Genomic DNA, 57,671 nt, shown 5'->3' on the forward strand with positions numbered 1-57,671 from the left:
GCGCCCCATGATGGAGACATAGGGAACAAAGGACCGCAACGGTTTAACGGCCGCCACTACCGCCACCATCGCCTTCGCATTGTAGAGCAGCAGCAGCATTGCTACAGAGAGCGCAGCCAGCAGTACCAGCAGGCTTAACGCCACGCCGGGATACGCTTGCCAGCCAAACACGAAGATGAAGTACAGGAAGCCGGATGAGCCTGCAAGCACGGTGGCCACCAGCTGGCAGAACCTCCCGATGAAGATGGCACCAACGGCCTCCAGCCGCTGCCGGCTTTTCAGCTCCAGCACACGGCCGGCATAGTCGCCGAGGCGGTTCGGGGTGATGAAGCCCAAGGTAAGGCCCACCATCACGGCCCTATAGGCCCTTAAGAAGGAAATAGGCTCCAGTTTTTGACCCAGCAGCTGCCACTTGCGCGCCTCAAAGCCCCAGTTGAGGGGAATCAGCAGGGCGGTAAGTATAAACAGGAAGCGCAGCGGGCTTTCAAGGGCCCGGCGCAGAATTCCTCCCCAGCTTAAAAAAGCATCGGGCGCGGTAAAAATAGCCTGGTACAGCAGAAACAGGGTCAGCCCCACCACCGCCCCTTTGCCGAGCAGCAAAAGGATTTTTTTGTTTGGTTTGATGTTCAAGATAATGTCTAAATTTGCACTCCAATGGTTTACTCTTCCGCACTTCCGCCCAACAAATTAATTCTTGGCATCGACCCCGGTACACAGATTATGGGCTATGGCCTTATTGAAGTGACTGGAACGAAGGTCCAATTGCTGCAATACGGCGTCATCAACCTCAAAAGCTACAGTAATCACGCCATCAAGTTAAAGAAAATTTTTGACCGCATGATACAGCTCATCGACGAGTACCTTCCCGACGAGCTGGCCATTGAGTCTCCTTTCTTTGGTGTGAATGTGCAGAGTATGCTCAAATTAGGCCGCGCGCAGGGAGTAGCCATTGCCGCTGCCCTCTCCCGTGATATTCCTTATGTGGAGTATGCGCCTAAAAAGATCAAACAGTCTATCACAGGCAACGGCAACGCTTCCAAAGAGCAGGTGGCCAGCATGCTGATGCAGATCCTCAATATAAAAGAAGCTCCCAAGCTACTCGATGCGACAGATGCGCTTGGTGTGGCTCTTTGCCACCACTACCAGAAAGGCAACAATGCCAAGCAAGGCGGCAAATCATGGAAGAGCTTCGTTACGGATAATCCGGACAGGCTGGCGGGGAAGTAGCTTGCGCATCTGCTCTATTTCTGGCGCAAACGTTCGCTTGTGACTTCAACCGCTCGGACTTTGTGCAGTTTAAAGTACCATAGCCGCTGCTTATTGCAACTTTAGACAAGCTATATTTTCTAGCCGCCGTTCACCCTCCAGTTCCCAAATACCCACTGTTTCACCTTTGGCTTTGGAGCGCTCACGGCCGCGAGGCCCCGTCTTGGGGGTAGGAGCCCTCGATAAGGGTATCGCGCTGGGACCTTTTCTTTGCTCGCTGGCGCATCGCAATCCCGCTCACGCGGGACCGAAAAACTCCAAAGGCGCTCAACCCAAGGACTGGAAACAATTCAGCTAACTAAGACTGTAGGGATGCAACTTAGGCTAAGTCCCCCTTTGAAGGGGGTAGGGGGATGTTTATACTTCTGCAGAATACTCCCGCTAGGAATAAATACCCAATACTAAATATTTACTTATAGTAATAAATTTGGAGAATTGATCCTGCACGTCGGCACAAGCGGACACTTGTGCCAGAAACTGAAACAGGCAGGGCCGGCAGTATACTTGCCGGCCCTGCCTGTTTTGTCTTTTTCCAGATAGGTTAATCGGCCTGATAGGCTTCTCTGATTTTTTCGGCTACGGCCTCAAACTCTTTTTTGCTAAACTTCTGTTTGTTGGCGAAGTTCATGTCCTGCATGCTGTTGAGCGGGATCAGGTGCACGTGTGCATGGGGCACCTCAATGCCTACCACGGCCACGCCAATGCGCTTGCACGGCACGGCTTTCTCCACGGCGGCGGCTACCTTTTTGGAAAAGGCCATCAGGCCCAGGTACAGGTCGTCGTCCAGGTCGAAGAGGTAATCGATCTGCTGCTTCGGTATAACTAACGTATGGCCTTTGGTGGTGGGAAACACGTCCAGGAAGGCAAGGTAGCGGTCATCCTCTGCTATTTTGTAGGCAGGTATCTCCCCGTTAACAATCTTAGTGAATATCGAAGCTTCCATGGTTTTAGCGGCTGATTTCCAAAATTTCAAACTCTAGTTTTCCGGCGGGCACCGTTATCTCGGCTACATCGCCTACGGATTTGCCCAGCAGGCCTTTCCCGATTGGTGATTTCACGGAGATTTTTCCTGCCGCAAGGTTTGCCTCTTCCTCTGCCACCAGCACATAGTCCATCACCATGTTATTCTTCAGGTTCTTGATTTTCACCTTTGAGAGGATCAGGGCCTTGCTGCTATCCAGGTTCGTCTCGTCTATCAGGCGGGCATTGCCTACCACTTCCTCCAGCTTCGAGATCTTTAGTTCCAGGTGGCCCTGAGCGTCCTTGGCTGCATCGTACTCAGCATTCTCACTTAGGTCACCTTTGTCGCGGGCTTCGGCCAGTTGGCGCGCTACTTCAGAGCGACCCTTGGTCTTGAGCTCTGCTAACTCTTCTTTCAGCTTTTTCAGCCCTTCAGCAGTGTAATAACTAATGTTGCTCATTGTATGATTTTCACGTTTTGAAACACAAAAAACAAAAAGAACGGTTATGGCGTGCATAACCGTTCTTTTTGCCAAATATGTAAAATTATTTAGTTCTTTTCCAGTGCGGCGGCAAGTATAAAGATCAACGTGCCACCACGTATAGCATAAGCGTAAGTGCTACTGTTTTTTACGCAAACAGGCTCCTCCCGTTTCGCGCGCTAGTATAGCAAAGGTATAAAATCCAGTGTAGAAAGTGTAATTTAATTTTCCACCGCATATTCTACGTATTTATACTTGTATAAGTATAAAACGCAAGTGTAAAGATACTGTTTCAGCGCTTTTGCTCTTAAATCTCACCTTGCTTTGCTAAATTATTCAAATCTGTCCCGATGCTTCTAAAAGCTTTTTTGCAGCAGTTTTATACTTTCCCTTTGATCAGTTATTCTCCTTCAGTAACTGTGCAATTTTCTGCACCAGCACCTCGTTGATCTTCACGTAGGACTCATGCGTCCAGCCGGCAATGTGGGGCGTCAGGATCACGTTGGGGGCAGCGGCCAGATAACCGAATGTCTGTTGCTGTTGTGCGGTTAAGGTCGATAACTTTTCATTTTCCAATACATCAAGCGCGGCTCCTTTTACCCTTCCCGATTTCAGGTGATTCACCAAGGCCTGCTGGTCCACCACATCGCCGCGGGAGGTGTTTAAAAACCAGATGGGCTTCCGGAAAACGTTGAAAAAGGTATCATCAACAAACTGCAGGTTATTGGCAATATACGGAATATGCAGGCTTACCACATCAGCCTCCGCCTGCAGTTCCTCCAGCGACACACAGGCGACGGGTGCACATACTTTTTCAGGGGCATAACGGTCGTAGGCGAGCAGGCGGCAGTTAAAGCCCTGTAACACGCGCGCAAAGCTTTGCCCCATGTTGCCGAAGCCGATAATGCCCACCGTTTTACCGCTAAGCTCCTCACCCCTGTTTTCTTCCCGCAGCCATACTTTGTTCTGCACTTGGCTGTGGCTGCGCGAAACATTACGAAGCAGCGACAGCAATAAACCCAGCGTAAATTCTCCTACAGCCTGGCTGTTGCCCTCATTCGCTCCCAGCACCCGAATACCTTGCTGCTCCAGCTGCTCCACGTCAATGTTATCAAGCCCCGCTCCTGCCCTTGCCACAAATTTGAGATTATCAGCCAAGGCAACCGTTTCAGGGGTAATGCGCATCTTAGATCGAACAATCAGCCCGTCCATACTTACCAAGGCTTCTTTTACCTGAATCGGTGCCATGTTCGGCTCATATACAGCCTCCACTCCTATACTTTCCAGCAGCGGAAAAATGCTGTGGTGCAGCTCGTCGATGATCAGGACTTTGGGTTTGGAGAGGCTCATCTAAGTATAAGGCAGGATTTAAGTTGATCGAAAAGTATAGGATGCTGTGTGCTGGCGGCAACACTGGCGAAACCACAAAGTTTAGTTACAGGGCACTATAGAGCATGTGCGCCACACCAAAATAAATAGCAAGGCCAAGCAAGTCGTTGGCGGTGGTGATGAATGGTCCGGCGGCCACGGCAGGGTTGATGCCAAACTTATCCAGCACCATGGGCGTGATCGTTCCCATCAGCGAGGCCAGCATCACGACCGAAAACAGCGCAATAGACACCACCAACGACAAAGGCACATCGCGGCGGAACAGGTAGGTAAGCGAGAAAACCAGCAGGGAAATGATCGCGGCATTGAACAGCGCCACCAGCAACACCTTCAGGAAACGTTTGCCAAGGTTGTCAAACATAACTTCGTTACTCGAAAGCGTTTGGATGATGATGGACGAAGATTGAATGCCCACGTTACCGCCGGTTGCCGTGATCAGGGGCACAAACAAGGCCAATGCAGGCAGCAGGGCAATATCAGCCTCAAAAATACCCATAAACTGGGCAGCCAGCATACCACCCACCATGCCGATCACAAGCCACGGCAAACGAGCGCGCGAAATGCGCAGCACGCTGTCATCTTCCTCCACGTTTTCGGTGATACCCGTCATGAGCTGGCGGCTTAACTCGGCCTGCTCCTGCATCACGTCCACCATGTCGTCGATGGTTATGCGGCCCAGCAGGCGCCCTTGGATGTTCACCACAGGAATTGCCTCCAGGTCGTAACGCTGCATCACGCTTACCACCTCGCTCTCATCCTTGTAAGACTCGATGGAAATCACATCCTCGCTGTAGATATCCCTCACCTGGGCGTCATCCTTCGAAAGAAGCAGTTTTTTCACACTTACCCGGCCCACCAAAATGTCGCGGTTGTCTACCACGTATACCGTGTAAAACCGCTCCACCTGCTCAGCCTGACGCCTGATTTCATCTATACACTGGCGCACGCGCCAGTTCAGGTTAACTTTGATAAGCTCTTTTGCCATCAAACCACCCGCACAGTCTTCCTCGTAATGCAGCAGGTCAAGTATAGCGGCGGCTTTCTCCTCGTTCTCCAGCAGGGCAATCACCTCCTCGCGCGTCTGCACCGACATCTCGTTTAGAATGTCCACCGCGTCATCCGAGTCCATGAGGTTGACGTAGCGCGCCACCTCCTCGCTCGTGAAGTTGTCGAGGAATTCAGAGCGTACGTCGTAATCCAGGTCTGAGAGAATTTCGGAACCTAATTCGGCCGGCAGTATGTCCAGCACAAACCGCGATTCGTTTGCATCCAGCTCGTACAACACCGTGGTGATATCGGCAGGGTGCATGTCTTCCATCGTGCCCAGGATATAGTCTTTATCCCGGCGTTCAATGGCCTGCTCTACCTCTTCAATATACTCACGTGTTATCTCTACCTGCATGTGGGGTGCTTTTTAAGTATTCTGATGTTGCTCTACTAATTGCGTCAGCGTCACAAACTCCTGTACCGACAGCTGCTCCGGCCGCTCGTTAAATACGGGCAGGGCTGTCACCTCGGCAGGCATGTTAAAGCTTCGAAGAGAGTTACGCAGCGTTTTGCGGCGTGTTCCGAAACTAAGCTTCACCACCTGCCGGAAAAGCTTCTCATTACAGTCCAGCTTCTCCACCTCGTTGCGCACTAGCCTGATAACGGCTGACTTCACCTTCGGCGGTGGATTGAACACATGCTCAGCCACCGTGAATTTATACTCTATGGTATAAAACGCCTGCAGCAGCACGCTCAGGATGCCGTATACTTTGGATCCCGGCGGAGAGGCCAGCCGCTCGGCCACCTCCTTCTGTATCATACACACCACTTCCGGCACCACATCGCGGTGATCCAGCACCTTAAAGAATATCTGGCTGGAGATGTTGTAGGGGAAGTTGCCGATGATGGAGAATTTACCCGGGAACAGCGTGCTCAGGTCCGTCCGCAGAAAGTCGGCCAAAACTATGCGTTCGCCTAATTCCGGGAAATGCTCCTGCAGGTACACAATGGATTCCTTGTCGATGTCGAGGATCGTGGTGCTGTACTCCTGGTGCTGCAGCAGGTATTTGGTAAGCACACCCATGCCGGGCCCTATCTCCAGTACGTCCTTCACGCCCTGGGGCAGTGTGAGCTGCTCCACAATCTTTGCGGCTATGTTCTGGTCCACCAGAAAGTGCTGGCCCAGGTGCTTTTTTGGTCTTACGTTTCCCAATTGGTGCTGTTTATTGTTCTGATGCACAAAAGCATACTTCTGCGCCCAGTCCCGTTATACCTTTATTGTATACGCCATAGCGGTCCGGCAGCAACAGCAGCCTTTTCGCTTTCCGTATTATACTTACTATATTGCAACCCAAAGATACGAACGACAGATGCCAACACAACTTAAATACAACACAAGCTTAACGAAAAATGCGAACCTGGCGCTGCTGGTGGCCTCCGGCGAGGCGGCACAGCTAAGCGAGCTGCAGCCCGAGGAGCAGGCGTACGTGCAACAGCAGGTGCAGCAGGAGAGCAAGTTGATCCTGTTGAACCGTTACTCCCACCGTGTATACGTGGTGGTAGCGCCCGAAGCCAAAACAGACGCAGCCCGGAACGAGGCAGTACGTCAGGCCGGCTCCACATTGCTAAAGCAACTGAAGGCAGACAAAGTAGAAGAGATCGTCCTACTTGATAAAACTGGAACCGGTGCTGGTTTATACCTGGCCGAGGGCCTTTACCTGAGCAACTACACCTACTTCAAGCATAAAACGAAGGATGTTAAGCCCAGCCCGCTGCAACGTATAACCATAGCTGATGCTTCGGTAACGGAAGCGCAGGTACAGGAGCTGGCGCATGTGCTGGAGGCGGTAATAGAGGCCCGCAACCTGGTGAACGAACCGCACAGCCACCAGTCGGCCACGCAATTCAGCGAGCAGCTGGAGGAACTGGCAGATGCGGCAGGCTTTAAAATTGAGGTGCTGGACGAGATTAAAATTCAAACCCTGAAGATGGGTGGACTGCTAGCCGTAAACCAGGGCAGCGAAGAGCCGCCTACCTTTAATATACTGGAGTGGAAGCCGGAGGGAGCAAAAAACACAAAGCCTTACGTGCTGGTGGGCAAAGGCGTGGTATACGATACAGGAGGATTAAGCCTGAAGCCAACGCCGCAGTCGATGGACTACATGAAGTCTGACATGGCTGGCGCGGCCGCTGTGGCAGGTATCTTATATGCTGTGGCCAAAAACAAACTGCCGTTGCACGTTATCGGGTTGATTCCTGCCACCGACAACCGCCCTGGTGGACAGGCCGTGGCTCCGGGCGATGTGATCACGATGCACAACGGCATGACGGTGGAAGTTCTCAACACCGATGCGGAAGGCCGACTTATACTTGCCGACGCCCTGAGCTTTGCCAAGAAGTATGATCCGGAGCTGGTGCTGGACTTTGCCACGCTGACAGGTGCCGCCATGCGTGCCATCGGCAAGGAAGCATCCGTTGCCATGGGCACAGCCGGAGACGAGACCGTTTCTGCTCTGAAAAAAGCAGGAGAAAACGTGCACGAGCGCCTGGTGGAGTTTCCGCTATGGGACGAGTATAAAAAGCAGATAGAATCTGACGTGGCTGACCTCAAGAACCTGGGCGGAGCCGACGCAGGTGCTATCACAGCAGGCAAATTTCTGGAGGCGTTCACCAGTTATCCGTGGATGCACTTTGATATTGCCGGCACCGCCTACCTGCATAGCGAAGACTCCTACAGGGGCAAACTGGGTACCGGCACCGGTGTTCGCCTTGTATACAATTACCTTAGCGCACTGGCTCAATAAGCAAAAATGGACAACAGATATAAAATGAGAATCGGCATCAGCATCGGCGACACGAACGGCATAGGCCCGGAGGTGATCGTCAAGACTATGTCTGACAGCCGGATTCTGAATTATTGCACCCCTGTTATTTACGGCTCAGGCACTCTTTTTAAGCAGGTGCGTGAAAACCTGAAGGCCGAGCACTTCCAGTTTCAGCAGGTGGAGGGAGCCAATGCGCTTGTTCCACGCAAGGTTAACCTGATTAACTGCATCTCAGAGGAGTTGGAGCTGAACCTGGGAAACCCAACGCCTGAGTCAGGCAAAGCATCGCTTGACTCGCTGCTGGCTGCCTCCCGCGACCTGAAAGCAGGCTTGCTGGATGGATTGGTAACAGCTCCTATCAATAAAGACAACATTCAGGCGGAGGAGTTCAACTTCCCCGGCCACACCGAGTTCCTCACCTCTTACTTTGATGCGCCGGAGAGCCTGATGCTGCTGGTGAGTGGGGATTTACGCGTCGCCACCGTAACAGGGCACATGTCCGTGAGGGACGTACCCGCTAAAATTACTGAGGCATTGCTGATTCGTAAGCTGACGATCCTGCAGGAGTCGCTGCGCAGGGACTTTGGCATTCTGAAGCCGCGCATCGCCGTGCTGGGCTTAAACCCGCATGCCGGCGAAAAAGGACTCTTGGGCAGGGAAGAAGTGGAAATCATTCGCCCGACTATCCTGCAGATGAAGGAGCGCGGGCACCTGGTGTTCGGCCCTTACCCGGCCGATGGTTTTTTTGGCATGCGCCAGCACACGCAGGTAGATGCTGTTTTGGCCATGTACCACGACCAGGGGCTGATTCCTTTCAAAACGCTTGCCTTTGAGAATGGGGTAAATTACACGGCGGGGCTGCCCATCGTGCGCACCTCCCCCGACCATGGCACCGCCTATGACATTGCCGGTAAGCACATTGCCAGTGAAACCTCTTTTAGAGAGGCGTTGTTTCAGGCCTGCGACATCATCAGAATGCGCTCAGGCGTATAAACAGCTCGGTAATATTAGGCCCGGGTATTTTATTTGTCGGAAATATGTTCTAATTTTGCGTCTTGCAATAAAAAGTCGGTTGTGAAGAAGCTAAGAGATTATGAAATCGGCATAGCCAAACTCAGCAATAAGAAGCACACGTATGAGTTTGCGCTGAATGATGCTTTCTTTGAGGAATTCGGGAAAGAGATCATACTTGGCGGTAATTTAACGGCCCAGGTGGAGATGGATAAGTCAGAGTCGCTGCTTACCTTTCACTTCGACATTAAAGGAACTGTGCAACTGATCTGCGACAGAAGCCTGGATGAGTTCGAATATCCGGTGGATGTGCAGACCACCTTCCGCATCCGTTACGGTGAGGAAGACGCAGAACTGGACAACGACCTGTGGCAGATTACGCCAAACACGCAGGCTATCAACATTGCGCAGCACTTGTACGACTACATTTGTCTGTCGCTGCCGATGAAGAAGCTGCATCCGCGCTTTGTGGAGGAAGACGAGGAAGAAGAAAACGAGCAGGATATCCTGATCTACTCTTCCCGCTACGACTCTGACAAGGCGGATGACGACGAAGATGATGAGGATGACAGCGACCCGCGTTGGGACGCCCTCAAAAATCTGAACTAGTGAATTTCAGAAGTATTAAAAGTATAAACGTAAGTTAATTATCAAAGAAAATGGCACATCCTAAACGTAAGATTTCGAAGACCAGAAGAGATAAGAGAAGAACTCACCAGAAGCTCTCTGAGAAGGCCATTGCGATCTGCCCTACCACGGATACTCCGCACCTGTACCACCACGCCTATGTGGTTGACGGTGACTTGTTCCACAAAGGCAAGCTGGCTATCAAAAATTATACAACGAACGCTCTGTAGCAGAAGCCTGCTTTTGTTTTAGTTCTGTATAATTTAACACCCCTGTAAATGAGAATCGCTTTAGACGCCATGGGCGGCGACTTTGCACCTGAGGCCATTGTTAAAGGTGCAGTAATAGCCGCTCAGGAGGTAGACCCGGACACAACAATTTTGCTCATCGGCAAAGAAGATGTGGTAAAGGGCCTGCTTCAGGAATATGGGTATACGGGCAACAGCATTACAGTTATTAATGCCAGCCAGGTAATTGAGATGGGCGAACACCCGACCAAGGCCCTGACGCAAAAACCCGACTCCAGCATAGCTGTAGGCTATGGATTGCTAAAGATGCAGAAGGCCGATGCTTTCTGTAGCGCAGGCAATACCGGTGCCATGCTTGTTGGGGCCATGTTCAGCGTAAAAGCAGTGGAAGGCATACTAAGGCCCTCTATCGCGGGCTTTGTGCCCAAACTTAGCGGTGGCTTTGGGGTGATTTTGGATGTAGGCGCTAATGCCGACTGCAAGCCGGAAGTACTGGAGCAGTTTGGTGAGCTTGGCTCCATCTACGCCAAATACATGCTTGACATCGAGAACCCGAAGGTGGGACTCATGAACCTGGGCGAGGAAGAAGGCAAAGGAACCATGCTTACCCAGGCCGCCTACCAGCGCCTGAAAGCGAACCCAAGCATAAACTTCATTGGCAACATTGAGGGGCGCGACCTGTTCAACGATAAGGCCGATGTGATTGTGTGCGATGGCTACACCGGTAACATTATCCTGAAGCTGGCCGAGTCGCTGTACGACATCCTGAACGACAAAGGCATCCACGACCCGTTCTTCGACAAGTTTAACTACGAGGCCGAAGGTGGCAGCCCGATTCTTGGTATCAACGGCAATGCCCTGATTGCCCACGGTGTTTCAAGCCCGCGTGCAGTGTGTAACATGGTGCTACAGGCTCAGAAAATGGCTTCCTCCAAAATCTCGGAACGCTTCCAAAAGAAATTCAGCGCATAGCATTACTGCCGGAGCGCACTTAATACTTGGCTTGATCTGTAAAAGATTCTTTTTAAAGAAACTGACAGGTTATGCCAAGTATTTTTTGTTAAATTGCCTTCCTTAATCTTTATCACACAAACAACATTTGACTAATGAGTAAGATTACTGCTGCCATTACGGGCGTAAGCGGCCATGTACCTGATTACGTGATGACTAACAAAGAACTTGAGGGGCTGGTGGAAACAAATGACGAGTGGATCACCTCACGCACGGGAATCAGGGAAAGGCGTATTCTAAAGGAAGAAGGCCAGGGCACATCGCACATAGCCGTACCTGCAGTACTGGAACTACTCAAAAAGACAAATACAAAACCTGAGGAGGTGGATTTGCTGATCTGCGCCACCACCACCCCGGACATGGTTTTTCCGGCTACGGCCAACCTGATAACAGCAGAGGTAGGGGCGGTGAACGCTTTTGGCTATGACCTGCAGGCCGCCTGCTCCGGCTTCCTGTACGCGCTGGTTACCGGCTCTAAGTTTGTGGAATCTGGCCAGTACAAGAAAGTGATCATAGTGGGCGCCGACAAAATGTCGTCCATTGTTGATTATACCGACCGTGCCACCTGCATTATTTTTGGCGATGGCGGAGGAGCTGTGATGCTGGAGCCAAACACTGAGGGCCTGGGTGTGCAGGATTCTATTCTCAAATCTGATGGCACAGGCGCACCGTTCCTGCACATGAAGGCCGGAGGAAGCCGCAAGCCAGCCACGATTGAAACGGTACAGGCGCGTGAGCACTTTGCTTTTCAGGAGGGCCAGCAGGTATTTAAATTTGCCGTAAAAGGCATGGCAGACGTATCGGCGGAGGTGATGGAGCGCAATAACCTGACAGGCGACGACGTGGCCTGGCTGGTACCACACCAGGCAAACAAGCGCATCATTGAGGCTACGGCCAACCGCATGGGCCTTAGCAACGACAAAGTAATGCTGAACATCCACAAGTATGGCAACACCACCAGCGGCACCATTCCGCTTTGCCTGTGGGAGTATGAGAGCCACCTGAAGAAAGGCGATAACCTGATCCTGGCTGCTTTCGGCGGCGGGTTTACGTGGGGCGCCATTTACCTGAAGTGGGCTTACGATCCGAAATAGCTTTAGCGTATCAAGTATAAACAGCAAGAGCGGCTCTGATAAGGAGCCGCTCTTGCTGTTTATACTTGTAGTAGTATGATTATTGAAGCCTGCTCTATCTGGCGCAAGCGTCCGCTTGTGACGACGTGCACGAACTAGTTGACCTAAGAAAATTCTACAAGTAGTGTTTTGCTGATGCAAGGCACAAGCGGACGCTTGCGCCAGGAAATGCTTTCTTTAAAGTATGAAAGGGCGGTGGATCAAACTGAATGAACCAACGCCCTTTTATACTTGTAAACTTTTGAAAAGCACCTACTACGGCATGTATGACAATTCCACTCTAAAGCGCTGGTCAACGGCGCCGAGTTTCTGATAAGCCTTTTTAGAAAGGCGCACCACAACTTTATCGTTGGATCCGGTATCGGGCAACTTGCCAATTACGCGCACATACACCACTTCGCCGTTCATCATGTTCTTTACCTGCATAATGGTACCCACCGGAGCCGATTTGTGCAGCGCCAGGTACTTGTTCGTGTCGTTAGATTTGGCATCAATCATTTCAGCCATGCCGCTTTCAAACATCTTCTTCACGCCCGAAACAGTCTCTGCCTCAGTTGATGTAGCCTTCTCTTCTACCCTTTCGGTAGCTGCAGTGGTTGTGGCGACTGGAGTATTAACGACTGGTGCCGGGCCTGCGGCTACCGACGCGGTGGCGTTAGAGTCCTCGCCGCTGCTCGGTTTCATCTCATCATCCGACTCAGGCACATAGATAGGCTTCTTTGTCGCCTGGGCAACTCCTTTGCCTACAATCAGTTTTGTACCGATCTCAATGCTGTTGTCGGTTAGGTTGTTCCAAGTCTTTATGTTATCAACCGATACATTGTAAATGCGGGAAATGGCGTACAGCGTCTGCTTTGGCTCCACCGTGTGCAGCTTGTTGCCTGATTCATTTACTGTATAGGTACGGTTGCTGGCAGCCGGCGCCGTGGTTGCGGCTGCCGCGTTGGTAGCGCCAACCGATACAAAACCGCGCGGGATCAGCACAACTTCGCCAATCTTGATGGCTGTCTGCACGCTTGGATTTGCCGCCACAATTTGGTCGACAGACACTTTATACTTCCTGGAAAGGGCAAAAAGAGTTTCTTTGGGCTCTACTTTATGCTTCACAAAAAGCTTTCCTGCTTTGCGCTCCAAACCAACAGAATCCCGGGGTGCTGTGATAGAAAGTGCGCTTGCTGATAAAGAAAGCACAGGCACCGCTACCAGTGTGATGAAAATAGATCGTAACATATGGGCTAGACTAAAAGTCGGTAAACCTGAAGGATTGCTCTGTTCAGGATAAAATAAAGATTATGCTTAAAGATAAAAAAAGTATCTGAACCTATGCCATTTAAACTGCTGCCAAGTTGCACTTGCAGTAGCAAATTTCCGTCCAAGTTAAATACGGCTAGTTCATTGCGCAACTTTCCGTCCGGCTCGGCAACATAGAAACTAACCACAAACCCTGCCTCAGTTTCGGCATATTCCAAGGCCTGCACCACCACCTCGCCTAACTGAGCCTCTACAAAGGCTTTCACCTGCCCGAAATACTCCTCCCCTTCCCGGTACAGTGCCGGGTATTGGCAATCGGCGTAGCGGCTGATTGTATGCTGCGCTACCGCCGTAGCTGCCTCCTGCTGACTCATCCTTCGGCCCGTTTGCGTGCCGCTCAAAGGGTCGAGTACCTGCAGCGGCTTTTCTGGCTGCGCCGGGTCGTAAGCCAGCAAACCTGCAGCAGCAAGACCATAATAGGCTACATCGGAATGCTCCCATACTTTTAGACCAGATCCCGACGAAACTGCCAGGATGCCCAGGTGCTGCCCCAGCTTTCGGTTACCATACCCGTGCAAGTATAAGCAGCCGTGCTCCGCCTCTTCCAGCCCCTGCCACCACGCCTGCGCCTGTGGCCGCTTCAGTTGCTTTAAAGTATGGTTTTCGGTATTCAGCGTGTAAAAATAAGTCAGCAGTACATCCGGGTCGCGCACCTCCAAGGCCAGGTGGCTTGTGGTGCTGTCGAGCCGAATACGCCACACAGGCGCACCGAAATCGTATTTAAATACCAAGGGTATGATAAGCTTTTAAATTTTGGTATATTATCTGCTGAAATGGTTTATTACCACCTGCAATTTATGAAAATCAACCCAAAGCGTCAGCATTCATTTTTCATGTATCTGCTGCTGTGCCTGCTATTCTTCCCACTCGTATCTTTTGCCCAGCAAGCAAAGGAAAAGGTGTTTATCATGGAGGTGGGCGCCGAGATAGACCCACGCACCAACCGCTACACTGAACTGGCTTTTGAGGCAGCCACCGAGGCAGGCGCCGACCATGTGCTGCTGGTGCTCGACACATTTGGTGGTGCGTTGAACGACGCGGACGAGATAAGAAAGCGCATTCTGGAGTATCCGAAACCTGTATATGTTTTCATCGATAAAAACGCAGCCTCGGCGGGTGCCCTTATCTCCCTGGCCTGCGACAGCATTTACATGGCACCGGGCGCAAACATAGGCGCTGCCACCGTGGTAGGCGCCGACGGACAGGCGGCCCCGGGCAAATACCAAAGTTACATGCGCTCGATTATGCGCTCCACGGCAGAGGCAAACGGACGAAACCCGCATTTGGCCGAGGCCATGGTGGAAGCCAGCGTAGACAGCACCCTTTCAGCCGGACAGGTGCTGACCCTTACCACAAGTGAGGCCATCAAGTATGGCTTCTGTGATGGCGTTGCCACCAATGTAGCGGGTGTGCTAGAGCAACTGAACCTGCAGGATGCGGAGATCATCCGATACGAGCTTAGCACCGCCGACAGAATCATCTCTTTTTTCCTGAATCCCTTTATCAGCGGCATTTTGCTGCTTGTCATAGTCGGTGGTTTATACTTTGAGTTGCAGACACCCGGCATCGGTTTCCCACTGCTGGCGGCCATCGTGGCGGGCGTACTCTACCTGGTGCCCTACTACCTGAACGGTCTGGCTGAAAATTGGGAAATTCTGATGTTCGTTGCTGGCATTATCCTCATCATGCTGGAGGTATTCGTTATACCGGGTTTTGGTATTGCGGGCATCAGCGGTATTACGCTCGTTGTGGTATCGTTGGTGCTGGTGATGGTAAACAACCAAATGTTCGATTTTACATTTGTGCCCTCTGACAGGCTGATGAAGAGCCTGGTGGCTGTGGTAGCAGGCATGGTGGGAGCCGGAGTTGTGATTGCACTGACCTGGAACCGCCTCCTGCACAGCAATTCTATGCAGCGCATGGTACTCAGCAACACATTCCAGAGCGAAGAAGGCTACCGATCTGCCAACACCACCGTGCATTTAGTAGGGAAAACGGGTATTGCCCATACGCGCATGGCCCCATCCGGCCGTGTGATGATAGACGATACGCTGTATGATGCTCAGGCCCGCGATGGCTTTATTGAGCGGGGAGAGGCCGTACAAGTGGTAGATCACAGCACCTTTGCGCTACGGGTAAAGCGGCTGGAGGCATAAAGCGTGCAGGTAGTTTGCACCATTGCCTACCCACCAAACAAACCTTAGCAGCCCCCATGCCAATCATACTTCAAATAAAAAATAAGTAACGAAACGAATAGCATTAACAAGTATAAAATACGCCCTTATGAAAACAAGCATTATTCTCCTGGCCCTTTCGCTTTGCATTTTTGCCGGCTGCCAGTCTGTTGAACAGCAGGAAAACAGTGCGCAAAGCACCACCGCCACCCTGCACTGGACAGGCGAGATTGCCGCCGACGGCTGTGGCTTTGAGGTGGAAATAGATGGCAAGCGCTACCTGCCGGAGAATGAGGACGCCATTCCGGCTAAATTCAAGGAACGGGAAAGCGCGCAGGTCCAACTGGAGTACGAGCCGCTGGCAGAACCCATTGACAGGCGTTGCGGCATGCTGCCACAGCCGCGCGTGATGGACGCCATCCGCGTTATTGCTGTAAACGAAGTATAGATGCCGGTTGGGAAAGAGGGATGCAACGTTTTGCTTCCTACAAGGGTCATTGAGGAGAACTTAAGCCCTAGTGATGAGAAGAATATACTTACTTAGCCTGTCCCTGCTTTCTGCTCTCTTGATGATCACTTCCTGCGATGAGGACGAGGAAGACAGTCACACCACCTATACTTCGGATGCCATGCTTACCTGGAGCGGTGATTACGCTGTGGATGGCTGTGGCTTTATCCTCACTATTGGGGACGAGCAATACAAACCAACCAATGAACAGGATATTTCATCCTATTACAAAACGGACACTCCTACTCCCGTAGAAGCGCTGATTATCGATTACCGCAAAAAGGGCCAGATCGGCTGCGGGCTCAGCGTCACGAAAATGAACCTGGTGAAAGTAGTGTCGCTGCGTAAGCTTTAATCGCCTCCGGAAGTAGTGCGTTTTGCCACTCCTTCTGAAATTATGATCATGAGAGAACAGAAGCTTGCTGAACTTACACTACTTCGGCAGGTGCCTTGCTGGTTTTCCTGCTGAGCTTGTGTAACTTTAGGCGTTGATCTAACCCGCAAAGACCATGAAAGTACTCGGCATTATTCCGGCTCGTTTCGCGAGCACACGCTTCCCAGGCAAGCCCCTTACCGATATCAACGGTAAAAGCATGATTCAGCGGGTGTATGAGCAGGCAAAGAAAGCCAACCTGGCGGAGGTGCTGGTGGCAACGGACGATGAGCGCATCCGGGAGCATGTAAGTGGGTTTGGCGGCAAGGCCGTGATGACAGGTACTGAGCACCAAAGCGGCACTGACCGCTGCTTTGAAGCGTACCAGCTGCACGATGAGCCGTATGAGTACATCATCAACATTCAGGGGGATGAGCCATTCATTCATCCGGAGCAGATAAACCTGGTGGCGAAATGTTTCGAGCGGGCGCAAACACAGCTGGCCACACTCATCAAACAGGTGCACACTTCAGAAGAACTGTTCAACACCAACTCCCCAAAAGTGGTTGTAAATCAAGTTGGAGAGGCCTTGTACTTCAGTCGCCAGCCTATACCCTTCTGCCGCAATGTGCCCGCCGACATATGGCACAAGCAGCACACCTACTATAAGCACATCGGCATTTACGGGTACAGGGCTGATATACTGGAGCAGATAACGCAACTGCCTCCGTCAGCGCTGGAGATGGCAGAGTCGCTGGAGCAACTGCGCTGGCTGGAAAACGGTTTCCGCATCACAACCGCCATCACCGAGCACGAAACCATCGGCATCGACACCCCCGAGGACCTTCTGAGGGCTCAGGAACACCTTGGGTAATTATGAATTAGGAATTATTAATTATGAATGGGGACGCGTGTTGACCTATTAGACCTTCCCCCATCTTAACCTGAACTTAGCTCATACTTGATGAAACCGTTTTTTTTGCGTGTGGGACAGCAGAGGGAGGCACTGTTGTAGAATCAGAACCAACATAAGCAGCACTGAATACCTCGATTCATAATTCCTAATTCATCATTCTTAATTAAAATATCACCCTCCTACCCGCTTGGCTTTGTAGCCGGCCTCGTGCAGCATTTGCAGAATTTTGTCACGAAAATCGCCTTGGATCAGGATCTCCCCGTCTTTGGCTGACCCTCCTACGCCACACTTGCTCTTGAGCAATTTGCCCAGTTCTTTCAGATCTTCGTCGGTACCCACGAAGCCTTCCACCAGCGTTACTTTTTTGCCGCCTCTCGCCTTCTTGTCAAGCATCACTTTTAGGTTCTGCTGCTGGGGCGGCAGTGTTTGCTGCGTCTCCCCGCCATCGTACTCGTAGGTAAAATCCTGGTTGGTGGAGTAAACCACCCCTTGGCGCCCTTTTTTATTTTTATCACTCATGGTTTTAAAGATTAATGGGTAACGAATAATAACTTCGGCACTTGCAGTAGGTAACTATTAAACTTGAATTGCCCTCCTCATTCATAATTCGTCATTCTTAATTCATAATTAGGTTGGCACTTGTACCTTCAGCGAGAGCGGCAGCAGTTGCACATCAAACGCGGTGGACTTGCCCAGGTAGTCGCCATCGGCATGAAACATCATCGGTTCTTCTGTATGTACTTCTACATGTTGCGTGGTGAAGTACTCGGCGCTATCGGAGTGGGCTAGCGTTTTGGTGAGCATGCAGTAACTAAGGTTCAGCGCCTTGATCAAATCCAGGCGTCGCACCAAACACACATCCAAATGGCCATCCCGAATGTCAGCCATCGGCGCGATGTAGGCGTTGTTCCCATATTGGGCCGCATTGGCGAAGGCCATCACAAAGCAATCGGTGTCGATTACGTTGCCGTTTATACTTGCTTTCACTGGCAGGTGCTTATACTTCAGCACCTCTTTCATCACCAATTCCACATACGTTTGTAAACCGCGCTTCTTGTTGCCGGCAAACACAGAGCTGATGTACGCATCAAAGCCAATCCCCGCCGTTGTAAAGAAGGGATGCCCGTTTATACTTCCGCTGTCTATACTTGTCACCTGCCCCTTGTTGAGCACGCCAATGGCTTTGTCGAGCCCGAGGGGAATCTGCAGATGGCGCGCCAGTCCGTTGCCAGAGCCTTTGGGAAGTATACCCAGCGCCGTGTCAGAGTTGAGCAAGCCGCGCGCCACTTCGTTTACTGTGCCGTCCCCGCCCACGGCCACCACAACTGCACATCCTTTAGCTGCTGCCTCACGGGCCAATTCGGGCGCATGGCCGGCATGGGTCGTATACACTATGTCGTGGCTGTACTTCTGTTTGTCGAGCAGCAATTTTATGCGTGCAGCCACATCCACACTGTTTTTAGGACCTGAGGTGGGGTTGATGATAAACCGAATGTGGTTGCTTTTACTCATACGTATGGTTAGCTGGCCTAAGCGCAAAAATACCCTTTTCGGCGGTATATAAAAAAGCCTGATGCTTGGCGGCATCAGGCTTGTACTTGAACAGGTGTACTGGTTTTACTTTATCTGCACCGTCAGCACCGGTATCTGTGTATGATTTACCAGGTCCTCTGCTATACTTCCGCTTAGCAGGTGTGCAAAGCCTGTACGGCCGTGGGTGGCCATCATGATCAGGTCGGCACGCACTTCCTTCGCGAAATTCAGGATGCCGTCCTCTTCCATGGTGTCGTTGTACACATTAGTGGTATAATTCTGCAGGCCATACTTCTGGGCGGTGTGCTCCAGCTTTTGCTTCAGGTTGGCACTTGATTCAAAGGCGCCCGGTGTGTTAATGTAAACCAGGTGCATGCGGGCACCGAACACTTGCTGAAACAGCTTGAATTTTTCAATGGCCTGCCCTATTTCGCGCTTAAAATCTGACGCGAGCACTACCTCCCTCACCTCAAAGTTCTCGTGGCGGTGCTTTACCGTCAGTACCGGGCAATCCGCAGAACGCACCACTTTCTCAGTGTTCGAGCCGATCAGGAACTCATCAAAGCCGCTGGAGCCCTTGGAACCCATCACTACCAGGTCCACGTCGTCATCCTTAATGGTCCGCTTTATCTTGCTGATGGGCCTGTCTACCTCCACCTCATGCACCACCTGTACCCCATTGGTCGGGTAACTGCGGATCAGCTCGTTCATTTGCGCTTTGGTCGCCTCCAGCAAGCGCAGCATGTATACCTGCTCCATGCCGTTACTACCCACCATCACATCGCCGGTGGCGCTGAAGTTTGGGGTGTAATAGGGCGTTTCTACCACGTGCAGCAACTTAATGCCGGCTCCTGTTCGGCGGGCAATGGCAAGGGCTACTTCGTAGGCATTCCGGGCCTCTTCCGAAAAATCTGTGGGTACTAAAATCCTTCTCATAGTGGTGCGGTTTATTTTTGTTTAGGTTGATTCTGTCGCAATAATATAGCAACTATTCAATATAAACGATGACATCTGTCACTTTATACTTGAATGCCGCAAACCTTGTTCAGAAAGTATAAAAAAGCAAAAGCCCGCTCCTTTTCAGGAGCGGGCTTTTGCCATGTAAGTATGAAGCCGAAACTTAACCGATGCGCGTGATCAGGTCAGCAGCGCGGTTTGAATAGCCGGTTTCGTTATCGTACCAGCCTACCACTTTCACAAGCGTCTCATTGGCTGAAGTTAGCTCTGCATCAAAAATACAGGAGTGCGGGTTGCCCACGATGTCGATAGACACAATTGGGTCCTCAGTGTACTGAAGAATTCCCTTCATCGATCCTTCAGAGGCCTGCTTCATCACCGCGTTAATCTCCTCTTTCGTGGCAGCTTTTTTCAACACAACGGTAAAATCAGTCAGTGAGCCATCCGGAATAGGAACGCGCATGGCGATACCGTCCAGCTTGCCCTGCAGGTGCGGCAGCACCAGGCCTACAGCCTTGGCAGCACCTGTAGAAGTTGGGATGATGGAATATGCGGCGGCACGAGCGCGACGCAGATCTTTGTGCGGCGCGTCCTGCAGGTTTTGGTCTGATGTATACGCGTGCACGGTGGTGATATAGCCTTTCTCAATGCCGAACGCATCGTCAAGTACTTTGGCCATTGGGGCCAGGCAGTTGGTCGTGCACGATGCGTTTGAAACGAGTTTCTCTTCGCCTGTCAGCACGTCATCGTTTACGCCAAGCACCACTGTGGTGATGTTGCCTTTAGCCGGCGCAGAGATAACCACTTTGCGGGCACCTGCCTCCAGGTGACCACCAGCGCCCTGCTCATCCACGAAGCGGCCTGTAGACTCCAGCACGACGTCCACTCCAAGCTCGCCCCAAGGCAGGTTCTTTGGCTCACGCTCAGCTGTAATTCTGATTTCAGTTCCGTTTACTATAATGCCGTTTTTAGATGCCTCCACAGTGCCATCGAATCTTCCGTGCACAGAGTCATACTTCAGCAAGTGCGCCAATGTTTCTGTATCTGTCAGGTCGTTGATGGCAACCACCTCTACATTGTCTTTCTGAAGCAGGGCCTTAAAAGTAAGTCTGCCGATACGGCCGAAACCGTTAATTGCAACTTTGATTTTAGACATGGTATCTAGTTATTGAGAGTTTGTTAATTGATGCTAAGGTACGAGATCGTATAGTGTAAAACCAATATTTTTTTCCACGCTGATCTATAACAGCTTACGCAGATGGGCAAAAATATTTTCCATAAATTTTTGCATGCTAAAAAAGACGTGTATATTTGCACCACAATCAGACAGAACGGCCCGTTCGTCTAGGGGTTAGGACGCTAGATTTTCATTCTAGTAACAGGGGTTCGATTCCCCTACGGGCTACTACAGCAAAAAAGCCGCTCCACATCAAATGGAGCGGCTTTTCCTTCGATTAGCTATCGCCATAAATATCTAATTGTCAGTTTTTCGTTTGGAACCGTCTGTTGATGCATAGAACCATAGCCGCACTACTTCTTACACCCTCTATTGCATCCTCCCCTCAGAGGAAGTTCTAAAACAGGTAGGCTAACAACCTGCCTGGCTCTCCAATCAGCCTCTGCTGACGGGAGTCACTCATTCCCTGTTAAGCCCCCTCCTGTATTCGAGTGGAGACAAGGCTGTTTTGTTCTTGAACAGTTTATGGAACGACTGTGGATGTTCAAAGCCTAACCTATAGGCCACCTCTGAAATGTTCAAATCAGAGAAGGCAAGCAGCTCTTTGGCGCTTTCAACCAGTTTCTGCTGTATGTGCTGTTGCGCGCTTTGGCCTGTTGTGCTGCGCAGCATGTCACTTAAGTAGTTACGCGAGAGGTTCAGCTTGTCAGCAAAAAAAGAGACAGGCGGGATACCTTCAGCCTCAGGCCTGTTTTCCCTAAAGTAGCTGTCCAGTAACTCCTCAAAGGCCGCCAGCAGATCATTGCTCCCCTGCCTCCGTGTCAGAAACTGCCGGTGGTAGAACCGATCACAGTAGCTCAGCAGCAATTGTACCTGCTTGATGATAATCTGGTGCGAGAAGGTGTCCGGTGCGGCTGCGCTTTCATCTGATATAATGGCCATCAATCCCATGACCATTTGTTCCTCATCCTGTGACAAATGCAGGGCTTCGTTTACGGCATAGGAGAAGTACCCGTACTTTCGTATCTCAGCCGCCAATGGTGTCCCGTTTATAAAATCAGGATGCAGCACCAGCCAGGCCCCCTCCAGCTCCCAGTCATCCCTTATTTCGGTGATGACCACTTGGTTTGGTGCAAAGAAAGTCATCACCCCGTCATCGAAGTCATAGTGCTTCTGCCCATAGCGCATCTTGCCTTTAAAATTCCTCTTGAGGGCTATACAGTAGAAGCCGTACCGGACAGCCTCCAATTTCTCATCGTCGAAGCACTTGGCTACTGCAAAGTCTATCACACTAACCAACGGGTGCTTGGGCTTTGGCAACTGCAGCAGCTGGTGTAACTCACGAATGGACGGTATGGCGTATGGCTGCATGTGAACTTATTTTTGGAAGTGACGGAGCCCGATACCTTATGCCAAGAGAATACCGCGCTTTTGCTCATGCCACTGCCATGTGTTCAGGTCAAGAAACAGTCAGTGCAAAGCACACAAAAGTGGCAGACGGCATCCTTATAGTAGAGGGACCGGGCACATTCCCCTCTAATTTAATCAAAATCTGTTGACAATGTAATCTCTTTCCATTGCTCAAAAGCGGCAGCCTCCTGTTTTCGCTTCTCGGTGACGAGCTTATAAGTATCCGGTCCTAACAGCAGGTGGAGCGGAGGCTGCTGCATTTCTGCAAGCCGCACCAGAATCTTTACCAGCTTCTCCGGGTCGCCTTGCTGCCTGCCGCTAAACGCTGACCAATTTTTCTCATCCTGGTCCACGCCGTACACGTCGATCCGGTTTTTAACATAGTGGAGGGAGTTCATGAACGCTGTCCTAAACTGCCCCGGGGCGACTACCGTTACCTTGATGCCGAAATCCGCCACTTCGAGCGCCAACCCCTCGGAAAGCCCTATCACCCCAAACTTTGCTGCGTTGTAGCTGGTTGCTTTTCCGAAGCCCGCATAACCCGCACTGGACGAGATGTTGATGATGTGCCCCGATTTCTGGCTGCGTAAAAGGGGCATCACGTTTCTGATGATGTTCACGGTGCCGAACAGGTTCACGTCCATCGTGGCCCTGAATTCCTCATCGGTCATCTCCTCCATACTGCCTACCAAACTGTACCCCGCATTGTTTACGACTACATCTATACGCCCAAGTTCTTTCACGGCTTCGTCAATTGCCTTTTTCACCTCCTGGTCAGAGGTGATGTCCAGCTTGACAGGATAAAGGTTTTCCCTATTGGCTGTGACATGCTGTTGCAGTGAGGAGATATTACGACTTGTAGCGATCACTTTATGCCCTAAAGAGAGCAGAAGCTTTGTCAGGTGCAGACCAAGCCCTTTGGAGGTTCCCGTGATCAGCCATACTTGTTGATCTTCAGTGTTCATAGTTTTTATATTTTGTTCTGGTGCAAAATTGAGAAACCATGTTGTGCTGAATGTATCCATACACCTGTAAGTAGTATCCGGAATACTGATCTGATCAAACGCACCATCAGGGGCTTTGAGACGCCCCTGAAAAGACATCAAACTCCCCGCTTTACCATTCATGTGCCTTAATGTCCAAAAAGTGTACTCCCGTTAATGCCTCGCTTACTTCCCACAGCCTTTTTGCTACGGCTATATTTTTTGCTTGATTTGGTATTGTGGCTTTTTCAGGAGAGCCCGTCAGCTCAAAGTCACCGGACGGACCCCAAAAAGAACCGTTGCCGGCCTGCGGGTCACAGGCAGCCCGAAGCGCCGGTAAAGCAGCCTTAGCGGGTTCATGTGCAATGAGTGGCGTAAGTATTCTTTTCATGAAGAAGCTACTGCTTCGTTGCAGGTTGGTAGCAGAACCTCCGGGATGCGCTGAAGCGGCAACAGTCTTTGATTGGGTGCCTTCCAACCGTCTGGCCAGTTCCAGTATGAACATCAGATTGGCAAGTTTGCTTTGCCCGTATGCGAACCATTCTTTATAAGGTTTATGCGCATACTGAAGGTCATCGAAATCAATACTGCCTATTCTTGCCCATAAAATGGAGATGGAGACTAACCGTGAGCCTGTTCTGTCAATCATCAAGGGCAACAGCCTTCCGGCGTGGAGTTTCGATACGCAAGCGCAGGGCGAAAGCCAGACTATAGATAAAATAACTGAGAAACGATATTATATCATCCAGAATGAAGCACTGCAGTGCCTTGAAAAGAAATATGGTACCAGATCAGCAGCTTCTTCAGAAAATGTGCAGCCACAATTGGCGGCAAACACAGAAACGGTTTGCTCTTCGCTTGAGGCTGTTTTGAAAAAATTCGAGGTGCTGGCAGACTACAGGAGCCAGGAAGATAACCTTGTTGCCTCTGCTTTTTTCATAAAGGATACTCTTGGTATTTAGACAAAGAAACAAAATACTGGCTGGGCTTCCAAAGGTAGATATAGCCTGTTTGGAGTAAGGTTATGAAACAACTTGCTTGCTTCGCAGGAATGTACAGTTGCCAGCAAAGTCTCTGTTTTGGATTATGCGGTATCGGAGCATATTCAGTCGAACGAAGCGTGTTTAGGAAACAGTAGCGTTGCATTTAGACTTGATAAACATTAAGCTGCTTTCATGATTGGCATTTCATCGTTTTGATTACATGTAGTATCATTAATTTTTTGTCTTTTACTTAGCCCACATTTCCTAAATACTAAGCAGAAGACTCTCCAGGCGCTCCTATGCTTGAAGAACTCTCCAAAACGAACGATCCTCTAATCCTCCCCTAGTTCCAAAAAAAATTTCTAAGTTTTCCAATTCTCTGTGGATATAGTATGATAATTCAATCCTTCGGTCTACACGAAAAGTATTCAACTAAGGCTACAGGCTTTTTTTATGTCCTTCTGAAACTAAAGCTGTCTCTCTACTGCACATCTTCTAGACTCTAAATAGCTTTGTTCCTGCTAAGGAGAGAGTGGCTCATATGTACAGATCAGAAGTAACAGTAAGCATCATTATCAGGAGTTAAATGTATCTGATGCCCAGCGTTTAGCTTTGCTCAACTTACTGTCGTCATCGCTCCCTGTGTCTTTCTGTCCGAAGAGGTAGCCCAGAGGGTTTAGAGGCGGGATGTGGTCAAAAATTATTTTAGCTACTCCAAGGGCTGGAATGGCAATGAGCATGCCAACAACTCCCCATACCTGATAGCCCAGCACCACCACAATGATTGTCATGATCGGGTTTAAGTTAACTTTTCCGCCAACCACATACGGTTCCAGGGTGTAGGTTTCCAGAAGCTGAGTAATCCCAAAAGTCAAAATAACACCTATAAGGGCCGTGGAGCCAGCTCCAGACAATAAAGCCATTGCCAGGGCAAGTCCGAAACCAATAATGTTTCCGATGTAGGGAATGAGCGTGAGTAGCGCTGCAATTACTGAAATCAGAACGGCATGTTTTATACCCGATAAGGATAAACCAATCGCATACAAAACAGCAATCAGAACACAAAGCAGTAATTTGCCCAACAGGTAATTCTGCGAAACATGCGCGGCACTTGAGATTACGTTGTGCACCTCTGGACGCTTCTCTTCGGGAAACCATTTGGCAACCGACTTTCTAAATTTACTTCTGTATAGCAGAAAGAAGAAGATGTAAACGAGGGTGAGCAGAAATGTACCCATCAAGCTCAGGAACTTCATTATAAAACTACCAGCAGTTGAAAGCACAGAAGAACCGCCAGACTGCGATGTTTGGCCTCCACTGAACAACTCCTGGCTGCTTTGCCCACTTTGCTGCTGGTTAGCCTGATTGTTGGTCTGAGCACTTGTGCCTCCTGATCCTCCCGGAATCTTATTGGCAATATTCTTATTCTGCTGTTTAACTGAAATACCTGTTTTCTCTTCTATAAACTGTTGCAAATTTTGAACTCTTGACTCCAGTTTTTGCTCTGTTTGCGGCCAATCCTGCACAAAGCTTTTCACCTGATAAGATAATAAACCAGCCAACAACAAAAAGAAAGAAAGTATAAGCAAGGTAGAGCAGAAAGACGCCCATCCCCGCTTTAGACCTTTTTTCTCAAGCCATCGGGTCACAGGCAGTACCACCATGGCAAGCAAACCAGCAACGGCAAGAGGAGCCAAAAACGCCTTTGCCTGCACAAGCCCATAGAAGAAGAAAAAGAGTCCTACAATGAGTATGGTGAATAGGGTTAATATGGTTCTTCCTCTGTGTCTCAAAGTAATACGTTTTCAGGCTTTAGTTTTACACAATACATCAGGCACAAAGCGCACTGTACTCCAGGGGAGTAAATAATAATTTGCACTCTTCGTATATATTCTACGACTGCAGGTTTATGTTGTTTAGTTCATGTCTTAAACAGGACATTGCTACAATTCTGATCCGTTTTTTACTACTGCCCCTTTTTTAGATTATGGCACATGCTCTGGAAAATTGAAACATGTGCTAACCCCTGATATATACTAAAGCTTCGTTAGTCCGCTTTGACGAAGCGATTAAAATTGTACTTGAAAAGAACCTATAAGTACTTGGATTTGGGCAGTCGTTTTAAAAGCAGCCATCTTAGCAGCACATTGGGGAGCGGAACACCTGGCAAAACCACTGAAGAAACTACGAAAGCGGTGGGGCTTTTCGGTAACAGCCAGCAGCGCACTTCTAGGACTGGCTGCTGCCAGCGCGGAAATAGGCATGAATGTGGCAAGCGCCGTCCGCGGTGTTGCTGACATTGGCCTGGGAACCATGCTTGGCTCCAACGTGATCGCCATTCCTTACAAATTGAATCTTCAAAAGATATGTGATTCTGCTCTAAAAGTCGAAACCGTTTTTAAGATATAATTTAGGTGGTGGCCTTCAAAGCTGTCCTCGCCTCCATAGATTTGAACTTCTGATACTTTCTTCCAAAATAAAGCATGGAAAAAGCAGTCAACAGGATACCGATTGCCGAGAGGCCAATCACACTGTTCGAGAAGAAGGTTAACCAATTTAACTGCACCTTAAAAACCTCTTTGCTGAACAACACGCCAACACTGCCCACATACCCGAAAGAATCAGCCAGGTAAATCAGAAAGCCAACATTTCCGGTATACTTGAAGGTGGAAATCAGGCGGTCGAAGAACACGGCGTTGAAGGGGATGTAAACCATATACAGGCCTAGTCCAACCAGCATCATCCACCAGAAAGGATCCATTGATTTCGCGTTGAAGAGCAAGGTAGAAACGCCAGCGAGGGTGAACCCAATAAGAATAAAAACGTGTGCGATCTGCAGCGCTTTGTAGTTGTTTTTGATGAGCACCATGCTGCCGATCAGGATCAGGATAATGAGGGTGATGGGCAGCTCTGTTTTCGAGAATATAGCAGGCTGGTTAAAATATCCCAACTCTATCCACATTTCGGCACCGAAGTTGTCCCGGATGTCCCGAAAAATAGTCGCGAAAGAGTAAATCAGGATGCACGCTGCTATTCCGGCATAAAATTCTTTCACAAAGCTTTTGCGATCCTCTTCGGACATGGCTGTGCGCTCACTTCTGAGTAGCACATCCTGCTCACTGGGAGGTGGTATTCTTTCCATCAGGTACACAAAAAGCAAGAGTGGCGGAGCAAAGACTAATCCGGTATAAAAGGGCACCCAAAACTCCGATACCCCAAACTGCACCATCAGCCAGGCCCCAACAGACTTCACAAAACCCGAGGCGAAGATAAAACTCACCGCTAACGTGGCCCCAATAAAATCAGTACTCCTCCTGCCCTCCACATAAGAGAAAACAACACCCCAAAGCATTCCTAAGGGGAAACCGTTTATGAAAAGAAAAACAATGTTGTAAGGCAACGGCACAACCGCAAAGAAAAGCCAGCTTAACCAGGAAATTCCGGTTAAGAGGAGAATCACACTACCCCTGCCTGTTCGCTTTAGCTCCGAAATGTACTTGATGCCATAGAATTTTGCCAGCATGTAACCCAACACCTGGCTGATCACCAGCACCGTCTTGTAACTATACCCAGCTATCTCAATACCCTCGAAAGTAGCCACCGTAAATGACTTTCTGAATCCGAAGATCATGGTATAGGTCAGAAAAACCACAACGGCGGCATAGAGCCCAACCTTCATCTGGCTTCTTTTGGATTCAACTTTATCAGGCATGGCAATTTCCTGTTTTATCAGAATTGTAAACTCATTTCACTTGTGGGAATATAGAAATAAGTAGTGACTGTTCCGTAGTATTTGATGTTTTCATTGAAATTATACTTTAACGGCAGCAACAAACTTCAGAGGCTATATATTTTGATCAAAATATATACCTTTAGGCTCTGTTACTGAACAACCTATACTTACCCATCCACCGTCTACTTATAACCTATGCGAACAGCTTTACTTCTGCTTGTCTTCTTATCTTCGTTTGCAATTTCCGTAGCTCAGACACCAGCTTATAAACCTGCCTACGTTTTAGGAAACAGCCTGAACAACCCTTACGACATAATGGTGGGAGACGATGGGCTGCTGTATGTTTCCGACAGCTATACTACCCGTTTATTTGACAGATCGGGCACATTCAAATGCGAGCTCCACCTTCCTGGGAAGTATAATGATTGGAATTCGAATACAGGGTTTGGCCGCGACAGGGAGGGCAATGGGTATATTCTCACCACATATTATGATGGTGCGGTACATAAAGTTACCCCTACAGGTGAAGTATCCCTCTTGCTCGGTGGAAGAGGCACGCTTCCCGGGGAATTTAATAATCCAAAAGGCATAGCAGTGGCACCTGATGGCACCCTATACATTGCTGACACCCAGAACCACAGAATACAGAAGTTCGATAAGAACGGAGAGTTCCTGTTGAGTTATGGAAGTTTTGGTGCTGCATCAGGCCAGTTTAACATGCCAACGCAGCTTGCCCTGGATAAGAATGGAAATTTGTATGTAGCAGACACCAACAACAACCGGATTCAGGTTTTCAATAGCGACGGGGGCTTTATAAAGCAGATAAGCGCAACAGCCAATCCCGCACTGCCACATTTTTACCCTGCAGATGTAACGGTAGATGCTCATGGAAAAATCTACGTAGCCGATGTCTCCCGGTATAGCATTCTGGTTTTTGATACGGCTGGCAACCTGATCAGGAGTTTCGGGTCCAAAGGCAGAGAAGACGGTCAGTTTATTACTGCACATATTTCAGTTGCCGTAGATGCCGATGGGTTTGTGTATGTGGCGGAGAGCTTTGATCCCAGCCGCGTGCAAAAGTTCTCGCCAGAAGGGAATTTTATACTTGCTTTTGGCAACACAGGTACCAAAGCAGGCTTGTTGGATAATGCAACTGTTGCTGCTTCTGACCCTATAGGTAACATTTTTGTAGCCAACTCCACTTCTGGTCTGGTAAAGAAATTCAACAAAAACGGTGATCACCTCTTAACCTTCGGAGGCAGGGCTGACTCGGACGGGCAATTCAGAGGTTTCCTGGGCGACATGAAAATGGATAATCAGGGTTATCTGTATGTGCTGTCTGCCGACTCAAAAGGCTCAATCCAGAAGTTTAATTCACGCGGGGAGTTTATAGCCAGGTTTGCGCCAACCTCTGCCAGCGGTGCATCTGAACCGGGCGCACCAGGCAAGCCCTTGCACATGGCCATAGACCCTGAGGGTTTCGTTTACCTGTCGGATGGTGGTTTTTTGTACAAGTATAACCCGGCCGGAGCCTTTGTTGGCAGAATAGCTTTCATAAACAATGAGACCGGAGCCCCGGTAAACTTTTCCGACAACGCCATGAGCGGTCGAATCATTTTCGAGATAGACAATAACGGGCTCCTGTATGTTGCCCTTCTGCAGGGAATGAAGATATTTGACCTTAGTGGGAATTATATCAGGGATTTTATACCGCAAGACGCCTCGTACGGCATCTATGCCCTGGGTATCGCATTTGATGCACAGAATAAGATGTACACCACCGTGATGGGATACATGAAAAAGTATGATCCTGCTACAGGGCAGTTGCTGGACATCAGTACGTACCATTACTTTCTTATCAATCTCCTCAAGGGCACGGTAACAGTGAATGCATCGGGCACACATGTGTTTGTTGCAGGAGTACATAAAACGCTAACCTGTTTTACCAATGATGCAGCAGATGCCGGAACGGCCAGTTACATATCCGGCACTGTTTATCATGACAAGGATGAGAACTGTGTAAAAGACAGCAAGGAAAACGGCCTTGAAGGAATAATCGTGGAAACAAAGCCAGGTCCATACTATGCTATCACAGACAAGTATGGAAAGTATACAATAGAGGTAGCACCAGGCACTTATACGACAGCGCAGATTCTGCCTCAGAAAACGGGCTCAAAAATAGCGGAAGTCTGTGCACCGGATGAAAAGTTATCGGTTACAGCACTACCGGGTATTACACCAGGGCCTGACTTCGGCAACCGCGTCACCCTCTCCCCTCACCTCACCGTCGGCGTTTCCTCCACGCGCCGCCGGCGCTGCTTCGAGAGCACCACAACTGTGCGCTACGAGAACTCAGGGTTTGCCCCTGCACCGGATGCCAGGGTATACTTGCAGCTTCCGGCCGAGGTGGCACTGCTATCTGCAGACAGGGCCTATACCCGCCAGCCCGACGGCACATACGCGTTTGCGGTGGGCAACCTGGCAGCAGGCCAGCGCGGCACCATCACCATCCAGGACATGGTGACCTGCGGCGACGAGAGCGTACGCGGCCGCACCGTCTGCACCCGCGCCTGGATCACGCCTTCGAATAACGCACCCAGCCAGCCGACCCCCACCATCACCCTCACCGCCCGCTGCGATGCCACTTCAGGACTGATTCGTTTTGTGATTCGGAACTCCGGCACAGCCGACATGGCTCAGTACGAGATGTTCCGCAAGTTTATAAACGGCAGGCTGGCCTCCAAGGAGCAGTTCAGCCTGGCCGCCGGCGACAGTATGGTGCTGTGGGTGCCCTCCATGGGCGCTACCTGGCGGCTGGAGGCGGACCAGCCGGAGGGCAACGGCGACAACAAAACAGCCAGCGTGACCATGGAGTCCTGCACCGGTGTGAATGCAGACTCCACCAGGAGCTCCGGCTTTGTGAACCTTATGCCGACAGACGACGAGGAAGCCGAAGCCTCGGAGGAGTGCATGCTGATCACCGACTCGTATGATCCGAACGACAAGCTGGTGACACCGGTGGGCAGAACCTCCGAAAACTACACTTCCACCGGCACGGCTCTCAAGTACAAGATCCGCTTTCAGAACACCGGTACCGACGTGGCTTACCGCGTGGTGGTGGTCGATACGCTCTCCGAGCACCTGGACCTTAGCACGCTGCAGGTCGGGGCCGCCTCGCACGCCCACCGCCTGGAGGTGAGCGGCAAGGGCCGGCCGGTGCTGACCTGGACCTTCGACAACATTATGCTGCCCGACAGCAACGCCAACGAGCCGGGCAGCCACGGCTACATCCTCTTCAGCATCAAGCCGAAGGCGGACCTGCCGGAAAAGACCGCCGTGGAGAACTTCGCCGACATTTTCTTCGACTTCAACTCCCCTGTCCGCACCAACGTCACCCTCAACCGCATTTACGATATGCCGCTGGTGGTGGACGAGGAGGTGCGGGTGAACCTGGAGGATGTGCTGGCCACCCCAACCATCGTGGCCTTTGCCCCCGCAGCCGGCAAGACCGGCGAGGAAATCACAATCACAGGCAAACGCTTCGCCTCTAATGCCGCGGGCAACAAGGTATTCCTGAACGGGAAAGCCGCCACCGTAGTCGGCGCCACCGAACAAGAGCTGCGCGTGCTGGTGCCTGCGGGCGCGACCACGGGCTCCCTACAGGTCATCACCCCTGACGGTGGCGCTACAGCAACAGAGACGTTTGAGGTGTATCAGCCGCCCATACTTAGTTCCTTCAGCCCGGCAGAGGGCATGGCAGGGCAAACCGTTATCCTGCAGGGGCAGCACCTGCAACCGGAACTGATCAAAGCTATAAAGCTGGGCAACACGGACTGTGAGATATTAAGCCACACAGGCAGCGCAATTACAGTACGTGTTCCTGCCGGAGCCACAACGGGAGCCTTCCTGATCAGCACAAAGGGCGGTGAGGCGGTGAGTGCCGCTTCTTATGTTGTGTGGTACACACCTACCATCAGCGGCCTGAGCAAAGACACTGAAATCGTGGGCGCTTCCATCAGCATTATAGGGGAAAACTTTGCCACCGACAAGGCACGCAACAAAGTGCTTTTTGGGCAGGCGGCGGCGCAGGTGCTGGAGGCAACGCCACAGCAACTGGTGGTGCGGGTGCCCGAGCAGGCGGAGTCTGATCTTATCACGGTAGAGACACCGGGCGGGCGGGCAGCCACACCGTTCAAGGTGATACCTGGGCCGAGGTTCACCGCCATGCAGCCGGCACTGGGAAGCGTGGGAACGGTGGTGGAGATCAGCGGCCAGCACTTTGGTGTTATGGGCCTGCAGGACAGAATCACGTTCAACGGGCAGCAGGCGCTGGTGCTGGAAGTATCCAGCGACAGGTACAAGGTGCGAGTTCCGCGCGGAGCTACTACCGGCAAGGTGCAGATAACCGGCTACGGCGGCGTAGCCTACAGCACCGCCGATTTCGTGGTGGAGGAGCTCCCTCCTGCGGAGGCTATAAAGGTTTACCCGAACCCAACTTCCGGCCGCTTCACCCTTAGCCTGCAGCACGCCGACTTCGATGTGCAGTCCGTGGAAATTTTTGACGGGATAGGCAGATCAATCCATACCACCACCATAGAGGGCCCACGGCCGGAAAGGCTGGAGTTGCAGATCAGGTGGGCAAAACCCGGCCTCTACACCCTGCACGTAAAAACAGAGCGGGGCCTGATCATCAAGAGGCTGACAGTGCTGTAGTTGCCACGGGTGTGCAAGTATACTATTAACATTTCCGGCAACTCTAGTCACGTAAGGGATTTTGCCGGATAAAGCGACGCAGTATAAGCGCGACTAGTGAAAAGGTTATAAGTCCTTCCTGCATGAAGAGTACAAGCAAAGGCGCTTTTTACAAGGAGCAACAGCGGCGCTATGGCGCGAGGAACAGCTGTAGCCAGGTGCTGAAAGCGCACCTTTACAGTCTGAAGGGCAATGCAAACCTGAACGCAGGTAACATGTAAAACGACTCTTTCACAGTTTAACCAGCGCCGCTTTCTGCATCCATACTTCTTTTGGAACACGCTTCATTAAAAGCCAACCTGCCCCTAATATCAAAAAGCTCATTCCTGTTACCACAGCGAGCGTGAGCACAATTGTGGTTGTAGTGGGGTTCGATGAGACAGCCTCCACCCCACTTAAAGCGCTGGCTCCGTTCGTAAAGTCTACCAGGAAGTGAAGAAAAATAGGCACAAGTATGTTTTTGGTTTTCAGCAACAGGCAGGCAAAAAAGAAGCCGATCCCAATCGCAAATATTATAGTATTGATGACACTCCAAAAGTTTTCAGGGTGCCTGATCAGCCCCACCAAGTGCACAGCGCCAAATAGCAGGGAAGAAACCCAGATGGCCTTTGAAATAGGCTGCTTCTTATTTGCATAATGCAGGATCATCAGGGGGAAAACGATTCCCCTGAAAAGCAGTTCTTCCAAAATCCCGACAAGGGCCTGTGCAACGCCAAACAATAACACCATAGAGGGCGCTGCTGCCAAATAGAATTCATAACTCGAGTACGATAGAAATAATATAACAGCGACAGCAAGCAGCAACAGCAGGGGATTGGAAAAAGAAAACGGCTGCAACCCGTTGAAAGGCAGCAGCTTTTTCTGAACGATAAAGATACTCAAGCCAATAATGATCAGAATCCTTAACGCGGAGCCCAGTATCATTTCGCTCATAAACGGTCGTCCCAACATAGAAAGCGAAAGCTCCTCCAGGGGAATCCTCAACAGCAGCACTAATAAAGTAGCAGCAATAAGAAGAAGCGAATAAGTAAATGCTTTCGTCATAGTTTTTAAGTTTCGAGCGGCCAAGGGTTTGTTTTTAGTAAGTGCGGCAAGAGCTAACACCTTAAGTATAAAAGGCGGCTACTCCCGCTTTAGCTTACAGAAAAGTACACTCAGTATTCCATAGGAAGAAAATCATTTATACCAACCCGCACTTTACATCGACTGAAAGTTTAGCGGCTTCTGATGCCTTGGTAAAGAAGAAGAAAACATCGACAGAAGTGAGTGAGAAGAAGTTGATTTAAGTGTAAAAGCTGTCGGTAGAACCAGCGCGTAGTACATACCAAACACAATTGTGAGGAAGGCATTGCTGCTGCATTTCAGTCCTGCGCCTGATAATGCAAAGCAGGCATGCTGGAAAATTTAATGGAAGATTCTGTAAAGCTATACTTGTAGTTATGTCAGCAAAAAAGCCACTCCTTTAATTGGGGAGTGGCTTTCTGCCGGACTCTTTTATCCTGTTGCGAACAAACCTTACCTCACAATTACCTGCTTTAGTTTATTTCTGCCAAAGAAGGTCGGGAAATACATTAATTCTGCTTTTGCCGGGTTCAGGGTGTAGGTTCCGGTATAGCGTGGCAATAGTTTTACAGTATAGGAATACTTTCCCTCGGGCAGCTTATCGCAGAAGATGCTCACTTTATTTCTGAAGTATTCCCGGTGCACTTCATTAGCTCCTCTGTCTGTTTTTGATTCGTAAGAGCAACTGGCAGGTACAGGCACTTCTATCATCATGTAGTCGGCATCAGCTTTTACCTCTACCTCCACCAGCATTTCTACTGGTTTTCCTGCCTGCAGCACCGCATCCTCTTTTAGTCCTTTTAGTGTTGTCTTCACTACAAAATCTTCTGTTACGGGCTGGGGTGTTTTATTCCAGGTGGTTTGGTAGGCAGTGAAGTATAGCGGGAGCTCTCCCTGTTTTCTCACGATTAATGGCTGGCCTGCCAGAAACGTCGTATCCGCAACAAAGCCCTTCACCTCCATGTCAACGGCTCCTGATAGGCTAAAGCTATTCGACGCCATACCCGTGCTGCCTGTTTGGTTTTGGAGCAGGTCTGGCAGCAATGTCTCCAGCACCCTTGCCGATTCATAGGTATTTCGCCAGTGCCCGGACTTTCGCTCACTTAGCAGGTACGCCCTGATCTGGGCAAGCTCTCGCGCATGATCGCCTGCAGCACTTAAAATCTTATAGGCGAGCAGGGTGTTGCTGATGTTGTTGTCAACTAGACTGAATTTCTCTTTTCCCCAGAACAGTCCACCTAGCATAGTCTGCTTTTTATACTTCTGGAGCGTATCCAGTTGTACGGGCAGGCCGATCTGCTGCTTCAGGCGGGTCAACCTGAACTGGTCTTCCAGCCCAGTATTCTTCTTTTTTTCCAGCTCTCGCACATAGTGGGTAAAATCGACCTCTGCTTTTAACGCATACAGCGTTTCGAGGGCTGTTAGCTTGTCGTTTTGCCGATTGCTTTCCAACTCGTAAATCAGGTAGTCTACCAGCTGCTGTTCCTGGTATTTTACTTTGTAGTTTTCAAGTTTGGCCATCGTCAGCGCCTCTGCTACGTGATTCGTAATCCAGGAGTAGGCCGGGCCCTGTTCCCACCAGGTCCAGGCGCCGCCTTTCAGCTGTGTTCTCTCCAGGTGCCTTATGAGCCTGTTTACCATGCGGTCGTAGGCAAAAGGCTGACCCAGCTGCTTTCTTATCCGTTTCTCCAGCAACAAACCTTTTAGCTTCGATGCGGCCTGTTCGCTGCACCAGTACTCATACTTGTGCAGGTAGTCTATTTCATTCAGCATCACCTGTAGCAGGTCTCCCTGCGTGTGCACCGTAACAGGGCCTTTCGCCGGATCAAAATCAAGTGTGAAGGTCGTGTCGGCATAGAGCGGCAGGAAGTATCCCTGTGTTTCTTCCACTCCCTTCGGGTAAACAGTTACAAAGCGGCGTTCGCCATCTGCAAAACCTGAAGCCCGGCGCAAACCAAAAAGCACCTCCACAGAGTCCGGTGCTGCAGGCGCTGTCAGGTGCAGCGTGTCTGTAAAGGTTTTCTGCAGCTGTTTCTGGTGCTCTTTCAGCCTTTTGCCTGCAACTTCAAAATAAGTGGTTACTTCAGCAGAATCAGGCATGTAGTTCAGCGCTTTTCCCACTACATGCGCCTCGTCGCCCTCCACCAAAAAGCGCGGCAAGTGTAGGGTAGCCATCATCGCCTTAAATGACTTTATATTCCCTGTAAAGAAACCGCTCTGCCTGCTGTTGTTCATGCCGATCACATAGGTGTTCCAGCTCGTAATGTCATCCGGAAAGGTAACTTTGAAAGTCGCTTCTCCTTGCTTGTTTGTGGTTAGGCTCGGTTGCCAGAAGGCATAGTCAGAGAAGTTGTTGCGTATAGCGTTTGCCTGCTCCTGTACTGCATCGGTAGTTGCAAGTGCAGCCCCTGCTTTTGTAGTGATGATAATCACACCGGCTGCCCCGACCGATCCGTAGAGAGCAGTCGCTTCTTCGCCTTTCAGCACAGTAGTTGTGGCCACGTTTTTAACATCTTCCAGTGAGCCGCTATAAGGAACACCGTTTACAATGATCAGAGGCTTGGCATCATTGGAGTTTATACTTATACTTGCCACACCCCTGATGTTAACACCTGCTACCCGCCCCTGTAGCGCAGTGGCTACTGAACTGGTTACCGTGTTATTTGATCTGCTAACGCCGTAGCCTGTCACCACTACTTCCTGTAATTGCTGAATACTGATATCAAGTGTAACATCTACATTTCCACGGCCATTTATGTTTTCTTCTTTTGGATCGTAACCAATGAACCCGAATACCAGCACACCATCAGCAGGAACATACAAAGTATAGTGCCCCCTCATGTCTGTTGCTACGCCTGTAGTTGTACCTTTTAGCAGCACTGTAACACCTGGCAAGGGCTCGCCTGTGGCTTTATCAGCAACGATACCAGACACTTCATGGTCGTATTGCTCAATGCCGGAAGTATAGCTGAAGGTTGTTTGCCGCGCTATCTGCTTTTGTTGCTCCTGCTCTTCTGCAGCATTCCGTTCTGCTTTTTTGAGCTGCTTCACCCTTTCGTCAACCAGGTTCAGCAGGTACTTGCTTTCATTTGATGCTTTTTTCAGAGCAGTGGAGTCAAAGGAAACGTGTGTCTGCCCGTTAGCCTTTAACTTGACATCAGCCGCCGCAAAACGGCCACTTTCAAAAGCAAGGGTTAAGGTATAAGTAGCAGGCTGCAGGTTATGGAGTATCGTGCTTTCCCTTGGGTAAAACAGCATACTATCCGGCTTTCCGGCTTGATGCAACAACACCAGCTTAACCCGCTCTTTCAGTTTAGGCTGCAGGCTCCAGCCTAGCCTGCCAGTGCCAGCTGCTATACCAGCTGAATTAGAAGTATAAAGTTTACCTAACAGGCGTTCATACTGTACATCTTCCCAGTTGTCATAGATCTTTCTTTCTGTTAAAACCTCATGCCGCAGCAGTTCAGGCTTTCGCTCCCACTTGTCCCACAGAGGCAGGCTAACCTTGTTTTCCATTCCTTTAATTTCCCGCATCTTCAGCAGGCCCGGTTCAAAAGAGTAGGCATACCCCGGCTCCATCATGAAGTTGGTTGTAAAGTTATGGAGCCGCACATACTGCATCCAGTTTGGGCTAAAGGGACCCACCAAAACCGTTTTCTCCTGATTGCGATTAGAGTAGTATCTCGGGGCGCTGTCACCTAGCAGCAATACCCGATTTCCCTGTTGCAGGTAAGCGGCGTTGTCGCTGTTGCTGTAGGCTACCCGGAACAGGTATTTGGAGAGCACCCGTCGCTCATAATCGGTTAGCCACAACTTTTCAGCAGGCGTGGCAATCGGGTTATCGACAGCCGTTATGTCTGCGCTAAGTATAAGTTTATACTTGTGCTGCAGGTACACACTGTCCAATGAGATGAGTTTATCGGCTGTGCGAAGCTTAATTGAATGGTAGCCGCTATCGGCGGCAAAGGCGTAAGCGGGCAGCACATCCGTCTGCGAAAAGTAGACCGGCACATTATCCAGGTACACTACATGCACCGGCACTACCCTTCCCGAATCAACCACGAAGGGCGAAAATTGCGTGATACTGTCTACAGTGGCAGCGTAGTCGGTAAAAATTCCCTTTTCCGGGTACAGGAAATGATAATAGGCCATACTATCAAGCCCCATTCGGCGTCCCCAGTAGTCCCAATCCATCAGTTTTTTTCCTTCCAGGCGTTCGTCATTCCGTTCCAGCTGACGGTAAGGCTTTTGTTTTTTGTAACGGTCCCAGGTGGGCAGGCTAGGGACGTGCTGCGCCTTGAACTTGGATGTCAGTGCATAGGCGGTCAGGTCTACATTTTGCACCGGTTTGCCTTCGGCGTCTGTTACGGCTACTTTTAAGTCTGCTTTCTGCCCCGGATACACCACTTGCGGTGCCTGTAGGTCTATGGTCAGTAAGCGCTTTCGCAAAGGAGCATCTTCCTGCAGTTGGTGCACCTCCCCGGCCCACACGTACTGCACCACAACAAAGTATGGCTGACTGCCTTTTGCCTGCTGACGCCGAAAGTTTTCAGCAGCCATTCCGTGCCCCTGCTTCACTAACTTTTCGCCCCGGTAAATAAAGTACCAGTACGGCAGCCGCCTTGGGTTTTCAATGGCTACATATAAGGAATCGCTCGTTCTGGAGTTCTGTAAGGTTATATTGGCCGCTTCATGCGCCATTAAGTCCAGCTCTTCATACAGTTCTCCTGAGGTAACTTCGTAGCCTGCGGCAAAAGCATTTAGTGGCACTTTGGCTGGCAACTGTACGGTGCTTTCCAGAATAGCATCATAATCAGCATTGTAAGCAGCTAGTGTGGCTTCTCTTTCCTTAGACTGATCTCCCTCCTGGTACCTCACCAGCAGGCCATCCTGAAGCAACTCGATGCTTAAGTGGCCATTCGTGAAGTGGTAGGTTGCATTGCGGGTCTTGGATGTACGCTCGTTGCTGGCGTTTAAGAAGTTGGCTGTTACGGCATAGTCTATACTTGCTTCCGGAAAAACACTTTGTGGAAGCGTAATAGTCGTTTCACCTGCAGCATCCAATGGCTGCTGGTGGAGCCAGAGCGTATCCGGGACAAACAGAAACGGCTGTTCACTTTTAACAATCCTTCTGGTTGTCACCACTACCTCCACCCGCGCATCCAGGAGGTTAAGGCCATTGGCATTCGTGCCCTTGGCTTTTAGGCTGTTTTCCTGGCCCGTGTGATGATTGTCCTGCTTTAGGTTCAGGGTATAGCTGTTTTCCTTAAGTTCATAATCCTCGTACCTGAACGAAGTATAAATAAGATCCTGCTGCTTTTTGTCAGGTCTGCTTAGGGATAGATTATACACTTGATCCAGTTCCAGTTTAAGGCTGTCGTGCAAAATAAAGAAGCCCTCCAAAGCGCCGCTTCGGTAAGGCTTTACCTCCCCTAGCCTCTTTTCCTTGGTCCGGTAACTGTACAGTTTAAGGAGAGCTTTTCCCTTGTAGGGGTTGCCGTTTCTGTCCACTATAAAAGCTTTGTACCTGACTGTGTCCCCGGGCAGGTACTTCGGTTTGTTTGTGATAAAATAGCCTTTATACTTGCTACTCTCATCCTGCTGGCGGTACTGCGAATCAAACAAAGAAGCAACACTGCGTAACCAGCCTTGCGGGTGCCACCCCCGAACGGAACGGTAGGTGTCGTAGAAGGGCCGCCAGATATAGTATAGTGGCCTTGCGTAAACAATTTTGTTTAGAAAGCTCCTGTTGCTGGTGTAGTTTTTTGCTTTCTCAAGCTTTACATAGTGCGTAAATCCGTTCAGACGTACGGCAAGTAGCGCATCCTTCGGCTTGTACCTGAGGCTGTGCGTATGGGTAACAGGATTATAAGAGGCTTTTCTGTTATTTACCAGTACTTCCGCCTCAGGTATGGCGTTGCCCAAACTGTCGTGCACCAGTACATTCAGCGCAGCCCGCTGCTGCAGCACTTTAATCGAAAACGGTGACACCGTGTGCAGCGTGTACACAAGATCAGGCCCCTTGCTGTGCATGTATAGATAATGGCCCTGAGGCAGGGTAGCATCAAAACGGGTATTAACTGCAAAGGAGTCAACTAATGAATGAAAGTATGAGTCTTTCACTACCCCAGAACCCAATTTATGTAGCGTATGGGCTTCCTTGTCTGTCAGTTTGTAGATGTAAGTATAGTGGCTGCGGAAGGAGGTCTTCTCCAGGCTTTGCTGGGCATAACCGGGGTTTAGGAGGCAGAGCAGAAGAAGGAATGCAAGTATAAGTTGTTTCAGCATAGCGGGTCGTGTGTGCACATAAATATACAAATCTATATGTTTATACCTGCATCCATTTTAGCCCATAGAAGCTGAAAAGCATAAGTGATTATAACTTGCATCATTTAACTGGCACCGCAGTAAAACAGCTATAGCTGTTTGAATTCTGTAGATAAGGTCTGGACTTTAGGCCATCATTTGGTGCAGCAAAGCGCAACCAAGCGTAATGAGTTTGAGGGACAATTTTAAAAGTACATGCTACTGCTGCTCTGGTTAGTTATATAATTGTGTATGATGTTTGTAAACAAAACAGATGATATGAGCGAACAGCATTCACCCGCCATTCCAATTGCCAAGCCGGGTTTCAGAGAAGCCTTTTACTTCTGGTTGAAACTGGGCTTTATAAGCTTTGGGGGACCTGCAGGCCAAATCGGAATAATGCACACGTTTCTGGTGGATCAGAAAAAATGGATCTCTGACCGTAAATTCCTGCACGCGCTCAATTACTGCATGCTGCTGCCCGGCCCCGAGGCACAGCAACTGGCTACCTATATCGGTTGGCTGCTGCACGGAACAGCGGGCGGTGTGGTAGCCGGGGCATTGTTTGTGCTGCCTTCCGTCTTTATCCTGCTCGGTTTAAGCGCCGTCTATGTTACATTCGGGGAAATACCCTGGGTGGCGGCTATGTTTTATGGGTTAAAGCCCGCCGTGGTGGCCATTGTGATCCTGGCCCTTATTAAGATCTCAAAAAAGTCCTTGTTGAGCCTTTTACACGTGATGGTAGCCGTTGCCTCCTTTACCGGTATTTTCTTTTTCAACATTCCCTTCCCTTACATTATTCTGGGTGCTGTACTCTTCGGCTGGCTGGCCATGCGGTTGTACCCTACCCTGATCACCGAAAAGAAAACAGCGCGCGAAATCTCCGAAAATGAAAAGGGGTATTACCTGAACATGGATTCGGAGGTACCGCATACAGCTTTCCGGGTCGGGCGTTTGCTGAAACAGCTCGGCGTTATTGGTGCGTTGTGGGTAATGCCTTTCCTGGTTCTGAACATGAGCCAGGGCGCTGCCTTCTGGGAGAGGTTGGTGGCATTTTTCACAAAAGCAGCTTTTGTAACCTTTGGCGGTGCCTATGCTGTTTTGCCCTACGTGGCACAAGTGGCTGTGGAGGATTTCAACTGGCTGACCAGACTGGAAATGATCGATGGCCTGGCTTTGGGAGAAACCACCCCTGGTCCGCTCATCATGGTACTGGCCTTTGTAGGGTTCATGGCGGGGTACAATTATTTCGGTGGCTCCCTGCTCATGGGCTCTCTTGGCTTACTAACGACCACCTATTACACGTTTTTGCCTTGCTTTCTGTTTATTCTGGCGGGCGCTCCTATCATAGAGAAAACCCAAAGCAACAGTAGCGTTAAAGCAGTGCTGGGCGTGGTAACAGCCGCGGTGGTGGGCGTAGTTTTGAACCTTACCGTATACTTTGCCCAGGCTGTTCTCTTCCCTGAGCGCCTTTCCCTTCAGGCGCTTGACATTTTCAGCTTCGCCTGGATAATTATTTCCTTGGTAGCCATGTACCGGTTTAAGGTAGGAATGATTCCCTGGATTGGAATCAGTGCCCTGGCCGGATTGCTCCACTTTCTTTTTACAGCTTCCGCCTAAAGTATAGCCTATGTACCTGCGACTTAAAAAAACCTTCAGCAGCATTGCTACTGGTCAAAACGTTTTCTCGGCCTAGCCAAGAGCAGCTTCCTCAGTTTGCGTCCTGCATAATTCTGTTCTCCTACCCAATTTCCCGGCTCAACTTTTAAATCAAATCAAACCCCTCTTCGGCTACTCCCTCCAGCTTCACTTTTCGGGTATTATTCTCTAGGTTCAGGTCAATCAGCAGGTAATTCGGATCGATATCGGCGCGGGAAGGCTTTTTCTTTACTTTCACCGTAATCGTCTGCACGCCCGAGCGAATGCGGTGCTTTTGCAGGTAGAGGGGCTTACCTAATTCCTTCTCCGAAGCCGCGAAAACGCCGACTTCCACCCAATCATGCATCGGCACAGCTACTTCTGCACCTGTGCTGTCGACTACCACTTTTCTGGCGTCCACTTGAAGCGTTACTTGCCAGGTACTGGAATCCAGCTGCTGAGCCTCCGACTGAACCGCTTTAAGCTGCCAGTAAACGTTCTTCTCAAAGTAGTCGTGTAACAGGTACTGCAGTGAGTCGGGGGTAACAACCTTCAGTTCCCGGTACAGATCAAGAGAGGTCGCAAAAGGTGGTTTTCCTGAGCCATACTTCGTAAGAAGTTGCCGAAGCGCGTTGTTCACGCGCTCTTTACCGATATACTCGGACAAAGCATGCAGGGCAAGCGGACCTTTTCGGTAGCCAATGAAGGCGTCGGTAGCCTGAAGCAAGGGGGTCGCTGCGCGTGACCGCGGCACTTCATACGATTTGCGCCACATGCTCAGGAGCTTCCTTGCATGCTCCTTCCCGTAAGTTTCTTCCACCACCTGCAGGGATGTGTAATTGGCGAGCGTTTCGGACACCACAATACCACCTTCCACATGAGCGGGAAGTAACTGCGCCGCGCCCCACCACTGATGGGCTATCTCATGCGCTATCGGAAAGTAGACCAGATCCAATGCCCATGGATTATCCTTCTGGTTGGAGAAGGTAAAAGACTCTCCATAGTCAACGGTAGTAGGTTCTGCGTTCAACTCACCCGCATAGCCCGAGCGCTCAATAAGGGTGATATGGCTGTAGGGATACGAGCCATACTTTCTGGTGTAGTAGGCGAAGGAGTCCTTTACACTTTTCACCATCCGGTCTATGTGTTCACCGTGTGCCGGGTGGTAATACAACCGGATAGCTACTGCCTGCCCTGATTCAGGGTTTTTCCATGTTGCTTCCTGCGTGGCATAGTTGGCAGAAAAGAAGGAGTAGTTATTCCGGATGGGCGCACTGGTCGCATAATGGAAGTAATTACGCCCGCCCGCTTTCCATGTACCAAGCAGCGCTCCCGGACCGATTGCCACCTGCCCGGCGGCTGTACCCACCACTGCCTCCAAATGTATCAGCTCCTGCCCGGGCATAATGCGTTTGGTATTCGCAGCATCATAAAGCGAAGGAACAGCCCATGGGCCCAAGCCATACTTCTTTCTTTCTCCATTGTCTCTTAGCTCGCGCATGGCCTGGTAGCCCACTGCAGGCAACCAGTTATAGTTGATGAAGTAGGTGCCGTTTTCAATAACGGATACAACTATTCCCTTGTGAGGAAACCCCTGTGCATGATACGCAACTGCAAAGCTTAAACGGAGGGAATCGCCCGGCTCCAGTGGTTTGCTTAACTTGTAGATGCTGTGGCCGAGTTGCTGGTCTTCCGCTATACTTGTAAACGCACGGTCAAATTTGACAGCTCCTGTCTTCACCCCATTTGCCGTTGCCAGGTGGATGGTGTCTATCGGCAGGGTGCTTTTGTTGATCAACGTATAGGCGCCTCGTATCTCCGCGCTCCTGTCTTCCGGATAAATTTCTACCTGAAGCTTAGTTCCTGTCAAAAGCGGTTGTGGCGTGTGCTTATACTTGCCATACTTCAGCTCATATTGGGCAATTTTTTCCGTTCTTTCGGCGGCAGTGCTGTACTCGTTCAGCACGTTGGTGTTATAGAAAATATAGCCGCCCGAAATCAGAACAAAACCTCCTGCTGCTACCGCCGTCAAAGCAGTGGCCCGGGTAAAACGCTGGCGCGTAAGCCGCAGGCGCATCCAGAGCTTCTCCGACATACTTCGAACCCAGAACAGCCGCGCTGCTACGGCGAACAGCATTGCCCAGGCTGCCCAGTAAAGCTTGAACCATAGCCAAGGCGCCAGGTATGGACCAAAGCCGCGCATATCGGTGTAGGACCAGCCCGGATCTGAGGCATAGAGTAGCAGGTTGTGCTCAATCCCGATCTTTGCCGCAAATACCATGGCTAGGTAAACAAGCAGCATAACCAGGTGCCCGAGGTATTTTTGATTTACCAGCACATGCACCACCAGTGCAAGTAGCGCGAAAAGCAGGTAGTTGGTGAGCTGAATTCCGAAGAGCACCTTCAGCAGCACCCCTACTTCTACGGTAGGGTAGTTCATTGTCATAGGAATGATAACTCCGGCCAACAGCAGGAAACCCAGCCACACCCCCATGATAAGTGCCAGTCCTAAGAAATTGCCCAGAAAGAGGGACCATTCTGAAACTGGCATTGTATGCGAAATTTTGTCCAGGCCAGCCTCTCTTTCTCTCCACACCAGTTCTCCCGCATAATAATTAATAAGTATGGGTATGATGATCAGCGGGGTTTGAAAGTCCCGAAGAGATGCGGTCAACATTCCCAGCAGGTTCATCAGGTTGGGGTACTGCGGAACGCCACGAAATTCAAGGTATTCATGGGCAAAAACGATCATCTGCAAGGTTAGGAGTCCCACGACGACTAGCCCTGCCTTGCTCTTCACTATTGCACCGAATGAGTATCCTGCAATAGCAAACGTTTGGCGTACATGGGTTGCAACGCTGAAAGCAGGGGTTATGGTAAGTGGCGTATTCCTCCTGGTTGCACGAGCCACTGGAGCCTCCACGCTGGGCTTTCGTTTAAAGCGACTCCACCAGTTGCCCGCTGCTGTATGCACAAAACTGAAGCGGAGGTAAGTATAAGAAAGTATACCCAGTGCTAAACTTAGCCACAGGACGCGGTTCCAGAGAAACATGCCTTCCAGGCGAAGCAGGCGCGTATTCTTTTCAAAGGCTGTCCATGTATCCACACTGCCAATGATGCTGAAGCCTACAGGATCTATCAGCTTTACCAGCTCCCAGTTTCCTGCAAACTTAGCCACCATCGTTCCGATGAGTGGAAAGATGATAGGGAACAGAAGTAGGCTGCCCACATAGGCGACAATAGCGTTCCGATTTAATACCGAAAAGGAGAACTGGCAGGCAGTAACAATAAAAGCGAGCGGCAGGGAAAGGTAGAAGTAAGTTGTCAGAAAAGCCTCCGCCCGAAAGGGACCCAGTTGTGCGGCGTCTACCGTGCGAATATGAAAGCTTAGGAAAAAAGCTAACGGAATCGCCAGTTGAATAAGTGCATTCAGCAGGAAAGCCGCCAGAAAACGCCCGCCCAGGTACTCGATTTTACGGACAGGAACAGTATACATTAGCGGATGCATGCGGGTTTGTACATCCCGGGCAGCTGCATGCCCGGCAATAGCTCCCGCCGACAATAACCAGATAACGCTCGCAAAAACTGTTATGAAGATAAGAGAGGAGGGCGCATTCAGAAATACGGCATCATCCGAAGACTCTCCTATCGCTGAAAAGAACAAAGGAAACAGAAAAGCTATGCCCAGGTAAATCCAGGTCGAGACGCTGCGTAGCTGGTAGTGGAATTCAAATCGGAAGATTTCACGAAACTTCATGGCCTTGCCTTTTTTTGTCGTTTATTTCTCTGACTTGCAGGTTTAGCTGCTGTACTTGTCCCCTGTGTCTCCACCTCCACTACATTATCTTATGTTGCCACATCCCGCGCTGCCGCCTCCCCGGCGATGGCCGCGGCCATCACGAGCCAGATCAGGCTTCCGAATACCGTGGTTTTCGCTACAGAAAAAGGAGAGTTAAGAAAGAAGTTGGCGTACAGCACCTCCGAAAGGGAGCCGTCCCGCGTCATTAGGAAGCTCAGTACAACCAGGACAACGATGAAGAGCCAGGGCCAGGAACGGTGTATCTGGTAGGCCAGCTCGAAGCGAAAGATCTTCCAGAACTTCATTATACGGTCTCCTTTGTCTGGCTGAAACTGTAGTAGCCAGCCATGGTGCTGAAGTAAACATCCTCCAGGTCGGGCTCCACCAGCTCAAAGCCATGGCCGGGTGCCTCTTGGCTGTAAATGTGCACCATGGTGCGCCCGCTCAATAATTTGGTAGAGATTACCTGGTGCTCCTGCTCCAGATAAGGTAGCGTGTGCTTCTCAATCAGCTTGCGCCAGATATGCCCCTGCAGCCCCTCCACCGCCTTCAGGGGCTCTGCTTTCAGCAGTATCTGTCCCTTGTTGATGATGGCCATGGTGGTGCACAGTTCCGACACATCCTCCACGATGTGGGTAGAGAGAATCACCACGCTGTTCTCGCCCAACTCGCTCAACAGGTTGAGAAAGCGCACACGCTCCGCCGGGTCCAGGCCTGCCGTGGGCTCATCCACGATCAGCAGCTTTGGGTTGCCCAGCAAGGCCACTGCTACGCCGAAGCGCTGCCGCATGCCCCCCGAAAAGCCCCCCAGCTTCTGCCTGCGCACCTCCCACAGGTTTGTCTGGCGCAGGAGCGCTTCCACCACTTCTTTTCGTGCCTTTCGGATGGTAGTACCCTTGAGCACCGCAAAGTAATCGAGCAAATCCTCCGCCCTTGCTTTCGGGTAAACACCAAACTCCTGAGGCAGGTAGCCTAGCGTTTTACGCACCTCCTCCTTCTGGTTTACCACGTCTATGTCGCCCAGGTGAACCAGGCCCTCATCCGGCTCCTGCAGCGTGGCCAAAATGCGCATCAGCGTAGATTTTCCGGCCCCGTTCGGTCCTAGCAGTCCAAACATGCCTTTGGGAATGGAAAGCGTTACGTTCTTCAGCGCCTGCACGCCGTTGGAATAAGTTTTCGAGAGGTTGGTAATTTGAAGTGCCATACGCTTACTGCTTAGTTGCGGTAGTTTCTATTAATTTGTTACCTGAAATGCGGCCACCTACGCCCAGGTTCGCAGGCCTATTAAGCCATAGAACAAAAAGTAGCATGCCATTAGAAGATGTAATACTGACAGGAAAGCGGCAGGAAAATAAGCAGCCCTTTTGATGCCCTTATTTCTGTACCAGACCACCATGACAAAAGCGAAAACTGCCGAAGCAAAGAAGGCTATAGTTGCCAGCATGACAGGAATTGAGATGAAACTGGGTTTTGCCAGGTATTCTTTTCCTTCCATAGCCCCTGCAGCAAGAAGCACCACAGCTATTCCCAGGAACACGACGGGTAAGAGAGACCAGATCCTGACCAGTAGAGGAGCACCTCTGGGAATTTTGCCTTTCCAGTACCGGTAAGCCCAAAAGGGCAACAGGAGACCAGCATGCAGGACAAATGCTATCCAGAGCAGGAACACTACTACTCTTCCGAGCACCAGTATAGCGGGAACAGGAGCCAATGTAACCGTACCGCTTTCCGCCCCGGCCAACTCTAAAACCTGACCAGCCAACGGATCATTCACTACTACAAAATCATTTCTACCTGTGTGAAGGTTATGATACACGCCCCTTTCAACAGGTACGAACCTGACTATCCGGCCAATATGAGCAGGAAACTGATTATACACAGTGTCTCCCTCTGACCAGACTCTTTCTACGAGCAAGGGCGGCAATTTGAAAGGCAACTGCTTTATCGGGTTTATCTGCAGGTAATATCCATCAGCAGGTTTCGCGATAGCACCTGATCTTATAGAAAAGATAGCTTGCTCAGGCTTTGGCAGGTGGCTGGTTTGATATTCCCGGATAAGAGAACCAATTTTTCTGATTGCTGCCGTGTTGTCTGAATTGGTCTGAACTGCATAGCCTAAACCATATCCCGGCAGGTAAGAAAAATCAGATTTCCCGGCACCCACGCTGCCGCCATGTTTGTAATAAGTATAACCGTTAAAATTGGAAGTATAGAGACCCAGCCCATACCCAAATTTTAAGCCTGCCTTTGCGCCCAGGGTGGTTGAGGGAGTCTCCATCCTTTTCAAGGATCTTTCGGAAAGCAGTTTGAGAGAATCAACCTTGCCCATGTTGATAAAAAGCTGCAGCAGTTTGGCCATGTCCTTCGGAGAAGCGTTGATAGCTCCCGAAGGTCTTGTAATGAGATGCCAGTATTGCTGTGGGTATCCTTCTTTGTATAGGATGGCTCCTTTTTTCCTATAGTCATCAGAAAGAAAAAATGTCATGGTCTCCATACCCAGCGGAGAGAAATAGTTTTGCTGGATATATGTTTCGTAGGGTTGTCCAGCGATTTTCTCGACGATGTAGGCGGCCACAGCCGGACCGGAGTTGGCGTAGGCCATTCTTGTTCCAGGCACCCATTTGGATGTCCTGGAATGTGGATGAAAATCCAGTCCATCTTTAAGGGATATTGCTTCGGGGTCGTTGTGAATAAGTTCAGCCAGGTGAATATCATCCCACCCAGTGGTATGCTCCAGGAGATGCGCTACAAGTATGGGATTTGTCTTTTCCCATTGATTTTCAAATTCAATTTCCGGCACTAAGTCTTTCACCCGGTCATGCAGGCGTAGCTTTCCCTCCTCCTGCAGTTTTAGAATCGCAAGCGCAACAAATATTTTAGAAGTAGACCCGATTCGGAACATGGTTTCTTCGTCGGCAGGAATTCCCTTTTCCCCATCGGCCATTCCCAGGCCTTCTATCCAAACCGGTCCGTCTTTATCTACCAGCGCAACACCGGCAGCAGGTGTTCCGGTATCTTTTAAGACCTGCAGGATGGCTTCTCTCAATTCTTCAATGGTTTGTGGTGCCTTTTTTCCCTCTACCTGCTGGCCATGGGCTACAGGGGTAAGTATGACAGAAAACAGAAGTATAAAAGCGATGAAAGGGGGCCTGAACGTTCTCATAAATTAGTCACAGAAAAAAGTCACGGTTGATACAGTACACTGTATACTAGCTGGCCTTACCTGCGCACGGCGCGTTTACAGTTCATCGTTTGCAGTGTGTTGTGGCTGCTTTTGCGCCTTCACAACACTGCATCCAGTTAAAAAGAACTTTGCATTACAAAGCGCAGGGGCAAAAAAAGAGAACTATGAACTCCTCCGCTCCAGCCGAATTTATACTTAAGCAGTCCCATATGTTCAGCTAATTGACTCCTTTACTTAAACCCGAAAAGCAGCGGAAACAGGAAGGTGACGAGAACGGCCCACAGCATGTAGATGGGCAGGTAGAAGGCAATGGCCTTCCCGACGCCGGCAATGCTCGCTTTATTCGACACGACCCTGTATAGTTGCACCGTTACCAAGAGCAGGTTTATCAGAATCAGCACATTACCACCCAGCACCGCGACTCTGTTAGGCGTTATTCCCCACTCCGAAATCCGAAAGGAAATAGCCGAAAGTGCAATGCCATTGACCACGACAGTTACACTAGAGAGCAGCAACAGCACCCAGTTGCTTATCTGGTTTTTAGCGGCCCTGGATGTTTCGGCAACGGAAAAGAAAATGATAGCCATCACGCCAATCAAAAGCGCATTGAAAATAAGTAAAAACTCGCGGTCGTTGTAGGGGTCTTGTCCTGATGAAACCATGGCGATGAGGTAAATAACCAGCATCACCAACACCAGCGGACTGAAGATCCTGGCAATGACCGGAGATACTTTGCCCACCAGGTGGGGATTGGTCTGGGTAAGGAAGGTGCCTAGGATTGGTGCAGCAGGAAGTCCGAAAACAACGACATACTCCACATAAAACTGCTCTATACTTAAGCCGATCAAGGAGAAGAGGCCAATGGTAACCCCCGTCATGATGCCGCCTGCAATTAAAATGAGTGTGGTCATCACCACTAAGTCTCCATTATACTTCAGATAGCCAAGCCGAAGGTCATACTGGTTCCGCGTTTCGCCAACAAAAGCAAACCCAAGCATCGCCCATAGTAACAGAAGCAAATGAATGCACGACAGGAGTAATGTGTCGCTGCTCTGAGCATCGGGAAGAGAATTAATATAAATCAGGCTTGCCAGGAAAACACCCGCTAACACCGCGACTTTTGACCAGGACAAACCGTTCTTCCACGCAAAATAGGCCGTCAGCACCGGAAAGATGATAAACCCGATGTTGCGGGGGTAAAAGAATTCCTCATCCACTGGGAACATAGCAGGCACCTTGGCTATGACGCCTGCTACAAGAATAGCGATCAGGACAAACAGCAGTTCCCTGCCGGAGCCCCAGTTAATCTCCTCGCTTTCGTAACGGAGCCTCTCGTTCCAGAAGTCGGCCAGTGCGTTGCCTTTAACATCCGGGTACAGGGCACTGAACTCCCGCTTAAAAGGCACCTTGTTGCTGCGGTACAGCTTTTCAAGGAAGCCCGGGTCGTGCAAATGGTTTAAAATCTCTTTTCTCATAGGTTAGTGAATTTCTGTAGCGGTATACTACTGGTTTTAATGTTGTTGCCTAAGAATCTTCTACAGTTTGTCAATCATATCACCCAGGTCGCTCACCCCCAGCGTGAACAGGAAAAGAGCGACACCCAGCATGAACTTCACGATCAGCGGAATTGAGATTCGGAATCGCTTCCGGAGAAAATCATTTGCCGGAGGAAAGTATAGAAGAGAAAGAAACAGGTATGCGATTCCCGGCACGGGGTGCACCAGGAGCATATTTAAAATGCCTACCGCCAAAACGATTAGCCCGAAGAGCCAGCCACTTATAAGCCAGATCTTTCTATCGTTATTCAGCAAATGCTTTGCTTCCATGTCAGTCACAGTTATAGAATGTATTGGTTCTTCTTCCAGCCATCAGCTGCCTAATTACCGGCAAAAGGTGTCCCGAAAATACCGACTGCCAGTTCTGCCCAAATAAGGAAGAACACGACTAAAATAGCTGCGATCAAACCAATCCGATAGTCCAGGTTTTTCACCACTCTGATAGCCAGCTCACACAGCAGGCCGGTGCCGAGCAGTATAACACCCATGGCCACGAAATCAAACAGCGTCCAGTTTACTTCATCTGTAAAAAGCATGGCCAGCAATGGAATAAGCAGTATCAGAACTACTCCGAGCACAATGCCTACAAGTCTTTTACTTTGCGTTATCATATTATATGTATTAAAAGGTTAATTAATGTTAATGGCATCTACCGGAGATCGTGCAGCATCAGTTCCACCTTATCGGGTAACTCTCCCACGCCCATCGCTGCCCACAGGATAAAGAGGCCAACAAGAATTTTCAAGAGTCTCAGCTTTGGAATAGGGAAGCCGACGGTTTTCCGGAGTATGTCATTTACCGGAAGAAAATACACCAGCGACAGAAGGACAATGAAGACGCCGAAACCCGGGTCGTTGCCCCAGAAAGTGTTCACCACACCGATGGCAAAAAACACTGTTCCAAAAAGCCAGCTGATGATTGTTAATGCGGTCAATCCATCGTTGACCGCTACTGTATCCTGGTTTCTATTCTCGTTTTTCATGGTAGTATGTTAAAGTTTGATTTTTATGTTCTAAGGCCTTAAAGTACTTTGAAATACAAAGTATAAGTATAAAAAAATATCAGTTGTCTTTCCTATTGCTTAAAATCAGCTGCTCCAGCGCATCCAGATGGTTGTTGAAAGCCTCGCGCCCGGTGGCAGTAGCCTGGTAGGTTGTGTTTGGTTTGCGCCCCACAAACTGCTTTTCTACCTGCAGGTACTCGGCTTCCTCTAGGGCGCGCAAGTGGCTGGCCAAATTTCCGTCTGTTAACTGCAGCGTATCCTTCAGGGTACTAAAATCCACACGTTCTTCCACCATCAGCACCGACATAATACCAAGTCTTGCCTTGCTCTCGAAGGCTTTGTTTATATTTTCAAGATAATCTTTCACGGCTTGCTAGCGTTCGTATTTGACATACACCAGCGTGCCATACACCACGTGCAACATACCGAATCCCACCGTCCAGGCAAGTAATCCATATCCAATAAAGAAGCTGGCAAGCAGCCCAAGTATAAGCTCGCAGATACCCAGGTAGCGGATGTCGCTTAAAGTATACTTACTGGCATTTAACAGGGCGAATCCATAAAAGATTAGCATCGCCGGCGCGACGAAGTATAGCAGATTGTGGTAAACCAAAGCCCCGCAAAAAACACCACCGGCCGCCAGGGGAATAAACAGGTTAACCAGCATGCGCTCCGACTTGCTGTCCCACACGCGGTGGCTCTTCTTTTTAGCGTTGCGTGCCGTAAAATAAGTAGCGGCAGCAAGCGCAAGTATAAACACCAGCGCCGCTACCGAAACCAGAAATACAACCGTTTCCCGGGAGAGGTCCTGGCCAAGGTACTGGCTATACTTCACATTGTGCGTCACCAAATACCATTTCACGACAGCGGCACCTGCAAGGGCCGAGACCCCGGCCGCTACTCCTGAAAGCCCGCTAAGCGAAATAAAACGGGAGGAGCGATCCATGATGTTTCGGATCTCGTGCAGGGTGGCTAACTGGTCTTGCTGCTGGTTCATTATAAAGTACTTTGTGTTTCAAAGTTAATAAGGGTTTACGTAATGTCAAGTAATATGATTTGTTTTTTTGAATATATTTTTTCCTCACATTCAAATTAGCATCTGGCAAGCAATCGAACTTTTACAATTATCCTGTCCATCTGACTTTTATTGCCTCCTCCCATTGCTTTAGTGAAAAGTATAGAGGCGGCTAGCTGTCGATCTGATTTATCGCTATACCCACTCTAAGCCTCACCCCTACCAGCCTCACGCTACGCTACCGGTGGCTTTATATCTTTAGGAGCGGGAGACTTCTTATTTCTTCAGGAACATTGCCCAGAGTGTGTCTAAAGCAACATGAAAAGCACCTTCAAAACTTTCTATGCTTTTCGCAGGTAAAACTCTTCCTGCAGCTGCTGCTGCCGTGAAATGGAACATTTGTAAGAAAGTAAACCAATAACGGAATGGGCAAAAACGAGATAAACATTATTGTCGCGATTTTGGGAGGGCTGGTACTGGTACTTGGGCTTGGTTCCAAAAAGCTGGAAAAACATCCAATCCCTGCAACGCTGGTTGCCCTGCTCATCGGCATACTGCTAGGGCCCGAGGTACTTGATATCATAGACCCGGCAACGCTCGGTGGGAAATCCACTATACTGGAGCACTCGGCGCGGCTCGTGCTTGGCATTGGCTTGGTAAGCGTGGCCCTCCGCATTCCTAAAGCATATCCACGCCAAAACTGGAGGCAATTGATACTTCTTATAGGGCTGGGCATGCTGCTGATGTGGGGCATAAGCACCCTCCTGGTTTACCTGATACTGGGCATTCCTTTCTGGCTGGCAGCCCTCATCGGTGCCATCATCGCTCCAACGGACCCCATTGCCGCCAGCCCCATTGTTACGGGTCCAGTTGCCAAGAAGAACCTGCCAGAGCGGTTGCGCAACGCCATCTCCTTTGAGTCAGGTGCCAACGACGGGCTTAGTTACCTGTTCGTGTTCCTACCGCTCCTCATGCTAACCCGCCCCGAAGATGAAGCCCTCTCCCACTGGCTTACCACCACCCTGCTGTGGGAGGTGCTGGGTGCGACGGTGTTCGGGCTGCTGCTGGGCTATGTGGCGGCAAAGTTGCTTAACGCGGCAGAGAAGCGTGATATGATTCAAAAAGACTGGCGACTCGTGTTTACTGTAGCCCTTTCGCTGCTTGCCGTTGGTGCTGGAAGGCTTATCAAAAGCGATGAGGTGCTCGTGGTCTTCGCTGCCGGTGCTGCGTTTGTGCAGGTAGTGACCGAGGAAGAACGCGGGGAAGAAGAGAGAGGACAGGAGGCGGTCAACAGGTTTTTCTCCTACCCTATTTTCGCGCTCCTCGGTACGGCCATTCCGTGGTCAGGATGGCATGAGCTTGGCTGGAGCGGTTTGCTACTGGTTGCGGCAGTACTTTTGCTGCGACGCCCACCGGTTTTGTTGCTCCTGAAGCCCATGCTCCCCAGCATTAAAAGTACGAAAGATGCCTTGTTTCTGGGCTGGTTCGGACCTGTTGCCGTTGCTGCGATCTACTATGCTTCCATGGCTGAGCACAAACTAAAAGAGCCGCTCGTGTGGGATGTCGTCAGCCTCGTTATCTGCGCATCTGTCGTTATTCATGGCATAAGCTCTACTCCACTTTCACGCCTGTACGGTAAGTCAACAGGATATAGGCAGGATGAACAATAGGCGTTGACTTCAGAAGTACCACGAATAATCTTGCCTCTTCACGGAACAGGTTAGGAAAAGCAGAGTGGCACAAAGCAAACAAATGAGCGCTCCAATTGGGCTAAACAAAAGAAAGCCGCTCCATGCGTTGGAACGGCCTTCTTGTTTTATAACAATGTTACACTTCTGATTTTAGAACCCACTCACATTAAGTCGGCCACCTGTTACGCATTTACCTGCCAGCGATGGAGTAGGCAATGCGCTGCTCATGATCGCATTCTTGATAGTTGCAGCAGAGGCGCCTGGATTTGCAGCGGCGTACAGCGCCACTCCTCCGGTTACGTGCGGCGTGGCCATAGAGGTGCCGTTGTAAGAGGAGTATGTGTTGTAAGCTGTAGTGGAATAGATCCCCGAACCCGGCGCACCGATATCCACAGTAGTGGCACCGTAATTAGAGAATGAAGACTTGGCACCGGAAGAGGTGATGGCCGCCACCGCGATCACATTGCTCAACTCGTAGTTAGAAGGGTAGCTTGCCACGGCATCATTGTTATCGCCTACACCGTCGCTGCCGCCGTTACCGGCTGCCGCCACGAAAAGGATGTCCTTGTCGTTTGCTCTGCTAACGGCATCAAACAGCGCCTGCGAGAAGCCGCCGCCACCCCAGGAGTTGTTACTGGCCACGATGTTCATGCCATGACGGTTCTTCAGGTCTGTCAGGTAATCCACTGCCTTAACCGCGTTGGCAGTTGTTCCGCCTCTTCGGCCCAGGAACTTAAGGGAGATCATTGTTACATTCCAGTTGACGCCCACTACGCCGGACCCGTTATTTTTTGCACCGATTGTACCGGCCACGTGTGTGCCGTGGTCGTCCAGGCTGCCTCTTGAGCCACCGTCATATACTTCGTTGTCATTGCCGTCGAAATCCCAGCCGTGGGTGTCGTCTATGTAGCCGTTTCCGTCGTTGTCCACGCCGTCAATCGGATCGAACGGGTTAGTCCACACCTGGCCTGCCAGGTCAGGGTGTGTGTGCTGCACCCCCTCGTCTATAATACCTACTACAACAGTAGCGGAACCTGTGTTTCCGGTAGCCCATGCTTGCCCTGCACCGCTGCCATACTGATTGGCAGGAGATGTGCTGCTGCCGTACAGACCCCATAGAGAGCCATTGGTATAGTATGGGTCTGACGTTGTAGCAGTGTGTGTGTAAATATAGTTTGGCTCGGCATACTCTATTGCATCCGCTCCCTTTACTTTGCTAAGTGCCTCCAGCGCTGCCATCGGCGTGTGCACCAATGTCAGGCCTTCTCTGTCGCCAAACCGCTCCATGGCTTTCGTTAAGATACGCTCCTTCACCTTGCCGCTGATGCGCGCCAGCACAGCAGCCCTTGCTTCTTCTGAGGCGCCGGCTTTAAATTTAACCAGTACTTCATTGGCAACCACCTGCTGTCCCTTCGACCCCATCGCCCGTGACTCCTCTGACAAAGCAAATGTCTCGTCCTCCATTTGAGGCTCATTTTCGCAGCCTGTCAAAAACATAGCAGATACCATCGCTAAAGCTAAAGCAGGTGTTCCCGCTCTGAAATAATTTTTCTTCATAAAACTTATTTTATAAGGTGAGATGGATAATTGTAAGTTAAATAGACACATAATTATTACCCTTCTCAAGGAATGTTCAGCCTTAAAAGTAACAGCCTAAAAGTACTGGTTTGTAACTAGTAAGGGAGCAAAAAGGCACTTACAGATAGAATTTCAGGTAAAGGCTCTGGAAGAAACCGCTCAAAAAGTAACACAGGATACACATTGCCTGATGCGTGTGAATGGTGTGATCAGAATGAAAACAGGTACTGTTACGCGCCAAATTCAGAGGATACATCCAAGAGGCTACCCCGCCGTCGTTTGGCGAAGCAATCGGATTTACACTTACAGTTTTCTCCGGAGAGATTGGAGGGAGGAGATGTCTTGGGAGCAAAAAATCTGAAAAGACGAGCAGTTACAGCTATCACGTATTCATCCCTACTCCCATACCAGGCTAGGAGATTATCTTGTTTCTACTTTCTGCCTCCCCGGAGACGTGCCTGTTTAGCTTGCCAGCAAGTAGAGCGCAATGCAGGCCGCACGCTATCTAAAACGGAAGACATGTTTAACCCCGCAACTGCGTTTCCGTTAATGCACGTACACCTAATAAAGGATGCAGAAGGAGGCATCCGTACCACCAATCGCACCTAACCTACACCCATGTCCTCACCTGAAAAGACAAGCATTGGCCACAAAGTCCTTAAAGTAGCAGGTACAGTGGCGGCGTGTCTGATAGGCCTGATCCTGCTGCTCACCCTCCTGCTGCTAACCGTACTTGAGCCCTATGCGGCACGCATGCTTAAAAAGCAGGTGACCGAAAAAACAGAGGGTTTGTACCAGCTCAATTTCAAAGACATCGACATCAACCTGCTAAGCACCTCTATTGCGCTGCAGGGCGTGCACCTGTCGCCGGATACGGCTGTGCACCGGCAGCAACTGCATTCAGAAAAGGCCAGTGCCATACTTGTTGAGCTGCAAACGCCGCAGTTTAAAGTTACGGGTATCAACCTGCTGGACCTGATTATCAGAAAGCAGCTAAGTATAAACAAGGTGCTCATCAAGCAGCCTCATCTTACCTTGATGGTGGATGAACGTGTGCAAAGCCGGGCAGCACCCAAAGCCATACAGGATAGCAGCAGTTCCGGGAAGAGGTTTATCAAGGGCCTTGAAGTGGGTGAAATAGATATCCCGGGGGCGCGTGTGCAGCAGGTTTCATGGGCAAAACCAAACCAGCCGATCCATACTTTATCTGATTTGTCGCTGCGTGTGCTTGGGCTTGAGCTAGACTCTCTGCAGCAGGACCTGCTGAAAAACTGGAAAACTGAGGATGTGCAAGTAATGCTCAAAGCCTATGCCTATACTCCTCCCAACAGTGTGTACCGCTTTGGGTTTGACTCGTTTCGGTATTCCACCAAAAAAGAAAAACTACAGCTGGATAATCTTAGGGTGGCGCTTGATAGCAGTGCGACCACAGCCTTGAACACACCAAAAACGAAACACCTGCTTTTTAATGTGCTTGTGCCAAGCCTACAGGTAACAGGGCTCAATGCGCTGGAAGCTTATCGCACCAAAAAACTTAAACTGGCGGAGCTAACGCTGAACCAGGCTGCCGTGGAACTACTGGAGAACCCAGCCCTTGCTGCAGACACGGCCTCGCTGAACGTGAAAGAGCTTTACGCCCAGGTTTCTGGCTACCTGCAGGTTGTTGGCCTGGAAGAACTGCATCTAGCGGATGCACGGTTCATTCATCGTACTGTTTCCCCTGAAGTTGCCACGATACAGGAAGTGAAAAAGCTTAATGTTCGCCTGTGGGATGTGCGGCTCGACTCCGCGACGCTTTTTTCGCCGAGGGAAAACCTGCCTGTGCAGGAATTCCTGGTTTCAGCCAGAAACTACCATTACAGCAACCCCGCCTCCGTTTATACTCTCCAGGTGGGGCAAATGGAGTTGTCAAGTAAGGAGCGGCACCTCGTTGTTGATACTGTTCGTGTATGGGGCGACAGGAGCAAAAACAAACGTCTGGGCCAAGGTGCTGCCGCAAGTGCTGTGGTTTATGACCTGCAGGTTCCCCGCGTCCGCATCACCGAAATGGACCTTCTTAAAAGCTATCAGACGAGGCTGCTGGATGTTGG

General features: G+C 50.2%; 48 protein-coding genes and 1 tRNA gene (2 of these 49 only partly in view). 19 read left to right on the forward strand and 30 right to left on the reverse strand.

The features are described from left to right. Window positions 1-630 carry the 5' portion of a lysylphosphatidylglycerol synthase domain-containing protein gene (locus A0W33_RS00740; RefSeq protein WP_068836387.1) on the reverse strand. It extends 360 nt beyond the left edge of the window, so only the first 630 of its 990 coding nucleotides appear in the window; its start codon is at window positions 628-630; its stop codon lies beyond the left edge, outside the window. A gap of 24 nt (window positions 631-654) precedes the next feature. On the opposite strand from A0W33_RS00740, the gene ruvC reads away from it, so the two are divergent. Further along, window positions 655-1,227 carry a crossover junction endodeoxyribonuclease RuvC gene (gene ruvC / locus A0W33_RS00745; protein ID WP_068836388.1) on the forward strand — a complete coding sequence of 191 codons (573 nt, stop codon included), beginning with the start codon at window positions 655-657 and terminating at the stop codon, window positions 1,225-1,227. Between the two features lie 580 nt (window positions 1,228-1,807). Here ruvC and A0W33_RS00750 read toward each other — a convergent pair. The 5 genes from A0W33_RS00750 to rsmA all read right to left on the reverse strand — a co-directional run bounded on the left by A0W33_RS00750 (window position 1,808) and on the right by rsmA (window position 6,297). Next, window positions 1,808-2,209 (reverse strand): HIT family protein, encoded by a 402-nt coding sequence (locus A0W33_RS00750; RefSeq protein WP_068836389.1) that lies wholly within the window; start codon window positions 2,207-2,209, stop codon window positions 1,808-1,810. Window positions 2,210-2,213: 4 nt separating this feature from the next. Continuing rightward, a complete protein-coding gene (greA, locus tag A0W33_RS00755; protein ID WP_068836390.1) occupies window positions 2,214-2,687 on the reverse strand; it encodes a transcription elongation factor GreA in 474 nt (157 codons plus the stop codon). 417 nt (window positions 2,688-3,104) lie between these two features. Further along, complete coding sequence (locus A0W33_RS00760) at window positions 3,105-4,058, reverse strand: NAD(P)-dependent oxidoreductase (RefSeq protein WP_068836391.1); 954 nt, start codon at window positions 4,056-4,058, stop codon at window positions 3,105-3,107. 85 nt (window positions 4,059-4,143) lie between these two features. Next, a complete protein-coding gene (gene mgtE / locus A0W33_RS00765) occupies window positions 4,144-5,499 on the reverse strand; it encodes a magnesium transporter (RefSeq protein WP_068836392.1) in 1,356 nt (451 codons plus the stop codon). A 12-nt stretch (window positions 5,500-5,511) separates the two neighbouring features. Continuing rightward, a complete protein-coding gene (gene rsmA, locus A0W33_RS00770; protein ID WP_068839855.1) occupies window positions 5,512-6,297 on the reverse strand; it encodes a 16S rRNA (adenine(1518)-N(6)/adenine(1519)-N(6))-dimethyltransferase RsmA in 786 nt (261 codons plus the stop codon). 157 nt (window positions 6,298-6,454) lie between these two features. Between rsmA and A0W33_RS00775 the strand changes: the two genes are divergently transcribed. From A0W33_RS00775 to A0W33_RS00800, 6 genes are all read left to right on the forward strand, one after another. Then, window positions 6,455-7,888, forward strand: coding sequence for a leucyl aminopeptidase family protein (locus A0W33_RS00775; RefSeq protein WP_068836393.1), 1,434 nt, complete (start codon window positions 6,455-6,457; stop codon window positions 7,886-7,888). 6 nt (window positions 7,889-7,894) lie between these two features. Next, window positions 7,895-8,902 carry a 4-hydroxythreonine-4-phosphate dehydrogenase PdxA gene (pdxA, locus tag A0W33_RS00780; RefSeq protein ID WP_068836394.1) on the forward strand — a complete coding sequence of 336 codons (1,008 nt, stop codon included), beginning with the start codon at window positions 7,895-7,897 and terminating at the stop codon, window positions 8,900-8,902. Window positions 8,903-8,983: 81 nt separating this feature from the next. After that, window positions 8,984-9,529: a YceD family protein gene (locus tag A0W33_RS00785; protein ID WP_068836395.1), complete on the forward strand. Its 546-nt coding sequence runs from the start codon at window positions 8,984-8,986 to the stop codon at window positions 9,527-9,529. A gap of 50 nt (window positions 9,530-9,579) precedes the next feature. Beyond that, window positions 9,580-9,777, forward strand: coding sequence for a 50S ribosomal protein L32 (gene rpmF / locus A0W33_RS00790; RefSeq protein ID WP_068836396.1), 198 nt, complete (start codon window positions 9,580-9,582; stop codon window positions 9,775-9,777). A 48-nt stretch (window positions 9,778-9,825) separates the two neighbouring features. Beyond that, the gene (plsX, locus tag A0W33_RS00795) at window positions 9,826-10,767 is read left to right on the forward strand and encodes a phosphate acyltransferase PlsX (protein WP_068836397.1); all 942 of its coding nucleotides are present in this window, start codon (window positions 9,826-9,828) and stop codon (window positions 10,765-10,767) included. Window positions 10,768-10,901: 134 nt separating this feature from the next. Next, window positions 10,902-11,900 carry a beta-ketoacyl-ACP synthase III gene (locus A0W33_RS00800; RefSeq protein ID WP_068836398.1) on the forward strand — a complete coding sequence of 333 codons (999 nt, stop codon included), beginning with the start codon at window positions 10,902-10,904 and terminating at the stop codon, window positions 11,898-11,900. A gap of 294 nt (window positions 11,901-12,194) precedes the next feature. On the opposite strand, the gene A0W33_RS00805 is transcribed toward A0W33_RS00800, so the two are convergent. Together A0W33_RS00805 and A0W33_RS00810 are read right to left on the reverse strand one after the other, a co-directional pair. After that, entirely contained in the window at window positions 12,195-13,169 is a 975-nt protein-coding gene (locus tag A0W33_RS00805) for a septal ring lytic transglycosylase RlpA family protein (protein WP_082815090.1), read from the reverse strand. A gap of 5 nt (window positions 13,170-13,174) precedes the next feature. After that, complete coding sequence (locus A0W33_RS00810) at window positions 13,175-13,981, reverse strand: DUF4905 domain-containing protein (protein WP_229802016.1); 807 nt, start codon at window positions 13,979-13,981, stop codon at window positions 13,175-13,177. Window positions 13,982-14,047: 66 nt separating this feature from the next. On the opposite strand from A0W33_RS00810, the gene A0W33_RS00815 reads away from it, so the two are divergent. The 4 genes from A0W33_RS00815 (at window position 14,048) to kdsB (ending at window position 17,179) form a co-directional block, all read left to right on the forward strand. Then, entirely contained in the window at window positions 14,048-15,406 is a 1,359-nt protein-coding gene (locus A0W33_RS00815) for an NfeD family protein (protein ID WP_068839858.1), read from the forward strand. Window positions 15,407-15,533: 127 nt separating this feature from the next. Further along, complete coding sequence (locus A0W33_RS00820; protein WP_068836399.1) at window positions 15,534-15,872, forward strand: hypothetical protein; 339 nt, start codon at window positions 15,534-15,536, stop codon at window positions 15,870-15,872. 73 nt (window positions 15,873-15,945) lie between these two features. Continuing rightward, complete coding sequence (locus A0W33_RS00825) at window positions 15,946-16,287, forward strand: hypothetical protein (RefSeq protein ID WP_139237104.1); 342 nt, start codon at window positions 15,946-15,948, stop codon at window positions 16,285-16,287. 154 nt (window positions 16,288-16,441) lie between these two features. After that, window positions 16,442-17,179, forward strand: a complete 738-nt coding sequence (kdsB, locus tag A0W33_RS00830) for a 3-deoxy-manno-octulosonate cytidylyltransferase (RefSeq protein ID WP_068836401.1) — start codon at window positions 16,442-16,444, stop codon at window positions 17,177-17,179. 213 nt (window positions 17,180-17,392) lie between these two features. Here the strand turns inward: kdsB and A0W33_RS00835 are convergent, their stop codons facing one another. The 4 genes from A0W33_RS00835 to gap all read right to left on the reverse strand — a co-directional run bounded on the left by A0W33_RS00835 (window position 17,393) and on the right by gap (window position 20,867). Further along, window positions 17,393-17,740 (reverse strand): translation initiation factor, encoded by a 348-nt coding sequence (locus A0W33_RS00835; RefSeq protein WP_068836402.1) that lies wholly within the window; start codon window positions 17,738-17,740, stop codon window positions 17,393-17,395. A gap of 108 nt (window positions 17,741-17,848) precedes the next feature. Continuing rightward, window positions 17,849-18,733: a diacylglycerol/lipid kinase family protein gene (locus tag A0W33_RS00840; RefSeq protein ID WP_068836403.1), complete on the reverse strand. Its 885-nt coding sequence runs from the start codon at window positions 18,731-18,733 to the stop codon at window positions 17,849-17,851. Window positions 18,734-18,838: 105 nt separating this feature from the next. Continuing rightward, entirely contained in the window at window positions 18,839-19,690 is an 852-nt protein-coding gene (locus A0W33_RS00845) for a universal stress protein (protein WP_068836404.1), read from the reverse strand. Window positions 19,691-19,874: 184 nt separating this feature from the next. Beyond that, window positions 19,875-20,867, reverse strand: a complete 993-nt coding sequence (gap, locus tag A0W33_RS00850; RefSeq protein WP_068836405.1) for a type I glyceraldehyde-3-phosphate dehydrogenase — start codon at window positions 20,865-20,867, stop codon at window positions 19,875-19,877. Between the two features lie 177 nt (window positions 20,868-21,044). On the opposite strand from gap, the gene A0W33_RS00855 reads away from it, so the two are divergent. Further along, a tRNA-Glu gene (locus A0W33_RS00855) sits at window positions 21,045-21,116 on the forward strand. Window positions 21,117-21,347: 231 nt separating this feature from the next. Here A0W33_RS00855 and A0W33_RS00860 read toward each other — a convergent pair. The 3 genes from A0W33_RS00860 to A0W33_RS20800 form a co-directional block, all read right to left on the reverse strand. Then, the gene (locus tag A0W33_RS00860) at window positions 21,348-22,259 is read right to left on the reverse strand and encodes a helix-turn-helix domain-containing protein (protein ID WP_068836406.1); all 912 of its coding nucleotides are present in this window, start codon (window positions 22,257-22,259) and stop codon (window positions 21,348-21,350) included. 170 nt (window positions 22,260-22,429) lie between these two features. After that, window positions 22,430-23,263 (reverse strand): SDR family NAD(P)-dependent oxidoreductase, encoded by an 834-nt coding sequence (locus A0W33_RS00865; protein WP_068836407.1) that lies wholly within the window; start codon window positions 23,261-23,263, stop codon window positions 22,430-22,432. Between the two features lie 151 nt (window positions 23,264-23,414). Continuing rightward, window positions 23,415-23,930 (reverse strand): SDR family NAD(P)-dependent oxidoreductase, encoded by a 516-nt coding sequence (locus A0W33_RS20800; RefSeq protein WP_074937155.1) that lies wholly within the window; start codon window positions 23,928-23,930, stop codon window positions 23,415-23,417. On the opposite strand from A0W33_RS20800, the gene A0W33_RS00875 reads away from it, so the two are divergent. Further along, window positions 23,896-24,243, forward strand: coding sequence for a hypothetical protein (locus A0W33_RS00875; RefSeq protein ID WP_074937158.1), 348 nt, complete (start codon window positions 23,896-23,898; stop codon window positions 24,241-24,243). The two genes, A0W33_RS20800 and A0W33_RS00875, sit on opposite strands and share 35 nt — an antisense overlap. A 596-nt stretch (window positions 24,244-24,839) precedes the next feature. Here the strand turns inward: A0W33_RS00875 and A0W33_RS00880 are convergent. Next, a complete protein-coding gene (locus tag A0W33_RS00880; RefSeq protein ID WP_068836410.1) occupies window positions 24,840-26,057 on the reverse strand; it encodes an AI-2E family transporter in 1,218 nt (405 codons plus the stop codon). Window positions 26,058-26,370: 313 nt separating this feature from the next. Between A0W33_RS00880 and A0W33_RS20605 the strand changes: the two genes are divergently transcribed. Further along, entirely contained in the window at window positions 26,371-26,673 is a 303-nt protein-coding gene (locus A0W33_RS20605; protein WP_262502153.1) for a hypothetical protein, read from the forward strand. 1 nt (window position 26,674) lies between these two features. Here the strand turns inward: A0W33_RS20605 and A0W33_RS00885 are convergent, their stop codons facing one another. Further along, entirely contained in the window at window positions 26,675-27,976 is a 1,302-nt protein-coding gene (locus A0W33_RS00885) for a DUF5690 family protein (protein WP_068836411.1), read from the reverse strand. Between the two features lie 216 nt (window positions 27,977-28,192). Between A0W33_RS00885 and A0W33_RS00890 the strand changes: the two genes are divergently transcribed. Both A0W33_RS00890 and A0W33_RS20805 read left to right on the forward strand, forming a co-directional pair. Continuing rightward, window positions 28,193-32,710 carry a DUF7619 domain-containing protein gene (locus A0W33_RS00890; protein ID WP_068836412.1) on the forward strand — a complete coding sequence of 1,506 codons (4,518 nt, stop codon included), beginning with the start codon at window positions 28,193-28,195 and terminating at the stop codon, window positions 32,708-32,710. A gap of 122 nt (window positions 32,711-32,832) precedes the next feature. Then, window positions 32,833-32,970: a hypothetical protein gene (locus A0W33_RS20805; protein WP_157577981.1), complete on the forward strand. Its 138-nt coding sequence runs from the start codon at window positions 32,833-32,835 to the stop codon at window positions 32,968-32,970. Between the two features lie 10 nt (window positions 32,971-32,980). Here A0W33_RS20805 and A0W33_RS00895 read toward each other — a convergent pair whose 3' ends face one another. Both A0W33_RS00895 and A0W33_RS00900 read right to left on the reverse strand, forming a co-directional pair. Further along, entirely contained in the window at window positions 32,981-33,793 is an 813-nt protein-coding gene (locus tag A0W33_RS00895; RefSeq protein WP_139237105.1) for a CPBP family intramembrane glutamic endopeptidase, read from the reverse strand. A 471-nt stretch (window positions 33,794-34,264) separates the two neighbouring features. After that, a complete protein-coding gene (locus A0W33_RS00900; protein ID WP_068836414.1) occupies window positions 34,265-40,099 on the reverse strand; it encodes a carboxypeptidase-like regulatory domain-containing protein in 5,835 nt (1,944 codons plus the stop codon). 297 nt (window positions 40,100-40,396) lie between these two features. Between A0W33_RS00900 and chrA the strand changes: the two genes are divergently transcribed. Further along, window positions 40,397-41,737 carry a chromate efflux transporter gene (gene chrA / locus A0W33_RS00905; protein ID WP_068839859.1) on the forward strand — a complete coding sequence of 447 codons (1,341 nt, stop codon included), beginning with the start codon at window positions 40,397-40,399 and terminating at the stop codon, window positions 41,735-41,737. Between the two features lie 145 nt (window positions 41,738-41,882). Here the strand turns inward: chrA and A0W33_RS00910 are convergent, their stop codons facing one another. From A0W33_RS00910 to A0W33_RS00955, 10 genes are all read right to left on the reverse strand, one after another. Then, on the reverse strand, window positions 41,883-45,512 hold the full coding sequence (locus A0W33_RS00910) for an ABC transporter permease/M1 family aminopeptidase (protein WP_068836415.1): 3,630 nt from the start codon (window positions 45,510-45,512) through the stop codon (window positions 41,883-41,885). Between the two features lie 89 nt (window positions 45,513-45,601). After that, the gene (locus A0W33_RS00915; protein ID WP_068836416.1) at window positions 45,602-45,859 is read right to left on the reverse strand and encodes a hypothetical protein; all 258 of its coding nucleotides are present in this window, start codon (window positions 45,857-45,859) and stop codon (window positions 45,602-45,604) included. After that, on the reverse strand, window positions 45,859-46,758 hold the full coding sequence (locus A0W33_RS00920) for an ABC transporter ATP-binding protein (RefSeq protein ID WP_068836417.1): 900 nt from the start codon (window positions 46,756-46,758) through the stop codon (window positions 45,859-45,861). The genes A0W33_RS00915 and A0W33_RS00920 overlap by 1 nt, the downstream gene beginning before the upstream one ends. Window positions 46,759-46,815: 57 nt before the next feature. Next, complete coding sequence (locus tag A0W33_RS00925; protein ID WP_068836418.1) at window positions 46,816-48,717, reverse strand: serine hydrolase domain-containing protein; 1,902 nt, start codon at window positions 48,715-48,717, stop codon at window positions 46,816-46,818. A gap of 251 nt (window positions 48,718-48,968) precedes the next feature. Next, entirely contained in the window at window positions 48,969-50,213 is a 1,245-nt protein-coding gene (locus tag A0W33_RS00930) for a DUF4153 domain-containing protein (RefSeq protein ID WP_068836419.1), read from the reverse strand. Between the two features lie 60 nt (window positions 50,214-50,273). Next, window positions 50,274-50,564, reverse strand: coding sequence for a hypothetical protein (locus A0W33_RS00935; RefSeq protein ID WP_068836420.1), 291 nt, complete (start codon window positions 50,562-50,564; stop codon window positions 50,274-50,276). 50 nt (window positions 50,565-50,614) lie between these two features. Beyond that, window positions 50,615-50,905 (reverse strand): hypothetical protein, encoded by a 291-nt coding sequence (locus tag A0W33_RS00940; protein WP_068836421.1) that lies wholly within the window; start codon window positions 50,903-50,905, stop codon window positions 50,615-50,617. A 38-nt stretch (window positions 50,906-50,943) separates the two neighbouring features. Next, window positions 50,944-51,276, reverse strand: coding sequence for a hypothetical protein (locus tag A0W33_RS00945; protein WP_068836422.1), 333 nt, complete (start codon window positions 51,274-51,276; stop codon window positions 50,944-50,946). A gap of 79 nt (window positions 51,277-51,355) precedes the next feature. Then, window positions 51,356-51,664, reverse strand: a complete 309-nt coding sequence (locus A0W33_RS00950; RefSeq protein ID WP_068836423.1) for a winged helix-turn-helix domain-containing protein — start codon at window positions 51,662-51,664, stop codon at window positions 51,356-51,358. Between the two features lie 6 nt (window positions 51,665-51,670). After that, a complete protein-coding gene (locus tag A0W33_RS00955; protein ID WP_068836424.1) occupies window positions 51,671-52,294 on the reverse strand; it encodes a hypothetical protein in 624 nt (207 codons plus the stop codon). Between the two features lie 443 nt (window positions 52,295-52,737). On the opposite strand from A0W33_RS00955, the gene A0W33_RS00960 reads away from it, so the two are divergent. Next, on the forward strand, window positions 52,738-53,982 hold the full coding sequence (locus tag A0W33_RS00960; protein ID WP_068836425.1) for a cation:proton antiporter domain-containing protein: 1,245 nt from the start codon (window positions 52,738-52,740) through the stop codon (window positions 53,980-53,982). Between the two features lie 171 nt (window positions 53,983-54,153). Here the strand turns inward: A0W33_RS00960 and A0W33_RS00965 are convergent, their stop codons facing one another. Beyond that, entirely contained in the window at window positions 54,154-55,467 is a 1,314-nt protein-coding gene (locus A0W33_RS00965) for a S8 family peptidase (RefSeq protein ID WP_229802015.1), read from the reverse strand. Window positions 55,468-56,199: 732 nt separating this feature from the next. On the opposite strand from A0W33_RS00965, the gene A0W33_RS00970 reads away from it, so the two are divergent. Beyond that, window positions 56,200-57,671, forward strand: partial view of an AsmA family protein gene (locus tag A0W33_RS00970; protein WP_068836427.1) — the start only. 2,473 nt of this gene lie beyond the right edge of the window; the window shows 1,472 of its 3,945 coding nt (coding positions 1-1,472); its start codon is at window positions 56,200-56,202; its stop codon lies beyond the right edge, outside the window.

It is taken from the genome of Pontibacter akesuensis, assembly GCF_001611675.1.
In the GTDB taxonomy this organism is placed as follows: domain Bacteria; phylum Bacteroidota; class Bacteroidia; order Cytophagales; family Hymenobacteraceae; genus Pontibacter; species Pontibacter akesuensis.

Excerpts from the sequence above, each read along its gene's own strand:
- A0W33_RS00895 (WP_139237105.1), bottom strand. The coding sequence starts at position 33,793 with ATGACGAAAGCATTTACTTATTCGCTTCTTCTTATTGCTGCTACTTTA.
- A0W33_RS00960 (WP_068836425.1), top strand. The coding sequence starts at position 52,738 with ATGGGCAAAAACGAGATAAACATTATTGTCGCGATTTTGGGAGGGCTG.
- gap (WP_068836405.1), bottom strand. The coding sequence starts at position 20,867 with ATGTCTAAAATCAAAGTTGCAATTAACGGTTTCGGCCGTATCGGCAGA.
- A0W33_RS00940 (WP_068836421.1), bottom strand. The coding sequence starts at position 50,905 with ATGATAACGCAAAGTAAAAGACTTGTAGGCATTGTGCTCGGAGTAGTT.
- greA (WP_068836390.1), bottom strand. The coding sequence starts at position 2,687 with ATGAGCAACATTAGTTATTACACTGCTGAAGGGCTGAAAAAGCTGAAA.
- A0W33_RS00825 (WP_139237104.1), top strand. The coding sequence starts at position 15,946 with ATGAGAAGAATATACTTACTTAGCCTGTCCCTGCTTTCTGCTCTCTTG.
- A0W33_RS00900 (WP_068836414.1), bottom strand. The coding sequence starts at position 40,099 with ATGCTGAAACAACTTATACTTGCATTCCTTCTTCTGCTCTGCCTCCTA.
- A0W33_RS00805 (WP_082815090.1), bottom strand. The coding sequence starts at position 13,169 with ATGTTACGATCTATTTTCATCACACTGGTAGCGGTGCCTGTGCTTTCT.
- A0W33_RS00930 (WP_068836419.1), bottom strand. The coding sequence starts at position 50,213 with ATGAGAAAAGAGATTTTAAACCATTTGCACGACCCGGGCTTCCTTGAA.
- A0W33_RS00840 (WP_068836403.1), bottom strand. The coding sequence starts at position 18,733 with ATGAGTAAAAGCAACCACATTCGGTTTATCATCAACCCCACCTCAGGT.
- A0W33_RS00890 (WP_068836412.1), top strand. The coding sequence starts at position 28,193 with ATGCGAACAGCTTTACTTCTGCTTGTCTTCTTATCTTCGTTTGCAATT.
- A0W33_RS00800 (WP_068836398.1), top strand. The coding sequence starts at position 10,902 with ATGAGTAAGATTACTGCTGCCATTACGGGCGTAAGCGGCCATGTACCT.
- chrA (WP_068839859.1), top strand. The coding sequence starts at position 40,397 with ATGAGCGAACAGCATTCACCCGCCATTCCAATTGCCAAGCCGGGTTTC.
- kdsB (WP_068836401.1), top strand. The coding sequence starts at position 16,442 with ATGAAAGTACTCGGCATTATTCCGGCTCGTTTCGCGAGCACACGCTTC.
- A0W33_RS00820 (WP_068836399.1), top strand. The coding sequence starts at position 15,534 with ATGAAAACAAGCATTATTCTCCTGGCCCTTTCGCTTTGCATTTTTGCC.
- A0W33_RS00865 (WP_068836407.1), bottom strand. The coding sequence starts at position 23,263 with ATGAACACTGAAGATCAACAAGTATGGCTGATCACGGGAACCTCCAAA.
- A0W33_RS00920 (WP_068836417.1), bottom strand. The coding sequence starts at position 46,758 with ATGGCACTTCAAATTACCAACCTCTCGAAAACTTATTCCAACGGCGTG.
- A0W33_RS00750 (WP_068836389.1), bottom strand. The coding sequence starts at position 2,209 with ATGGAAGCTTCGATATTCACTAAGATTGTTAACGGGGAGATACCTGCC.
- rpmF (WP_068836396.1), top strand. The coding sequence starts at position 9,580 with ATGGCACATCCTAAACGTAAGATTTCGAAGACCAGAAGAGATAAGAGA.
- A0W33_RS00860 (WP_068836406.1), bottom strand. The coding sequence starts at position 22,259 with ATGCAGCCATACGCCATACCGTCCATTCGTGAGTTACACCAGCTGCTG.
- A0W33_RS20800 (WP_074937155.1), bottom strand. The coding sequence starts at position 23,930 with ATGATTGACAGAACAGGCTCACGGTTAGTCTCCATCTCCATTTTATGG.
- A0W33_RS00845 (WP_068836404.1), bottom strand. The coding sequence starts at position 19,690 with ATGAGAAGGATTTTAGTACCCACAGATTTTTCGGAAGAGGCCCGGAAT.
- A0W33_RS00910 (WP_068836415.1), bottom strand. The coding sequence starts at position 45,512 with ATGAAGTTTCGTGAAATCTTCCGATTTGAATTCCACTACCAGCTACGC.
- mgtE (WP_068836392.1), bottom strand. The coding sequence starts at position 5,499 with ATGCAGGTAGAGATAACACGTGAGTATATTGAAGAGGTAGAGCAGGCC.
- A0W33_RS00965 (WP_229802015.1), bottom strand. The coding sequence starts at position 55,467 with ATGGAGGACGAGACATTTGCTTTGTCAGAGGAGTCACGGGCGATGGGG.
- A0W33_RS00935 (WP_068836420.1), bottom strand. The coding sequence starts at position 50,564 with ATGGAAGCAAAGCATTTGCTGAATAACGATAGAAAGATCTGGCTTATA.
- A0W33_RS00760 (WP_068836391.1), bottom strand. The coding sequence starts at position 4,058 with ATGAGCCTCTCCAAACCCAAAGTCCTGATCATCGACGAGCTGCACCAC.
- A0W33_RS00835 (WP_068836402.1), bottom strand. The coding sequence starts at position 17,740 with ATGAGTGATAAAAATAAAAAAGGGCGCCAAGGGGTGGTTTACTCCACC.
- A0W33_RS00945 (WP_068836422.1), bottom strand. The coding sequence starts at position 51,276 with ATGAAAAACGAGAATAGAAACCAGGATACAGTAGCGGTCAACGATGGA.
- A0W33_RS20805 (WP_157577981.1), top strand. The coding sequence starts at position 32,833 with ATGAAGAGTACAAGCAAAGGCGCTTTTTACAAGGAGCAACAGCGGCGC.
- A0W33_RS00915 (WP_068836416.1), bottom strand. The coding sequence starts at position 45,859 with ATGAAGTTCTGGAAGATCTTTCGCTTCGAGCTGGCCTACCAGATACAC.
- A0W33_RS00955 (WP_068836424.1), bottom strand. The coding sequence starts at position 52,294 with ATGAACCAGCAGCAAGACCAGTTAGCCACCCTGCACGAGATCCGAAAC.
- A0W33_RS00775 (WP_068836393.1), top strand. The coding sequence starts at position 6,455 with ATGCCAACACAACTTAAATACAACACAAGCTTAACGAAAAATGCGAAC.
- A0W33_RS00925 (WP_068836418.1), bottom strand. The coding sequence starts at position 48,717 with ATGAGAACGTTCAGGCCCCCTTTCATCGCTTTTATACTTCTGTTTTCT.
- A0W33_RS00815 (WP_068839858.1), top strand. The coding sequence starts at position 14,048 with ATGAAAATCAACCCAAAGCGTCAGCATTCATTTTTCATGTATCTGCTG.
- A0W33_RS00885 (WP_068836411.1), bottom strand. The coding sequence starts at position 27,976 with ATGCCTGATAAAGTTGAATCCAAAAGAAGCCAGATGAAGGTTGGGCTC.
- ruvC (WP_068836388.1), top strand. The coding sequence starts at position 655 with ATGGTTTACTCTTCCGCACTTCCGCCCAACAAATTAATTCTTGGCATC.
- pdxA (WP_068836394.1), top strand. The coding sequence starts at position 7,895 with ATGGACAACAGATATAAAATGAGAATCGGCATCAGCATCGGCGACACG.
- A0W33_RS00875 (WP_074937158.1), top strand. The coding sequence starts at position 23,896 with ATGGAGACTAACCGTGAGCCTGTTCTGTCAATCATCAAGGGCAACAGC.
- plsX (WP_068836397.1), top strand. The coding sequence starts at position 9,826 with ATGAGAATCGCTTTAGACGCCATGGGCGGCGACTTTGCACCTGAGGCC.